Origin of the sequence: Streptomyces spiralis, from assembly GCF_014654675.1 — a bacterium.
Lineage (GTDB): Bacteria > Actinomycetota > Actinomycetes > Streptomycetales > Streptomycetaceae > Streptomyces > Streptomyces spiralis.
On the sequence record NZ_BNBC01000032.1, the window covers coordinates 71,822 to 116,244 of the forward strand.

The 44,423-nt window shown below is 69.9% G+C and carries 38 protein-coding genes and 1 pseudogene; 14 read left to right on the forward strand and 25 right to left on the reverse strand.

All coding sequences use genetic code 11. The annotated features are described in order from the left end of the window. The 5 genes from IE318_RS45260 to IE318_RS46600 form a co-directional block, all read right to left on the reverse strand. Positions 1–630 (reverse strand): HAMP domain-containing protein (locus tag IE318_RS45260; protein ID WP_229903800.1); only part of this gene is annotated, 630 nt, incomplete at its 3' end. Positions 631–1,425: 795 nt separating this feature from the next. Beyond that, the gene (locus tag IE318_RS28655) at positions 1,426–2,361 is read right to left on the reverse strand and encodes an anti-sigma factor RsbA family regulatory protein (protein WP_189904943.1); all 936 of its coding nucleotides are present in this window, start codon (positions 2,359–2,361) and stop codon (positions 1,426–1,428) included. Continuing rightward, entirely contained in the window at positions 2,358–2,717 is a 360-nt protein-coding gene (locus IE318_RS28660; RefSeq protein ID WP_189904945.1) for an STAS domain-containing protein, read from the reverse strand. Before IE318_RS28660 ends, IE318_RS28655 begins: the two co-directional genes overlap by 4 nt. Before the next feature lie 153 nt (positions 2,718–2,870). Next, positions 2,871–3,212 (reverse strand): hypothetical protein, encoded by a 342-nt coding sequence (locus tag IE318_RS28665; protein ID WP_194717504.1) that lies wholly within the window; start codon positions 3,210–3,212, stop codon positions 2,871–2,873. A 125-nt stretch (positions 3,213–3,337) separates the two neighbouring features. Then, positions 3,338–3,541 carry a hypothetical protein gene (locus IE318_RS46600; protein ID WP_189904949.1) on the reverse strand — a complete coding sequence of 68 codons (204 nt, stop codon included), beginning with the start codon at positions 3,539–3,541 and terminating at the stop codon, positions 3,338–3,340. 13 nt (positions 3,542–3,554) lie between these two features. Between IE318_RS46600 and IE318_RS46605 the strand changes: the two genes are divergently transcribed. Next, positions 3,555–3,869, forward strand: a complete 315-nt coding sequence (locus tag IE318_RS46605) for a hypothetical protein (RefSeq protein ID WP_189904951.1) — start codon at positions 3,555–3,557, stop codon at positions 3,867–3,869. Positions 3,870–4,126: 257 nt separating this feature from the next. Here IE318_RS46605 and IE318_RS28680 read toward each other — a convergent pair whose 3' ends face one another. The 13 genes and pseudogenes from IE318_RS28680 to frc form a co-directional block, all read right to left on the reverse strand. Next, on the reverse strand, positions 4,127–4,396 hold the full coding sequence (locus IE318_RS28680) for a hypothetical protein (protein WP_308438601.1): 270 nt from the start codon (positions 4,394–4,396) through the stop codon (positions 4,127–4,129). Continuing rightward, positions 4,393–4,572 carry a hypothetical protein gene (locus IE318_RS28685; protein ID WP_189904953.1) on the reverse strand — a complete coding sequence of 60 codons (180 nt, stop codon included), beginning with the start codon at positions 4,570–4,572 and terminating at the stop codon, positions 4,393–4,395. Before IE318_RS28685 ends, IE318_RS28680 begins: the two co-directional genes overlap by 4 nt. Before the next feature lie 259 nt (positions 4,573–4,831). Next, positions 4,832–5,287, reverse strand: coding sequence for an aconitase X swivel domain-containing protein (locus IE318_RS28690; protein ID WP_189904955.1), 456 nt, complete (start codon positions 5,285–5,287; stop codon positions 4,832–4,834). Next, positions 5,284–6,585 carry an aconitase X gene (locus IE318_RS28695; RefSeq protein ID WP_189904957.1) on the reverse strand — a complete coding sequence of 434 codons (1,302 nt, stop codon included), beginning with the start codon at positions 6,583–6,585 and terminating at the stop codon, positions 5,284–5,286. The genes IE318_RS28690 and IE318_RS28695 overlap by 4 nt, the downstream gene beginning before the upstream one ends. A 10-nt stretch (positions 6,586–6,595) precedes the next feature. Beyond that, positions 6,596–7,885 carry an FAD-dependent oxidoreductase gene (locus tag IE318_RS28700; RefSeq protein WP_189904959.1) on the reverse strand — a complete coding sequence of 430 codons (1,290 nt, stop codon included), beginning with the start codon at positions 7,883–7,885 and terminating at the stop codon, positions 6,596–6,598. A 29-nt stretch (positions 7,886–7,914) separates the two neighbouring features. Then, positions 7,915–9,609, reverse strand: coding sequence for a dihydroxy-acid dehydratase domain-containing protein (locus IE318_RS28705; protein ID WP_189904960.1), 1,695 nt, complete (start codon positions 9,607–9,609; stop codon positions 7,915–7,917). Positions 9,610–9,766: 157 nt separating this feature from the next. Next, positions 9,767–11,185, reverse strand: a complete 1,419-nt coding sequence (locus tag IE318_RS28710) for an MFS transporter (RefSeq protein ID WP_189904962.1) — start codon at positions 11,183–11,185, stop codon at positions 9,767–9,769. Next, positions 11,182–11,454: pseudogene (locus IE318_RS46955) on the reverse strand (aconitase X swivel domain-containing protein); the annotation flags it as partial. The pseudogene IE318_RS46955 and the gene IE318_RS28710, both read right to left, overlap by 4 nt. Positions 11,455–11,711: 257 nt before the next feature. Further along, the gene (locus IE318_RS28720; protein WP_189904964.1) at positions 11,712–12,668 is read right to left on the reverse strand and encodes a LysR family transcriptional regulator; all 957 of its coding nucleotides are present in this window, start codon (positions 12,666–12,668) and stop codon (positions 11,712–11,714) included. 708 nt (positions 12,669–13,376) lie between these two features. Beyond that, positions 13,377–14,348: a 2-dehydropantoate 2-reductase gene (locus tag IE318_RS28725; RefSeq protein ID WP_189904966.1), complete on the reverse strand. Its 972-nt coding sequence runs from the start codon at positions 14,346–14,348 to the stop codon at positions 13,377–13,379. A gap of 412 nt (positions 14,349–14,760) precedes the next feature. After that, a complete protein-coding gene (locus IE318_RS28730; RefSeq protein WP_189904968.1) occupies positions 14,761–16,149 on the reverse strand; it encodes an OFA family MFS transporter in 1,389 nt (462 codons plus the stop codon). Positions 16,150–16,321: 172 nt separating this feature from the next. After that, complete coding sequence (locus IE318_RS28735) at positions 16,322–18,454, reverse strand: acetate--CoA ligase family protein (protein ID WP_189904979.1); 2,133 nt, start codon at positions 18,452–18,454, stop codon at positions 16,322–16,324. 4 nt (positions 18,455–18,458) lie between these two features. Further along, positions 18,459–19,718 (reverse strand): formyl-CoA transferase, encoded by a 1,260-nt coding sequence (gene frc / locus IE318_RS28740; RefSeq protein ID WP_189904981.1) that lies wholly within the window; start codon positions 19,716–19,718, stop codon positions 18,459–18,461. 187 nt (positions 19,719–19,905) lie between these two features. Here frc and sucC point away from each other — a divergent pair, with 187 nt between their 5' ends. The 8 genes from sucC (at position 19,906) to IE318_RS28780 (ending at position 30,506) form a co-directional block, all read left to right on the forward strand. Next, positions 19,906–21,036, forward strand: a complete 1,131-nt coding sequence (gene sucC / locus IE318_RS28745; RefSeq protein WP_189904984.1) for an ADP-forming succinate--CoA ligase subunit beta — start codon at positions 19,906–19,908, stop codon at positions 21,034–21,036. 11 nt (positions 21,037–21,047) lie between these two features. Continuing rightward, positions 21,048–21,935 carry a succinate--CoA ligase subunit alpha gene (gene sucD / locus IE318_RS28750; protein WP_189904985.1) on the forward strand — a complete coding sequence of 296 codons (888 nt, stop codon included), beginning with the start codon at positions 21,048–21,050 and terminating at the stop codon, positions 21,933–21,935. A 262-nt stretch (positions 21,936–22,197) separates the two neighbouring features. Next, on the forward strand, positions 22,198–23,763 hold the full coding sequence (locus IE318_RS28755; RefSeq protein ID WP_189904987.1) for an aldehyde dehydrogenase family protein: 1,566 nt from the start codon (positions 22,198–22,200) through the stop codon (positions 23,761–23,763). 556 nt (positions 23,764–24,319) lie between these two features. Next, positions 24,320–25,075: an acyl-CoA dehydrogenase family protein gene (locus tag IE318_RS28760; RefSeq protein ID WP_189904989.1), complete on the forward strand. Its 756-nt coding sequence runs from the start codon at positions 24,320–24,322 to the stop codon at positions 25,073–25,075. A gap of 272 nt (positions 25,076–25,347) precedes the next feature. Further along, positions 25,348–25,827, forward strand: coding sequence for an NAD(P)H-dependent oxidoreductase subunit E (locus tag IE318_RS28765; RefSeq protein ID WP_189904991.1), 480 nt, complete (start codon positions 25,348–25,350; stop codon positions 25,825–25,827). Between the two features lie 44 nt (positions 25,828–25,871). After that, a complete protein-coding gene (locus tag IE318_RS28770; protein WP_189904993.1) occupies positions 25,872–27,440 on the forward strand; it encodes a formate dehydrogenase beta subunit in 1,569 nt (522 codons plus the stop codon). After that, the gene (gene fdhF / locus IE318_RS28775) at positions 27,437–30,277 is read left to right on the forward strand and encodes a formate dehydrogenase subunit alpha (RefSeq protein ID WP_189904995.1); all 2,841 of its coding nucleotides are present in this window, start codon (positions 27,437–27,439) and stop codon (positions 30,275–30,277) included. The genes IE318_RS28770 and fdhF overlap by 4 nt, the downstream gene beginning before the upstream one ends. 1 nt (position 30,278) lies before the next feature. Next, positions 30,279–30,506: a formate dehydrogenase subunit delta gene (locus IE318_RS28780; RefSeq protein WP_189904997.1), complete on the forward strand. Its 228-nt coding sequence runs from the start codon at positions 30,279–30,281 to the stop codon at positions 30,504–30,506. 108 nt (positions 30,507–30,614) lie between these two features. Here the strand turns inward: IE318_RS28780 and IE318_RS28785 are convergent, their stop codons facing one another. The 4 genes from IE318_RS28785 to IE318_RS28800 form a co-directional block, all read right to left on the reverse strand. Further along, positions 30,615–31,250 carry a carbonic anhydrase gene (locus IE318_RS28785; RefSeq protein WP_189904998.1) on the reverse strand — a complete coding sequence of 212 codons (636 nt, stop codon included), beginning with the start codon at positions 31,248–31,250 and terminating at the stop codon, positions 30,615–30,617. Between the two features lie 174 nt (positions 31,251–31,424). Continuing rightward, positions 31,425–33,158: an oxalyl-CoA decarboxylase gene (gene oxc / locus IE318_RS28790; RefSeq protein ID WP_189905000.1), complete on the reverse strand. Its 1,734-nt coding sequence runs from the start codon at positions 33,156–33,158 to the stop codon at positions 31,425–31,427. Positions 33,159–33,271: 113 nt separating this feature from the next. Further along, complete coding sequence (locus IE318_RS28795; protein WP_189905002.1) at positions 33,272–33,415, reverse strand: LysR family transcriptional regulator; 144 nt, start codon at positions 33,413–33,415, stop codon at positions 33,272–33,274. Positions 33,416–34,337: 922 nt separating this feature from the next. After that, positions 34,338–35,498 carry a 2,3-butanediol dehydrogenase gene (locus tag IE318_RS28800; protein ID WP_229903801.1) on the reverse strand — a complete coding sequence of 387 codons (1,161 nt, stop codon included), beginning with the start codon at positions 35,496–35,498 and terminating at the stop codon, positions 34,338–34,340. Positions 35,499–35,683: 185 nt separating this feature from the next. Between IE318_RS28800 and IE318_RS28805 the strand changes: the two genes are divergently transcribed. After that, on the forward strand, positions 35,684–36,883 hold the full coding sequence (locus IE318_RS28805; protein WP_189905004.1) for a sigma-54-dependent transcriptional regulator family protein: 1,200 nt from the start codon (positions 35,684–35,686) through the stop codon (positions 36,881–36,883). A 95-nt stretch (positions 36,884–36,978) separates the two neighbouring features. On the opposite strand, the gene lpdA is transcribed toward IE318_RS28805, so the two are convergent. Both lpdA and lipA read right to left on the reverse strand, forming a co-directional pair. After that, positions 36,979–38,346: a dihydrolipoyl dehydrogenase gene (gene lpdA, locus IE318_RS28810; RefSeq protein ID WP_189905006.1), complete on the reverse strand. Its 1,368-nt coding sequence runs from the start codon at positions 38,344–38,346 to the stop codon at positions 36,979–36,981. After that, positions 38,343–39,281, reverse strand: coding sequence for a lipoyl synthase (gene lipA, locus IE318_RS28815; RefSeq protein ID WP_189905008.1), 939 nt, complete (start codon positions 39,279–39,281; stop codon positions 38,343–38,345). The genes lpdA and lipA overlap by 4 nt, the downstream gene beginning before the upstream one ends. 169 nt (positions 39,282–39,450) lie before the next feature. On the opposite strand from lipA, the gene IE318_RS28820 reads away from it, so the two are divergent. From IE318_RS28820 to IE318_RS28835, 4 genes are read left to right on the forward strand one after another with little or no spacing between them, the layout of a single operon-like run. Continuing rightward, the gene (locus tag IE318_RS28820; RefSeq protein ID WP_189905010.1) at positions 39,451–40,491 is read left to right on the forward strand and encodes an ATP-NAD kinase family protein; all 1,041 of its coding nucleotides are present in this window, start codon (positions 39,451–39,453) and stop codon (positions 40,489–40,491) included. Positions 40,492–40,536: 45 nt separating this feature from the next. Continuing rightward, positions 40,537–41,541 (forward strand): thiamine pyrophosphate-dependent dehydrogenase E1 component subunit alpha, encoded by a 1,005-nt coding sequence (locus IE318_RS28825; RefSeq protein ID WP_189905012.1) that lies wholly within the window; start codon positions 40,537–40,539, stop codon positions 41,539–41,541. A gap of 26 nt (positions 41,542–41,567) precedes the next feature. Then, positions 41,568–42,581: an alpha-ketoacid dehydrogenase subunit beta gene (locus IE318_RS28830; RefSeq protein ID WP_189905014.1), complete on the forward strand. Its 1,014-nt coding sequence runs from the start codon at positions 41,568–41,570 to the stop codon at positions 42,579–42,581. Positions 42,582–42,589: 8 nt separating this feature from the next. Beyond that, positions 42,590–43,711, forward strand: a complete 1,122-nt coding sequence (locus IE318_RS28835; protein ID WP_189905016.1) for an acetoin dehydrogenase dihydrolipoyllysine-residue acetyltransferase subunit — start codon at positions 42,590–42,592, stop codon at positions 43,709–43,711. Here IE318_RS28835 and IE318_RS45270 read toward each other — a convergent pair. Then, positions 43,623–44,315 carry an ATP-binding protein gene (locus tag IE318_RS45270; protein WP_268256754.1) on the reverse strand — a complete coding sequence of 231 codons (693 nt, stop codon included), beginning with the start codon at positions 44,313–44,315 and terminating at the stop codon, positions 43,623–43,625. The genes IE318_RS28835 and IE318_RS45270 overlap by 89 nt on opposite strands. Positions 44,316–44,423: the final 108 nt, after the last annotated feature.

The following is a 44,423-nucleotide window of genomic DNA, read 5'->3' on the forward strand; positions in this document are numbered from 1 at the left end:
GGTGGTCACCTGGGCGACGTTGCGGACCTGGTTGGTCAGATTGCCCGCCATGAAGTTGACCGAGTCGGTGAGGTCCCGCCACACCCCGGCGACACCGGGCACCTTGGCCTGGCCGCCGAGGCGCCCTTCGGTGCCGACCTCGCGGGCGACGCGGGTGACCTCGTCGGCGAAGGCGGAGAGCTGGTCCACCATCGTGTTGACGGTTTCCTTCAGCTGCAGGATCTCGCCGCGGGCGGGCACGTCGATCTTCTGCGACAGGTCGCCTTTGGCCACGGCAGTGGCCACCTGGGCGATGTCACGGACCTGGGTGGTCAGATTCCCGGCCATGGCGTTGACCGAATCGGTCAGGTCGGCCCAGGTTCCGGAGACCCCCGGCACCTCCGCCTGGCCGCCGAGCGTCCCCTCGGTGCCGACTTCTCGGGCCACGCGCGTCACCTCGGAGGTGAACACGGACAACTGATCGACCATGCCGTTGAACACGCTCGCGATATCACCCATGAGACCGTCGGCGTCCTCCGGCAGACGTGTCCCGAAGTCGCCGTCCCGCACGGCCGTCAACCCCGCCAGGAGCTGTCTGAGCTCTCCGTTGTCCGGCCCGGCGTCGATGAGCTCGGCCTTGTCGATGTTCATGCGCACCCTCGTCCCGCTCCCCTGGAGCCCTCGGCAGTGAAGACTCGCACACCCCGGCGGGCCGCGGTGGGCCCGTAAATGCTCTGTATTCCCTCACCTCACAGCCTTCAGCGAGGAGAAAATACGCCGCAGGCTAACCCACTCGGTACCCGCCGAACAAAGCCTCCGGTCACTGCGTACCAGGGAAGAAATCCGCCACGAAGAACCATGCATGACGCCGACGCCCTGGGGTACTTGGACTGTTTTTCGCGTCTCGATGTCCACCAGGATCGTGCCGTACGTGCGCTGCAGTAGTGGTGCCCCCTGCGCAGCCCGCAACCGCCGAACCTGTGACTCGATCGTCCATCGGGCGACGGCCGACCGCGCTGTCCGCCGGCCGCTGTACGTACCGGCTGTGCACCCGGGCCGACCCTGTCCCGCACGCCGGACAGGTCGGCACGCCCAGCAGGTGGACCGACTTCGATGCCCTGGAGGCCGAACGCACCGCCGTCGGCCATCTGTCGTCCACCACCGGACGTGGAAGGTGTGGACGTCGCCGGCAGCCACGCGACCGCCGCCGACATGGCCGGGCGCCGTCGGCGCCTGGAACAACCCGCCACCGCGCTCGCCACCGTGACGGCCGGGCCCGGTGCCGACCGAAATCCCCACCTTGCGGCCGCACCGGCAACCCGACGCCCAACCGCCCGACGACTGCAGCCTCGTCATCGTCCGCTTCCCGGTCAACGGCTCGCCGACAGGCTCGGCTTGTGGTCGGCTGAAGAGCGAGCGGTCTGGATGCCCCCGGGACAGGGGTGATCAGCGGCCGATGTAGAAGCGGATCGTGGTACCCGCCTCACCGATGTGGATACGCACGAGGTCGGCGACGTGGTTGACGAGGAGCAGGCCCCGGCCGCCGGGCCGTTCGGGTGCCGGGGGGCGCCGGCCGGCCAGTGGATCGGTGAGCCGGCCTGCGTCCTGCACCTCGCAGACGACCTGCTTGTCCTCCGCCCAGATCCGCAGCGTGCCGTCACCGGCTCCATGAACGACGCTGTTGGTGGTCAGTTCTGCCACCGCCAGCTGGAGATCCTGCAGCCGTGCCCCCTCCAACCCCAGCCGCTCACCCTCCCGTACTGCAAACTCACGTACCGCCGTCAATTGGCCGCTGCCCTCGAAGCTCGTCGCCTGGGCGGCCGGCGGCACGGGCAGAGCCTGGTTGTACCGGGCGACGACCGCCTCGGGACTGTACGCAGCCGAAGCCGTCTCGCTCCCCTCGGCGACCACCACCGGGTGGGTGGCCCAAGCGTCCCTCAGCACCCCCTGGTCGAGCCCGTCGACGTCGTACGGGCACAGAATCGTGACGGCGCGCCCAGTGAATGCCTCGTTGATCAGCGCTTCGTGCTGCACACACGCGGGGTACTCCACCGCGCTGCGACCGGGCCAGATCGGCTCACCGATGATGCGCACCCGTCCACCGGTATGGGCATCGGCGAACTGGCGCAGCACTCCGGGAATGATCCGCCCCGGGTTCCGGCCCGCCTGAGTCATGTCCACGAAGTGAACCCGACGGGCCTGGTCACCGAGCTGGTCCTTGATCAGCTGGAGTCGGTCCGGCGGCGCGGCGACCGCAACCGGTTCCTCCTTGGCCAGCCCTTCGAGAACGAAGGGGACTGTACCTGTCACATACTGCTGCTTCCCGCTGTAGAACAGCGCCGGATGCACAAACTCCTGGGGCCCGGGTGCGGTGGCGGTCATGCAGCCACCTCGATCCCGCCCAGGCCGGGCCAGAACAAGTCCAGAATGCGCGGTACCTGGAACGGTGGTTGGTCAAGGACGAGCAGGCGATGCCCACTCAGTGACCGTGCGGTCATCACCAGATCCGTCACCCCCGCCACGTCGATGAACGTCAGCTGCGACATCTCGACGTACAGGCAGCTCTCGCTCCGCCGTGACAGCTGACCGAGGGCTTCCTGCCACATCGGCCGCGTACTCACGCCGATCTCGCCTTTCGCATACACGCCTGGGCGCTCCGACAGCGGACGTACTTCCAACCGAGCCCCGCCGAGTGACGGCGCGGCGCAGTGCGCCTCCTCATCGAGTGGGACATCCACGCGCTTCCCCTCACTCTGCCCGAATCGCCCCTCGCCGGCGTGAACCCGGCTGAGTACCACCGCTGTCCATCTATACCAGGGGTGTGACGCGCATCCGGGCGAGTTGTCCGACGACCGGGTTTCGACGGTATCGCGCAGAGGTAGCCGGAATGATCACTGACCACTGATCATCGCGATTTTCAGGTCCCGCATCATCACGATCAACTTGGGGTCCTTCTCCAGTCCGTCGTCGACGGTGATGAAGACGACCTTCTGGAATGTCGGTACGTGGGCGAAGACCGGAACCGGGCCGGTTGTGGACAGCTTGACGGGTTTGTGCGCCGGGGGGTCGGGCGCCGCGGGCAGCGGTGTCAGGCCCCACTTCTGCCGGGCGGCAGCCTCAGCCGCGACGTGCGACGCGGTCCCGGGTGGTGTGCCGCCGACGGTGGTGGCTGCCGGACCAGTTGCGTTGCCAGCGCTCATGCCACAGCCGCCTACGGACAGGGCCAGGAGCACGCTGTTCAGCGGGGCATGGACCCTGCCTCCTATGGTGCGTCGCTTCACCGCACCGCACCGGTCTCCTGACTGCAAAGCTGACGTTGACCCTGCCGGGAAGGTAACCGCGGCACGGAAGGCGAAGTTCAGCGGAGGGTGAGGATACGACCAAGGCCGACACCACCCGCGGCACCGTGCGGGTCGTCACAGCCGACGCCCGGCAGGAGGCGGCCGGTGCGGCGGGTGAAGGAGTCGCGCAGTTGCTTGGCGCTCGAGGTCTTCTGCCGCCCTCGCTGTCGGAGCCGTAGACCGAACAGGTTGGCGAGGACGGCCCGGCTGGTCGCGTCCACCCGGCGCTGCACCATGGCCAGCGCCGGACACCCGCCGCCCGTCCTGGTCCGGCCCGACGGGAAGGTCGAGGAGTCCGGTCTCGTCCTGCGGGCGGACGACGACCCGGTCGCCGTGGCGCGCCGCAAGGTCGTCCACAAAGGCCATCGAGCCCCGGGTGCGGCCACCGGAGGAGAGCCGCCAATCGGCGCCCGCAGCGTCGGCAGCGGCCGGCATCGGGAGGATCGGCGTGATCCCGATGCCGCCCGCCACGAAGACGTACGCCGCCGCCGGCTTCAGCTCGCAGTGATGGCGCGGCCCGCGTGCTTTGACCGGGTCGCCCTCGCCTAGCTTGTCGTGGACGTGCGCCGACCCGCCGCGACTGTCGGGCTCGCGCAGCACGGCGACCTGCCAGCGGCTGCGGTCGGTCGGATCGCCACACAACGAGTACTGCCGCACCAGCCCGTCATCGAGCAACATGTCGATGTGGGCCCCGGCGGACCAGGCAGGCAGCTCGGCCCCGTCGGGCCTGCGCAGTTCGAGCAGCCGAACGTCCGCGGCAACCGCCGCGGCGGCAACGACGACCAGCTCCAGCTCGATCTCGGCGTTCACGCGCTCACCCCCTCAGGGTCGGGGTCGGGCGCGACGGAGTCGGCCCGGCCGACGCCGTGTGTGTCCGGGTGCGCCAGCAGCCACTCCCACAAGGTGATGGGGTCGATGTCCTCGTGGCTGGCGTCGCACCAGCAATAGCCGACGAGCACGTCGGTGTGGAGCTTCCACACCACCCGGTAGACGTTCCGCCCCTTCAACATCTTGTTCGGCGCCGGCAGATCCGCGCGAACGGGGGCGGCGGGACCGGCCTGGTCCTGGCTGCTCACGGTGCGGTCACCGTCTTTGCTGCGGCCGTCTTCTCCTCGCCCTGGGCGACCAGCTTGGTCAGGGTCCGGCGGGCTGCCAGGCCGCCGGTGTCGATGTTGAAGGGGTGAGCCGCGGCCGGGCGGCGCCGAATGCCCGAGCACGTCGAGCGTGCGGACGCTGAGGGAACGGGCGTCACGCCCGCCCGTCGCCGCGCTCTTACCAGGCACCAGCGGCTCCGGGATGCTCGGGCTCCGGGGGGAGAGAGACCGCCGGGGGCAAGGCCCGTCCGGTCACGTACCGGCTGGAGCGGCCCTCCTTGAGGACGACCGTGACGGCCCCGCCCAGGTCGCCGAGACGGCCTGGGGCGAGGGCGTCCAACCTATCGCCCGCGGCGAGCGCCGCATCACCGGTGAAGCCGGCGACGGCCCCCGGCCCGCCGGCGGAGCGCGGACTCGTCACTGCGGATGACATGCCTGCGACCACGGTCCATGCACGACCACCAACCCGTTGTCGGCGTCGACCTCGACCAGGTCACCGGTCGCGATCCTGGCGACCGGATCGTCGTCGAGCTCGGTCACCGTGGGGACGCGGGTCACGATCGCGCCGAGGGCAGCCTTCGTGGTCAGGTTGGTGAAGACCATCGCCAACGGCGCGGTACCCATGAGGCGGGTCGACTGGAAGAAGCCGGACCAGCCCGAGGAACCCTTCGCCCCTGGGAAGACCAGCACCTTGCCGGTGAAGCAGACGCCGTAGAGCTCGTGCCTGCGCTCGATGATGGTGCCGGTGGCCGGATCGATCCCGCCCCAGCCGGAGATGGTCTCGTGGGAGACGAGGGCCTCGCCCTCGACGCGCCCGGGGACAATGCCGCGGCCACGGAGCACAAGCTGCTGGGCCCTTGTGGCGCCGGTCATCGGACCACCGCCGCGGGGGCCAGCGAGCCGCGCCAGCGACCGGTGACGGCGGCCTCGACGCACTCCTCGGTGGTGCCGAACCAGGCCTCGATGCCGAGAATCGCCGGTAGGTAGTGCGCCTGCTTGGCCGAGTCCGTGGCGAACACCTTGGTGCCCGCCGGCGCAACCCGCGACATGGCCGGGCAGGAGTCGGTCAGGACCCGTCCCCCGGCGCGCTCGATGGTGGCTGTCCATCCGTTGCGGTCCGAGACGGCACGCAGCGCGCGCGGCGTCATGACCCACAGTTCGGTCCCGGCCGACAGCGTGCGTCCTTCGAGCGCCCGCGCGACTCGGCCGATCTGCTCGAGCGAGGCGTGCGGGCAGCCGATCAGCACGAAGTCGACATCCTCGCTGTTCCCGATGGAGTTGAGCGAGTCGTAGATCGCGCGGCGCTCCGCCTCGCCGTAGTGCAGCGACTCGGGCGGGGCGGCACCGCCGAAGGCGGCCTCCAGCGTCGGCGCATCGGGGGTGCGTCCCGGGATGTGGTACATCTCGACGCCGCCCGAGGAGGCGGCAGCCGCCCCGAAGTGCTTCAGGTCCGCCAGGTCGGGTTGACCGAGGTCGCCGATCATGACCGGCCGCGCCTCCTGGACCATGTCGCCGACGAAGTAGCCGAACATGCCCCAGTCCTGAAAGCCGGTCATCCGCAGCCCGGACTCGATCAGATGGGTGCCGTATCGGTTCTCCACCAGGTGGTTGCCCCAGCAGGGGATCCGGCCGGTGATGCTCGCCGACCCGGTCGAGGCGCCCCCTTCGCAGTTGGTGCGCGCGCCGAGGACCGAGTTGGCATAGACCACGGCCGAGGACTCCATCCAGGCGATGTGCTCGCCGTAGGTCGGCAGGTTGCCGACCTGGTACGGCGTGCACGTGGCCAGGACATTGACGCCCTTGGAGCTGTAGAACGACTCGGCGCCGGCCTGCAGTTCGATGTTGCGCTCGGAGTACGGCATGATCCCCAGCGCGTCGTTGCCGAAGCCGTGCTGGAGCTGGCACGTCGGCACCTTCATCTGCGGCACCTCGATGTCGTCGTCGCAGTCGAGGCTGATCACCGAGAACGCCTTCGACCAGCCGCCCTCCTCGAACAGCTTCGTCTTGGCGGGCGAGGGCTGGGTGTTGGTCCCCGCCACGTTGCGGGTCTCGCACAACTGCTCGGCGCCCAGTGCGTCGGCGTATCTGATGAGCAGGTCCATCGCCGCCGCGACAGCGTCACCGTCGCGGCCGTCGCGCATGGCCTTCTCTTCGTCTGTCAGAGCGACCATCGGTTCCTCCTCAGCCCTCGACGTTCTCGCGGACGCGGTCGCGCAGCGCCGTCAGGTCGACCTGGTGGATGTCCTCGCCCAGGGTCAGATCGAGGGCGTGTGCGGCGGCGAGGCCCATCGCCGAGCACGGACCCATCACCCGGACGCTCGAGAGAGCGGCGGCATCCCCGTCGACACAGCGGCCCGCGGCCACGAGGTTGCGCGCCTGCGGCGAGAGCATGCTGCGCAGCGGGACGTAGTGGACGTGGTCGGGGCCGAAGGTCTCCCACACGTAGCCCTCGACCCGGTCGTGCAGTTCGACCGGCCAGGCGGTCCGGGCGACGGCGTCGTCGAACCTCGTCTCCTCCCGCACCTCGTCGAGGGTCAGCTGGTGGGCGGCGGCGAGCCAGCGGGCCTGCCGGCGGCCCGGGAATCCGTAGGCCTGGACCTTGGCGTTCTTGAACGCCGCCGGGAACTCCCGCCGGAGGAACTTCACGACCCGGTCCGCCTGGGCGCGGCCCCGCAGCTGCGCGTCGGCGGCCTCGACGGCACCCAGGGGAGCCTCCACGTGGGTCATGTTCATCACCGCCGTATTGCGGCCCGGGAAGAAGAACGCGAGCCCGTCGCGGCGGACCAGGCCGTACTCGGCGGCCTTCTCGTCGACCCGGGCCACCAGCTCGGCGGGCTCCGGATTGCCTGACTCGTCGAGTCCCTCCAGGCGGATCTGCTGCGAGCCCCAGACGGTACGGTCGGGTACCTGGCAGGGCAGCCCCGCCTCCCAGGCGAGCGCCGCATCGCCGGTCGCGTCGACGACACCGCGGGCGGTGACGCTCACGGGGCCGAAGCGGGTGGCGAAGTCGACCCGCTCGATGACGCCGCCCTCGATCCCCACGCCGCTGACGGAGGCGCCGAGGACCACCCGGATGCCGAGCTCCTGGACGATGTTCTCGAACCAGCGGCCGAGGGCCACCTCGTCGTAGACCACCGTCTGGGTGTGAGTACGGCGGTAGTGGATGTCGTTGGTCTTCTCCATCGCCTCGAAGAGCTCGCCGAAGATCCCGTAGGTGAGCTGACGGTAGTCGGGCGCGTTGCCGTAGATACCGCAGAAGAGCCCGATCATCGAGTTGACGCACTGGCCGCCGAGGACCGGGAGCGCGTCGACGAGGACGACGTCGCGGCCGAGGCGGCGCGCCTGTATGGCTGCCGAGAGTCCGGCGATGCCGGCGCCGACGACGAGGATGTCGGCGTCGAGCCGTTCGGCTGGATCGTCGACCGGCTTGGAGACCGTGTGGACGACGAGATCGGACAGGGCGTGGGGCATGGTGTCGCTTTCTCCCAGGAGATGGTCGGTCAGTTGGCGGCGGCCCGGCGCAGCGTGGCGCCTCGGTCGAGCGGCTCCACGGCGCCGGCGTACACGCCGAGCCAGGAGCCGGGCCGCGCCGGCCAGGTCTGCGGCGCGCGCGTTTCGGCGTACGCCTCGATCCGGCGTTTCAGCTCTTCGTCGTCGACCAGCAGGTCGACGGTCCGGTTCGGGACGTCGATCGCGATCTCGTCACCGGTGCGGACGGTCCCCAGCGGGCTCGGCACGCCTCCCTCGGGCGAGATCTCGCCGACGACGATGCCCTTGTTGACGAGCCCCGAGAGCTGCCCGTCGGTCACGAACGCCACCTGCTCACTCAGGCCGGCGCCGTTGAGCGCGAAGACCACGCTGGAGGCCATGCCCATCCCCGGTGTGCCGGTGACGCCAAGACCCCGCAGCACGAGGACCTCGCCCGGCAGCACCTCGCCGCGCTCGATCGCCTCGGTGGCCTCCGGCGCGGACTCGAAGACGCGCGCCGCGCCGCGGAAGGTGCGGGCCCGGTTCTCCGTCACCGACAGCTTCACGATGCCGGTGTCGGGGCACAGGTTGCCGCGCATCAGGACGATGGTGGACTCGGGACGCATCGGCTCGGCGCGGATCACCTCCGTGTCGACAGGGGCGCCGGCGACGACCTCGGCCACCGACTTGCCCGAGACCGTCATGGCCGAGCCGTCGATCCTGTCGCCGAGCTGCCGGAGCACGCCGCGAGCGCCACCCGCGGCGTCGAACTCGTCGATCGTCGTGGGCCCATTGGGCTGGACCGCCGCGATCGGCCCGACCTCCCGCCCGATCTCCTCGAAGAGCCGGTGGACATCGATGTCGTACGGCGACTCCGCGGCGATCGCCTCCAGATGCTTGACCGCATTGATCGAGCCGCTGACGGCGATGACCGCCGTCACCGCGTTGCGGAACGCGGCGGGGGTCATCACCGAGCTGGGGCGCCGGCCCGCCTCGACGGCCGCCATGACGACCGGGCCGGCAGCCCTCGCCGCCGCCCACATCGTCTCGCTGTTGGCCTGGGTCGGGGCCGAGCCGGGCAGCGCCATCCCGAGCGCCTCGGCGACGACGTGCATGGTGTTGGCGGTGCCCATCCCCTGACAGACGCCGGGGCCGGTGATGGCACGGTCTGACATCTGGCAGAGGTCGTCGAAACTGATGGCGCCCGCGGCGAGCTTGCCGGCGTCGACGAAGACCTCCTCGATGTCGACGCGGCGGCCGTTGTCGAGGACACCGCAGCTCTGGTAGCCGCAGGCGACGATCACAGTGGGGACGTCGGTCCGCGCGGCCGCCATCAGCTGGCCGGGCGTCGTCTTGTCGCACGACGCGAGGCAGATCATCCCGTCGAGCTTCGCGCCCTCGACGACCGCCTCGATGTCGTAGGACACCAGGTCGCGGCCCGAGAGCACGTACCCGCCGCCCCGGCCGGCGGCCATGCTGAAGTCGGTCGGCGCGACGGTGCGGATCTCGAAGCCCAGCCCCCCGGCGTCGTACACCGACTGGCGGACGGCCTCCGCGACCTTGTCCAGATGGGCGAAGCACGGCGCCAGCCCGGACGAGGAGTTGACGATGGCGATCTTGGGCCGACGGATCTCCTCGTCGTCGTAGCCCAGCGCCTTCCACTGCGTGCGGGTCGTCGCCCAGCGTGAGGACCCGATCGGATGATTGCTGCGCAGCTCTGTGGACACTCCTTGACTCTTTCCTTGTTGTCGCTGGTTGTTCCATGTCGACTGTGGCGTCGACCACCGCTGTGTACTGAGGTCCGGTCAGCAGTGTCCGGTGCCCGCCGGGCACCTCCATTCAGTCGCGGCGGGCCACGTCGGCTCACTGAGACGGAGGCGCCTGTCAGGAGGGAGCCACTGTCCTCACCGGCGCCACGCCGGTCGTGGATGCCTCGACGGACAGCGCTCCCTCTGCCTCAGCCGGCAGCCGGCGCTGGACCCGGCCGAGCACGAACAGCACCAGCACCATCACCGCCGGGCAGGCCGCGAATATGGTGAACGCGCCGCTTGCCCCAAGACCGGCGTCGAGGAGGACACCGCCGAGCCAGGGCCCGACCATGGCGCCGATCTTGGCGACCGAGGACGCCCAGGCAGCGCCGTTGGCCCGGATCTCCGTCGGGTAGAAGGTGCCCGCGATGCTGGTGATACCGCCATGACCGCCATTGACGAACATCTTGGCGCCGATGACGAACGTGACGTAGATGGCCGGGGCGAGAGCCCCAGAGCCCAGGGTCAGCATGCAGACGACGGCTGCGACCGGCATCCACAGGATGATGCCCGCCCCCTTGCGGTCGACGAACCGGCTGATGAACAGCTGCGCGACGGCGCCCGCGACGCTGGCCAGGGCGGCGATGGTGGCGGCCGCGCTCACGCTGAAGCCCACCTGCTCGTTGATCATCGGGGTCCAGAAGACCAGGAAGTAGATCAACGCCGAGGAAAGGAGGTAGACCAGCCACAGCAGGGTTGTGATGCCCATGAGATGGCCGCGGAAGAGCTGAGCGGGGGTGAACCGCCTGCCGGAGAGGGCCTGCTGCGGGTCGCCGGTGCTGAAGCGGGTGCCGGGCTCGATGGACAGGCCCGGCTGGAAGCGGCGCAGGATGCGGGAAATGCGATCATCGCTGCCGGGGCGGGCCTTCAGCGCCAGGAACCTCACCGACTCGGGCACCAGCAGCAGCACTGCGAGGACGGTGAGCAGGGAGCAGACACCGCCGACGACGAACACCGATTGCCAGCCGTGCTCGGGGATCAGCCAGTTGGAGACGGGACCGCCGGCGGCGCCGCCGAGGGTGTAGCCGACCATGATGATGGAGACGGCGGTCACCCGGAACCGCTTCGGCGCGTACTCGGCCGCCAGGGCCCAGGTCAGCGGGAGCACCCCGCCGAGGAAGAGTCCGGACACGAACCGCAGGGCGATCAGCTGTCCGTAGGTGTCCGCATAGGCGAAACCGAGCATGAAGACGCCGAAACCGGCGACCGACACGATGATGGTGGGGCGGCGTCCGAGCCGGTCCGCCAGATAACCCATGATCAGAGCACCGATCATGGTGCCGAAGAGACCGACCGTGCCCAGGGTGCCGAGCTGGGTCTGGGTGAGCCCGAAGTCCTTTCGGAGGTAGGTGGCGGCGAACGACAGGATCTGGAAGTCGAAGCCGTCGAGGAAGGTGATCAGACAGCAGACGGCATACATCAGCAGCCAGAAGCGGCTCGCGCGCTGGCGCTCGATGATCGGGGCCAGTTCTACGAGGGGTGGTGCGGCGCTCATGGGCGTCTCCTCGTCGTTGAGGGGAGAGTGTGGCAGGGGACTGTGTGGCGGTGCGCAGGAGCGGCGCGGGCCGGGACGGTGCCGTGATCGGCGTCGATGCAGACCCGGTCTCCGGTGCGGATGCCGGTCAGCGGGTCCTGGTCCGGACCGGTCACGGTGGGGACGCGGGTGACGACCGCGCCGAGCACGGCTATGCCGGTCGTCGTCACGAAGATCAGGACGAGGGGTGCGGTGCCGGCGAGCCGGGTCGCCTGGAAGAAGCTCGCCCATCCACAAGAACAGCCCGACGAGCGAGTTCACCATCTGCAGGACACTCGGCGCCGAGCTGGTGGCTCGTGGTGCCGAGGCGCTTGGTGACGGTGTGGACGTGCAGCTCGGTCAGGGCATGGGGCATGGAGGGCTCCTGGGGGAGGGGGCTGTGCCGCGAAGGCGGCTCTCTCTGCTTGCCCCGCAACGTAGGCAACCCCCGTCGCCGGAGGGAATGCCCAGGTCAATAGAGCGTTCGACTGAGCGGTATCAACGGCGTTTATGGTTCGAGGCAGGCTGCCGCCCGGGCCACCAGGTCACGCAGCCAGCTGTGCGCCGGGTCCTCGTCGTGGCTCGCGTCCCACCAGAGGTGCTCTTCCAGCGGATCGAGCGGGATCGGGCAGTCGAGCGTGCGCAGCCCGTGCGCGGACGGGAGCGGTGCGGCGAGCCGCTCCGGAACGAGCGCCACCCGCCGTGTTCCGGCGATGAAGTCGGGTACGGCCCGGTAGCTCTCCACACGTACGGCGATCCGTGGCCTGATGCCCAGTGCGGTCAGCTGCCGGGTCGCCGGAGCGGCCGACGGGTAGCCGTCGTCCCGGTGGTAGGGCACCACCCACGGCAGCCGTGCCAGGTCCTCGATACCGAACGACTCGGCCTCGCACAGCGGATGGTCGGCGGACGCAACGCAGACCCACCGGTCGCGGAAGAGCGGAGCCGACTCGACCCCTGGGGTGCGGAAGTGGCCCAGCGGCGGGGAGACCATGGCGTCGACGAGCCGGATCGCATCGCCCGCGCCACTGCCCAGAGTCTCCCTGATGAGCTGGAGGTGGAGCGCCGCATGTGGCGCCTCGCGGTCGAACAGCCGTGACAGAGCGGGGCCCAGGACCGTCGCCGTGTAGTCGGCCATCAGCAGCGTGAACTCCCGCTCGGTGGCGGCGGGGTCGAACGCTCTGCCTGTCGCGAAGAGCCTCTCGGCGGCCGCGCACACGGTCTCGGCCTGCCCGGCCAGCTGCACGGCGAGCGGCGTCAGGACGTAGGCACCGTTCACCCGAGCGAGTAGCTCGTCCCCGAAATGCCGACGCAGCCGGGACAGCGCGGCGCTGACGGCGGGCTGGGTGACGCCAAGGTTGCGGGCAGCCCGGGTGACGTTCCGCTCGCGCAGCAGTGCGCGGAGCGTCACCAGGAGGTTGAGGTCGAGGTTCGCCAGGTGTGCGGGACGGGACTGCCGTGGACTCATGTGTTCCGGATTGTGCCGCACGAGTGCCCGATTTTTCCAGCCTCCTTGTCAGAACCGCCTCCGTGGCCAGGACCAACGCACGGACACGGTGCGATCGCGGTCGTGTTGGTCGGCGTCGGGCTCGGGAGCGCACCGGACAGTGCCGGACGGCAACGGGAAACGCGAACCGCCCGGTTCCGAAAGACGGCGACTTGCGTTTGGGCACCATCGGTCGCGGCAGGCCGCCCTACGTGGCACTGACCAGGCACTTGTCCCCGATCCGCGACGCCGGAGCGCAAGCGTCGGGAGTGCTGCCAGCAACGGTCCGGCGCCCGGTCGGGGGTGCTGTGCTGGTCGGAGGAAACGTGCCTGCTGCGCGTGATGTAGTAGCGGCCTCCGCAGAGGCAGCAGTAGGTGCGGCAGCGATTCGAGCGCTACGACGGGGCGTTCATTCCTCAGTCCGCTGCCCTACGCACGGCTTGCTTGCACTGGATTCCAAGGCCGACTGCCCGGTCGTGTGGTTGGAGTCGTCCTTGCGCCACCACGACCGTATCGTCAGCGGCCAACTCGCCCCTCGGACACTCGCTGTAGCGCATACGGAATCGAGGGCCTCGACCTGACGGTCGTGGTCCTCATTGCGTTGTCGTAGTTCATAGTGATCGCGGTCGGGAAACGCGCCCCGGTGGTGCACACCGGGGCGCGGTCTCCTGGGAACCGGGTCGGGTTCCCTCATGCGGCGCTCCCCAGAGCCAGCAGGTCCGACAGCGCGTCGACCGTGCGGAGTGTGGGCACCTCGACGCCTGTGATCTCCGCCAGCTCGATCACGGCGGGGAGCAGGACGTCGAGCTCCAGCGGCTTGCCGCGCTCCAGGTCCTGGAGCGTGGACGGACGGTGGTCGCCGACGCGCTCGGCGCCGGCCAGGCGCCGTTCGACGGAGACCCCCAGCTCGCAGCCGAGGGCCTCGGCGACCGCCAGCGTCTCCCTCATCATCGTCTCGATGACCTGGCGGGTGCCGCCGTGCGTGGCCATCTGGCGCATGGTCGCCCGCACCAGGGCACTGATCGGGTTGAAGGAGACGTTCCCGAGAAGTTTGACCCAGATGTCGCTCCGCAGGTCCTCCTCCACCGGGCACTTGAGGCCACCGGCCCGCATGGCCTCGGCGAAGTCCAGGCAGCGCCGCGAGGCTCCACGCGCCGGCTCGCCGATGGAGAACCGGGTGCCCTCGACGTGCCGCACCACGCCGGGGGCCTCCAGCTCGGTCGCCGCGTAGACCACGCAGCCGATCGCCCGCTCGGGCGCGAGCACCGCACTGACCGCGCCGTCGGGATCGACGCTTTCCAGGCGGCGCCCGTCGTGGGGACCGCCGTGCCGGTGGAAGTACCACCAGGGAATGCCGTTCTGAGCGGCCACCACGGCCGTGGTGTCGTGCAGCAGCGGCTCGATCAGCGGCCCGCACGCCGCATACGAGTTCGCCTTCAGGCCCATGAACACGTAGTCGACCGGGCCTATCTCGGCCGGGTCGTCCGTGGCGTGGGCGTGCGCGGTGAAATCACCGCGGGGGCTGAGGACGCGCACCCCGCTGCGCCTCATGGCGGCGAGGTTGGCTCCACGGGCGACGAGGTGCACGTCCGCGCCTCCGCGATGAAGGGCGGCACCGACATAGGCGCCGATGGCACCGGCGCCGAGAATGGCGACTTTCACAAGGAGCTCCGTTCGGTCGAGGGTGTACCGAGGAACTTCGGTGAACCTCCGGGCGGGCCTGGGAACTTCGGCCAACCGCCGAGGAGGCGAAGTGATGTCGGCACGACTGCCGAGATGCTCGTGTCGAAGGACACGACTGAATATTGTCTACAGTATGGAATGGGGCGCGGCAAGGGTCCTGACGCAGACCAGTGGCCCGAGCCGCCGAATGACGTCGGCGTGCGGAGTTCCTGGTGCGGGTCCCTCGACGGGGAACCGGCCACGCTGCGCGTGGGGCCGGGCGGGCGACGCCTCTCGGGGACGACCGAGGCGGTCCTTCCCCCGGAGAGAAGGACCGCCTCTGGCTCGGTTGCCGACAGGCGTGCGGCTCACGGGTCGTGGGGACGGTGTGCGACGGAGGGCCGCCCGGAGGTCACGCCACTTCCTCGCCCAGTGGCTGCGGGTTGGGTGTGATGGACTTGGCGCTTCGACGGCCCGGCTGGCGCAGCAGCAGGGCGATGGCGGCCGCCACCATGGAGATGCCGCCGGCCAGCGCGTAGGCGCCGTCGTAGCCCCACGCGGCGACCACCATGGAGCCCAGGCCACCGCCGAACAGGCCGCTGACCAGTTTGCCGCTGTACACCATCCCGTAGTTGGTGGCGTTGTAGTTCTCACCGAAGTAGTCCGGCGTGAGCGCCGCGAACATCGGGTAGAACGCGCCGCTGCCGAACCCGGAGAGGAACGCGAACGCCAGGAACAGGAACTCGTTGTGGACGTCGCCGGCCCAGATCACACCGAACTGGGCCAGGCCCAGGACGACGATCACGAAGACGAGGGTCGTCTTGCGGCCCCAGAAGTCGGACAGCCAGCCGACGACCGCGCGTCCGATGCCGTTGACGACGGACATGATGCCCATCGACGAGGCCGCGACGAGCGGGCCGAAGCCGATCTCCTTGGCGTAGTCGACCTGGAAGGAGATACCGAAGATGGAGACTCCCGCGGTCATCACGATGGAGATCCACATCAGGTACAGCTGTGCCGTCCTGAGGGCCTCCCTCGGGGTGAACTGCCGTACCGCCGGGGGATTCTTCTGGAGGCTCTTGGCGCTCTTCGCGTTGCCGGCCTGGGACAGCGGGTCGATGTTCGCGGGCCACCAGTTCTTCGGCGGGTCCTTGAAGAAGTACGCGCAGACCGCGACGACGGCCAGGACGTAGAGACCGACGAGGTCCAGGACGGTGTTGTAGTTGGAGGTGTCGAAGGCGTAGTTGAAGATGAAGATGAAGGGCAGGGCGCCGTAGGCGAATCCGCCGTTCACGAAGCCGGTCTTGGCGCCCCGCTTCTCGGGGAACCACTTGCCGACCATGTTGATGCAGGTCGCGTAGATCGCGCCGGCGCCGATGCCGCCGATCACGCCGAAGCCGAGGAGCGCCATCCAGACGTTGTGCAGGTGCGACAGCGCCAGGAAGCCGATGGCGCACATCACCGAGCCGATGTACATGGCCTGCCGTGCCTTGAGTATGCCCTTCTCCCGGAGCCACCCGGCAGGTGTGGCTATGCCGGCCTGGAAGAAGACCCAGACGCTCAGGATCCAGAAGGTGTTGCTCTGGGACCAGCCGTGGGCTTTGGACAGTGTGTCCTCGGCCGAGCCGTAGGCGTATTCGAAGACGCTGATCGCGATCATCGAAACCCACGGCAGCCACATCATCAGCTTGCGTGAATGGCCGAGGATGTCCCGGTCGGTCTCGCCCATGCGGTACACGCGGCCGTTGGCGTCCGTCACCTCCCGGTAGGGGACGGCTCTGGGTGAGTCAGTGGTTGTCATGTCAGTACCCCTTGCGTTCGAAAGATCTGGCCAGCGCCCCCTGTCCAAATGCCTTTCGTGCGCGTATGGAGCCGGAGGCGGCCGACCGCGCTGCCGGCCGCCCCGTTCACCTCACGCCCTCATGTACCGCCCCCTTGCCCTTCGTTGTCGCGGCCCGCCGCCGGAAGGTGCATCAGAGCAGCCCCGCGGCCCTGGCCCACCGGTACTTGGCGCCCAGCACCGCCACCGGCTTCTCCGTGGTGTACGGGTAGGCGACGACGCCTCGCTCGAAGAGGTACTGGCACGCCTCCTCGACCTCGACGTCACCGGCCAGCGACGCCACCACGGGCTTCTCGATCCCGCGTGCGCGGAACTCGGCCACCACACGGGCGGTCAGCTCGGCGAACACCATGGGTGGGGTGACGATGGTGTGCCAGTAGCCGAGGACGAGGGAGTGGATGCGCGGGTCCTGAAGCCCCAGGCGGATCGTCGCCTCGTACGTCGACGGTGGCTCGCCGCCGGTGATGTCCACCGGGTTGCCGGCCGCGCCGAAGGGCGGGATGAACCGGCGGAACGCCTCGTCCAGGTCCGGTGGGATCTCCATCAGGGACAGGCCGTTGTCGGAGACCGCGTCCGACAGCAGCACGCCGCTGCCGCCCGCCCCGGTGATGATCACGATGTTGTCGCCCTTGGGGGCCGGCAGCACCGGAAGGGCACGGGCGTACTCCAGCATGTCGTTGAGGCCCGGGGCGCGGATCACGCCGGCCTGCCGCAGGATGTCGTCGTACACCGCGTCGTCGCCCGCGAGCGCCCCCGTGTGCGACCCGGCCGCCTTCGCGCCCGCCGCCGTACGGCCCGCCTTCAGCACCACGACCGGCTTCTTCGGCACGGTCGCCCGCGCGGCCGCCACGAAGGCGCGGCCGTCCTTGAGGTCCTCCAGGTGCATGGCGATGCACTCGGTGTGCGGGTCCTCGCCGAACCAGGTCAGCAGGTCGTCCTCGTCGACGTCGGACTTGTTGCCGAGCCCGACGATCGCCGACACACCCGTCTTCGTGGAGCGGGCGAAGCCGAGGATGGCCATGCCGATCCCGCCGGACTGGGAGGTCAGCGCCACCCCGCCCTTGACGTCGTACGGCGTGCAGAACGTGGCGCACAGGTCCTGCCAGGTCGAGTAGTAGCCGTAGATGTTCGGACCGAGCAGCCGGATCCCGTACCGCTCGGCGATCGCCACGATCTCCGCCTGGAGTTCGTGCTCGCCGGTCTCGGCGAACCCGGAGGGGATGAGGACGGCATTGGGGATCTTCTTGCGTCCCACCTCCTCCAGGGCCGCGGCCACGAACTTGGCGGGAATCGCGAAGACCGCCACATCCACCTCACCGGGAACGTCCGTGACACTCTTGTACGCCTTGCGGCCCAGAATGTCATCGGCCTTGGGGTTCACCGGGTGGATCTCGCCGGAGAAACCCCCGTCGACGAGGTTGCGCATCACCGAGTTGCCGATCTTGCCCTGTTCGTTGGAGGCACCGATGACGGCCACCGACGAGGGCTGCATCAGCCGGCGCATGGAGGTGAGGATCTGCTCGCGTGTGAAGGTGCGCCGCGGCTCGGGCTCCGACTCGCTCAGGATGACGCGGATGTCCGCGGCGACCGCGCCGTCGGGCGTGGCGATCACCGGGTTGAGGTCCACCTCGGCGATCTCGGGGAAGTCCGCGACGAGTTGCGACACCCGGCGGATCTGCTCGGCGATCGCCTCCCGGTCGACCGCGGCCCCGCCGCGCACCCCGCGCAGCACCTCGGCGGCGCGGATGGAGTCCAGCATCGACAGGGACTCGGCCTCGTCGACGGGCGCCAGGCGGAAGGTGACGTCCTTGAGGACCTCGACCAGCACACCGCCGAGCCCGAAGGCGACCACCTTCCCGAAGGTGGGGTCGGTGACGGCACCGACGATGACCTCCTGCCCCTTGGGCAGGAGCTCCTGCACCTGCACGCCGTCGATCCGGGCGTCGGCGTCGTAGGCACGCGCGTTGGCGATGATCCTGTCGTAGGCGGCGCGGACGTCGTCCGCACCCTGGACGCCGACGATCACGCCCCCGGCGTCGGTCTTGTGCAGGATGTCGGGGGAGACGATCTTCATCACGACGGGCCCGCCGAAGCGGTCCGCGAAGGCGAGCGCCTCGTCGGCGTCCTTCGCCAGTTCCTCGCCCGGGACGGCGATCCCGTACGCGTCGGCGATCACCTTGCCCTCGGGCGCGGTCAGCGCGGTGCGTCCCTCGGCCCGCACGGAGTCGATCAGCGTGCGCACCCGCTCCAGGCGGTCCTCGGCCATCACGTCAGATCACTCCGTTCGACTTGAGCAGGCGCAACTCCTCGTCGCCGAGGCGGAGTTCGCCGACAAAGATCTCCTCGTTGTGCTCACCGAGCAGCGGCGACCGCTTGACCTCCACCGGGGAGTCGGACAGCTTGAGCGGGCTGCCCACGGTCTTGAACTCGCCGCGCTCGGGGTGCGGGACGCTGACCACCATCTCGTTGGCGACCAGCGACTGGTCCTCGATGATCTCCTTGGTGGACAGGATCGGCCCGCACGGGATGTTGTGGGCGTTGAGCTTCTCCAGCACCTCCCACTTGGGGAGCCCGGAGGACCACTCCTCGATCAGCTGGAACATCTTGTTCAGCTTGGGCAGACGGGCCTCGGGGGTCGCCCACTCGGGGTCGTCGGCCAGCTCGGGCCGGCCGATCAGCTCGGTGATCGGCTGCCAGCCGACCGGCTGGACGATCACGTACACGTAGTCGTTGGGCCCGCCGGGCGCGCACTTGACCGCCCAGCCGGGCTGACCGCCGCCGGAGGCGTTGCCGGAGCGGGGGACCTCGTCGCCGAAGTCCTCGTTGGGGTACTCGGCGAGCGGCCCGTGGGCCAGGCGCTGCTGGTCGCGCAGCTTGACCCGGCACAGGTTGAGCACCGCGTGCTGCATGGCCACGTTCACCCGCTGTCCGCGCCCGGTCCGCTCCCGCTGGAACAACGCGGCGAGCACTCCGGCGACCAGATGGACCCCGGTGCCCGAGTCGCCGATCTGGGCGCCGGTGGCGGTGGGCGGACCGTCCTCGAACCCGGTGGTCGACATCGAGCCGCCCATCGCCTGGGCGACCACCTCGTAGGCCTTGAAGTCGGTGTACGGGCCTTCGCCGAACCCCTTGATGGAGGCGTAGACCAGGCGCGGGTTGATCTTCCGGATGCGCTCCCAGGTGAAGCCCATCCGGTCCACCGCGCCGGGGCCGAAGTTCTCCACCATGACGTCGGAGCGCCGGATCAGCTCGGTGAGCAGCTCCTTGCCGCGCTCGGTCTTGGTGTTGAGGGTGATGCTGCGCTTGTTGCAGTTCAACATCGTGAAGTAGAGGGAGTCGGCGTCCGGGACGTCGCGCAGCTGCCTGCGGGTGATGTCACCGGACGGCGCCTCCAGCTTGATGACGTCCGCGCCGAGCCAGGCGAGCAGCTGGGTCGCCGATGGCCCCGACTGGACGTGGGTCATGTCCAGGACGCGGATGCCGTCGAGAGCCTTTCCGGCAGGTCCGGTCGCGGAAGTTTCGGTCGTCACCGGGTCACCTCACTTGTGCATCGTGGTTCGTGGCCGTCGTCAGGCATGACGAAGTCCGTCCCTTCATAGGGGTGCACCACTCAAGCGGTACATTGCATACAGTCGACGAATACTGTATGAAGCTTGTTATCCCGCATCCAGTGGGTGGTGTCCAGGGGGCGTGCGGCATTTTTGAACAGGAGCCGGAATGGACCTGTACGAACACCAGGCAAGGGAACTCTTCGAGGCACACGGCATCGTGGTGCCGCGCGCGGAGGTCACCGACTCGGCCAAGGAGGCCCGGGAGATCGCCCGCAGGCTCGGCGGACGTGCCGTCGTCAAGGCGCAGGTGAAGACCGGAGGGCGGGGCAAGGCGGGCGGAGTGAAGCTCGCCGCCGACCCGGCCGCCGTCGAACAGACGGCACGCCGGATCCTGGGCATGGACATCCGCGGCCATCGCGTGGGCAAAGTCATGGTTGCCGAACCCGTCGACATCGAGCGGGAGTTCTACGTCTCCTACGTCCTCGACCGGGCAGCCGGCGGTTTCCTCGCCATCGCGTCGGCCGAGGGCGGCATGGAGATCGAGGAGGTCGCGGCCCAGCGCCCCGAGGCGGTGGCCCGCATCCCCGTCGACCCGAAGGAGGGCGTCACCTCCGCCGTCGCCGCCAGGATCGCCGCTGCCGCCGGGCTCCCGGAGCGCACCGCGGACGTCCTCATGCGGCTGTGGCAGGTCCTGGTCCGCGAGGACGCCCTGCTCGTCGAGGTCAACCCGCTCGTCCTGACGCGCCAGGGCCGGATCCTCGCCCTCGACGGCAAGGTCACCCTGGACGACAACGCCCGCTTCCGCCAGGCCCGTTGGGCCGCCGACACGGTGGAGCACGACGACCGCCTCGAGGCCGCCGCCGCGGCCAGGGGCCTGAACTACGTGAAACTGGACGGCCAGGTCGGGGTCATCGGCAACGGCGCAGGGCTCGTCATGTCGACCCTTGACGTCGTCGCCGGCTGCGGTGCCCGACCCGCCAACTTCCTGGACATCGGCGGCGGGGCCTCCGCCCGGGTGATGGCCGACGGCCTCTCCGTCATCCTGTCCGACCCGGACGTCAAATCCGTTCTCGTCAACGTCTTCGGCGGCATCACCGCCTGCGACGCGGTCGCCGACGGCATCGTCCAGGCCGTGGAGACCGTCAAGCCGACCCGCCCGCTCGTGGTCCGCCTCGACGGCAACAACGCGGCCCGCGGCCGCGCCATCCTCGACGAGCACGCCCACCCGCTCGTCCACCAGGCCACCACCATGGACGGCGCCGCCCAGCGCGCCGCCGACCTCGCCAACGCCTCGTAAGGAGACGGGACATGGCCATCTTTCTCACCAAGGAGAGCAAGGTCCTCGTCCAGGGCATGACCGGCGCCGAGGGCATGAAGCACACCCGCCGGATGCTCGCCGCCGGCACCCAGGTCGTCGGCGGCGTCAACCCGCGCAAGGCCGGGCAGAGCGTCGACTTCGACGACCGCGGCGTGCCGGTCTTCGGCTCCGTCCGCGAGGGCATGGAGGCGACCGGCGCCGGCGTCTCCGTCGTCTTCGTGCCGCCCGCCTTCGCCAAGGCCGCGGTGATCGAGGCCGCGGACGCGGGCATCGGTCTGGCGGTCGTCATCACCGAGGGCATCCCCGTCCACGACGCCGTCGCCTTCACCTCGCACGCGAAGTACGCCAAGGGCGGGGCCACCAGGATCATCGGCCCCAACTGCCCAGGGCTGATCAGCCCCGGACAGTCCAATGCGGGCATCATCCCCGCCGACATCACCAAGCCCGGCCGGATCGGACTGGTCTCGAAGTCCGGCACGCTCACCTACCAACTCATGTACGAGCTGCGGGACATCGGCTTCTCCTCCTGCGTCGGCATCGGCGGCGATCCCGTCGTCGGCACCACCCACATCGACTGCCTGGAGGCCTTCGAGAACGACCCCGACACCGAACTCATCGTCCTCATCGGCGAGATCGGCGGCGACGCCGAGGAGCGCGCCGCGGCCTACATCCGCGAGCACGTCACCAAGCCCGTCGTCGGCTATGTCGCCGGCTTCACCGCGCCCGAGGGCAAGACCATGGGCCACGCCGGCGCCATCGTCTCCGGCTCCTCCGGCACCGCCCAGGCGAAGAAGGAGGCCCTGGAGGCCGTCGGCGTGCGAGTGGGGAGCACACCGACCGAAACGGCCCGGCTGGCCCTGGAGGCCATCGGCGGCTGACGTCACCCGGCCCCACTCGTGGTGTCCGGGCGGCGCCCGGCGCCCGGATCAGTTCTCGAGGGGGCCGTCCTCGCGCGAACCGCGGGACGCGTCCCACCGCGCGATGCGAACCACCACGAGACGCGTCCCACCGCGCCATACGTCCCACCGCGCCCCGCCTGCCCGGGCGGGTGCGTTCCGTGCGATCCGTACGACCGTGCAACAGCGCGACCTGCACGCCATGCGAACCGCCCCCGACTGTGCACCGAGAGCGGAGCAATCAATGGCACCAACCCTCGACAACACCGCCACCCCCACCCTCACCCTGAAGTCCGGCACCGCCTGGGCCGACGCCTGGCAGCGCTGCCTGGCCGTCGCTCCCGAGGCGTTCCGCGAGGACCGTGTCCTCAACCTCTGGAACGCCTCTTGGCAGGCCGACGGCCGGACACTGCCCGCCACCAGCCCCGTCGACGGCAGCCCCATCGTCGGGCCGCCCCGCCTGGACAGGGACACGGCCGGCGCCGCGGTCCGCGCGTCGCTCGACCAGCACCGCGCCTGGCGCCACGTCCCCCTCGGCGAACGGCGGGCCCGTGTCGCCGCCACCCTCGACGCCCTCGCCGAGCACCGTGAGCTCCTCGCCCTCCTCCTCGTCTGGGAGATAGGCAAGCCCTGGCGGCTCGCCCAGGCGGACGTGGACCGCGCGATCGACGGCGTGCGCTGGTACCTCGAGGGCATCGAGCCCATGCTGGACGGACGCGCAGCGCTGGACGGGCCCGTCTCCAACATCGCCAGCTGGAACTACCCGATGTCCGTCCTCGTCCACGCCATGCTGGTGCAGGCCCTCGCCGGCAACGCGGTCATCGCCAAGTCCCCCACCGACGGCGGGCTCGCCTGCCTCACCCTGGCCTGCGCGCTCGCCGCCCGCGAGGGCATCCCCCTGACCCTGGTCAGCGGCAGCGGGGGAGAGCTCTCCCAGGCGCTGGTGCGGGCGCCCGAGATCGGCTGCGTCTCCTTCGTGGGCGGCCGCGACACCGGCGCCGAGGTCGCCACGGCCGTCGCCGACCTGGGCAAGCGGCACATCCTGGAGCAGGAGGGCCTCAACACCTGGGGCATCTGGAACTTCTCCGACTGGGAGACGCTCACCGCCGTGATCCCCAAGCTCTTCGACTACGGCAAGCAGCGCTGCACCGCCTACCCGCGCTTCGTCGTCCAGCGCTCCCTCTTCGACGAGTTCCTCGCCGCCTACCTCCCGGCCGTCCGCACCCTGCGCGTCGGTCACCCACTGGCCGTGGAGCACCCCGAGGACCCGTATCCCGTACTGGACTTCGGCCCGGTCATCAACGCGGCCAAGGCCAAGGAACTCCACGACCAGGTGGCGGAGGCCATCGACCGCGGAGCCGTCCCGCTGCACCGCGGCAGTGAGTCCGACGCCCTCTTCCTGCCGGGCCAGGACACCTCCGCCTATGTCCAGCCCGTCACGCTCCTGAACCCGCCCCCGTCCTCACCGCTGCACCACGCGGAGCCCTTCGGCCCGGTCGACACCATCGTCCTGGTCGACACGGAGGCGGAGTTGCTCGCCGCCATGAACGCCTCCAACGGCGCCCTGGTCGCCACCTTGTCGACCGACGACCGGGAGACCTACGAGCGCCTCGCCCCGCAGATCCGCGCCTTCAAGGTGGGCCACGGCAGGCCTCGTTCGCGCGGCGACCGCGAGGAACTCTTCGGCGGCTTCGGTGCGTCGTGGCGCGGCGCCTTCGTGGGCGGTGAACTCCTCGTCCGTGCCGTCACGGTGGGCCCCGCGGGCGAGCGCCTGCCGGGGAACTTCCCCGAGTACCAGCTGATGCCGTAGGGGTGCCGACGGCCGGAACGCGGCCCTGCCGTTGCCCGGCCGACCGGCGCTCTCCGATCGAGAGCGCCGGTCGGCGTCCTCGCCGGGACCGGAACCATGACAGGCGAGAGCGCGTGGGCGCGGTGAGTGGGGACCGGCCGACCAGGGGGCGCACCCGCCGGCCGGTCCCGTACTCGTGCCACGTGTCGCGTCCGCCGGCAGCACACGGTGCTGCCGCGCTCTGCGTCAGGCGTGGCACGCCTGTGTACACGCGTCCATGGAGAGCCGCGGAGTCTCTGGGCCGCACGCAGGGGGCTGCGAGAGCCGACGGCCCTCAGCGAATGGTCGACACCATGCTGTCTACAATATTCGGTTCGGCCCTGACAAGGGTCGTGGCGGTACGCACGCCTGGGGACCGTGCGTCGATGCCGCGCCTGGAGCGGCCGGTCGGGCCCGGTCGGGAAGCGGTCGGGGCGCCGTCGAGGAGTTGTGGAAAAGCATTCGCCGTCGAAGGCATGGATAGCCGTCCGATAGCGGTATACAGTATGCAATCCTCCGAGACTTTCAAGGAGCCGCCATGTCCTACCGCTCCGCCCTCGCCTCCGTCCTGAGCGGCGCCATCGCCTCCTCGGCCGAACAGACCAGCCTCAGTGCGAGGTTCCCGCGCGCGTCGGTGGCCGCCCTCTCGGAGGCCGGCCTCCTCGGACTCACGGTCCGTGCCGACCTCGGCGGCGGAGGCCTTGGGCTCAACGAGGCCGCCGAGGTCGTGACCCGGGTGTCGCGTCTGTGCCCGGCGACCGGCGCCGTGCTCCGGTCCCACTACGCCGCCGTCGCCTTCATCGAGGAGTACGGCTCCCCGTGGGTGCGCCGGAAGGTGGCCGCAGGACATCACCTCAGCACCCTCGCCCTGGCGGACGCGGACGCGGACGGGGACGAGGGCGGACCGCGCGGTGCGGGCATCCGGGCCACGGCGATCCGGCGCGCCGGGGACGTGGTGGCGCTGCACGCCTGCAAGCGCGACGTCGTCGCGGCGGGCGAGGCCGACAGCTACATCTGGTCCTCGCCCCCGGTCGCGGGCGGCGGGGCGGGGCAGACCCTGTGGCTGGTTCCCGCGGACGCCCCCGGTCTGCATGTGCCGGCCCGTCCCAGTGGCGCCGGGCCGCGCGGCAGCGGGGCGGCCGCGGTGTACGCCGACCCCGTGCTGGTTCCGGCCGACGCGATGCTCGCCCAGGACGACGGCGGGCTCGACGGGGTCCTGAGCACCGTACGCGCCTGGCTGGCCGCGCTGCCCGCGGCGGACACCGAACCGGCTATGGCCGAAGCCGTCGGCTGACCCGCGCCGAGGCGCGGCGGCGGATGCGCCGGTGCGCCGGCGGGCGGAAGCCCGGGGCGAACTCGCGAGCTCCGGACGGTAGGCGCGGAGACGTGTACTGCATACAGTATTCGAAGAGCCGGGCTCACCACAGAACCCAGTACGTGAATCAGGGGCGTTATGCACCGTACGAGCAGGGCGACGGGATCGCCGGGCTCGTCGATCACCACCCCGTGGAGCCGACCGAGCAAGGGCAGGGATGCACAGGTGTGCAACGGTGAGGGGGAGGATTCATGACGACGAGCGCCAGTGACGTGACGACAGAGGCAGCCATCGGTGCGATCGTCGCGGCCCATCGTGGCGAGCGCGGCCCGCTGCTGGAGATCCTGCACGCGGTCCAGGCCGAACTGGGCCACATACCGAAGGAGGCCGTCCCGCTGCTCGCCCGGGAGCTCAACCTGTCCCGGGCCGATGTGCACGGGGTGATCACCTTCTACCACGACTTCCGCGACGCGCCCGCCGGACGCACCACGGTGCGCATCTGCCGCGCGGAGGCCTGCCAGGCCCTCGGTGCGGCCGACCTGGTGGACTGCGCCCGGGAGGCGGGCTCACCGATCGGCGGGACCCGTGCGGACGGCTCGGTCACCGTGGAGCAGGTCTTCTGTCTCGGCAACTGTGCCCTGGGCCCGTCCGTCGAGGTGGACGGCAAGGTCCTTGGACGCATGACCGCTGAGCGCCTGCGCTCGGTGCTCGGCGAGGCGGTGACGTCATGACGCCGGACAAGGGCCAGGACATGACCCAGGACGGAGCCCCGAGCATGACCCAGGATCCGAACTGCCCGGTGCGGGTGTACGTCCCGCGTGACTCGGCGGCGCGGTCCGTCGGCGCGGACGCGGTGGCCGATGCGGTCCGCCGGGCCGCGGGCGCCCAGGGCCGGCAGGTCGACATCGTGCGCAACGGCTCGCGCGGAATGCTCTGGCTGGAACCGCTGGTCGAGGTGGTCACGCCCGACGGACGCGTCGGCTACGGCCCGGTGGCACCCGAGGACGTGCCGGGCCTCGTCGGCGCCGGCCTGCTGGACGGCGCCGAACACCCGCTGCGGCTCGGCGTGGTGGACCGGCTGCCGTGGCTGGCCCGCCAGAACCGGGTCACCTTCGCCAGGGTCGGCATCGTCGATCCGCTCTCCCCGCAGGACTACGAACGCCACGGTGGAACGGCCGGTCTGCGCACGGCACTTGCGCTGCCGCCCGCCGAAGTCGTGGCCGCGGTCACGGAGTCCGGACTGCGCGGCCGCGGCGGAGCCGGCTTCCCCGCCGGCATCAAGTGGAAGACGGTGCTCGACCGCGCCGACGAGCTGAAGTTCGTCTGCTGCAACGCCGACGAGGGCGACAGCGGCACCTTCGCGGACCGCATGGTCATGGAGGGCGACCCCTTCATGCTCATCGAGGGCATGACGATCGCCGCCCACGCGGTCGGGGCGAGCGAGGGCTACATCTACATCCGCTCGGAGTACCCCGACGCGGTGGCCACGATGCGCGCCGCCATCGGCATCGCCCGCGAGCAGGGCTGGCTGGGCGAGCGCATCCTCGGCTCGGACCTCAGCTTCGACCTGCACGTACGCGTCGGCGCCGGGGCGTACATCTGCGGCGAGGAGACCTCCATGCTGGAGAGCCTGGAGGGCAGGCGCGGCCAGGTGCGCGCCAAGCCGCCGATCCCCGCGATCCAGGGCCTGTTCGGCAAGCCGACCGTGGTCAACAACGTCCTGACCCTCGCCACGGTCCCGGTGATCCTCGCGAACGGTGCGAAGGCCTACCAGGACCTGGGCGTCCAGCGCTCGCGCGGCACCCAGGTCTTCCAGCTCGGCGGCAACGTGGCGCGCGGCGGCATCGTGGAGACCGCGTTCGGCGTCACGCTGCGCGAGCTGGTCGAGGACTTCGGCGGTGGCACGCTGTCGGGACGTCCCGTGCGTACGGTGCAGGTGGGCGGGCCGCTCGGCGCCTATCTGCCGGCCTCGATGTTCGATCTGCCCATGGAGTACGAGGCGTTCGCCGCGGCCGGTGCCATGCTGGGGCACGGTGGGGTCGTGGTCTTCGACGACTCGGTCGACATGGCCGCGCAGGCCCGCTTCGCGATGGAGTTCTGCGCCGCCGAGTCCTGCGGCAAGTGCACGCCGTGCCGCGTGGGTTCGGTACGCGGTGTCGAGGTGATCGACAAGATCGTGGCCGGTGAGGACCGCGACGGCAACCTCGCGCTGCTCGAGGACCTGTGCGAGCTGATGACCGACGGATCGCTGTGCGCCATGGGCGGGTTGACCCCGATGCCGGTGCGCAGCGCCATCGCACACTTCTCCGACGACTTCCTCGCGAGGGAGGAGGGAACGGTATGACACTGCTCAAGGAGCCCGACTTCGGCACCCCGGAACGGCCGGGTGAGACGACCGTCTCGGTCGAGGTGGACGGACTGTCCGTCACGGTGCCGGAGGGCACCTCGGTGATGCGGGCGGCGGCTGTCGCCGGCATCGACGTCCCCAAGCTCTGCGCCACGGACAGCCTGGAGCCGTTCGGCTCCTGCCGGCTCTGCCTGGTGGAGATCGACGGGCGGCGCGGCACTCCCGCGTCCTGTACCACCCCGTGCAGCGAGGGAATGGTCGTCCGGACCCAGACGCCCAAGCTGGAGAAGCTGCGCCAGGGCGTCATGGAGCTCTACATCTCCGACCACCCGCTGGACTGCCTGACGTGCTCGGCCAACGGCGACTGCGAACTGCAGGACATGGCGGGCGCGGTGGGCCTGCGCCAGGTGCGCTACGGCTACGAGGGGGAGAACCACCTCGACGCCGAACCCGACACCAGCAACCCTTACTTCGACTTCAGCCCGTCCAAGTGCATCGCCTGCTCGCGTTGCGTACGTGCCTGCGGTGAGATCCAGGGCACCTTCGCGCTGACCATCGAGGGCCGCGGGTTCGGCTCCAAGGTTGCCGCGAGCGCCGGCGAGTCCTTCCTGGACTCCGAGTGCGTCTCGTGCGGCGCGTGTGTGCAGGCCTGCCCGACGGCGACGCTGCAGGAGAAGTCGGTCGTCGAGCTCGGCATGCCGTCCCGCTCGGTGATCACGACCTGTGCGTACTGCGGGGTCGGCTGCTCCTTCAAGGCCGAACTGCGCGGTGACGAACTGGTCCGGATGGTGCCCTACAAGGACGGCGGGGCGAACGAGGGCCACTCCTGCGTCAAGGGCCGCTTCGCCTTCGGCTACGCCACCCACCCCGACCGCAGGCTCAAGCCGATGGTCCGCGAGAAGATCACGGACCCCTGGCGCGAGGTCGAGTGGGAGGAGGCCATCCAGACGGTCGCCACCAGGATGCGCGCCATCCAGGACACCCACGGTCCGGCCTCGATCGGTGCCATCAGCTCCTCACGGTGCACCAACGAAGAGGTCTATGTCGTCCAGAAGATGGTGCGCGCGGCCTTCGGCAACAACAACGTCGACACCTGCGCCCGGGTCTGCCACTCGCCCACCGGGTACGGGCTGAAGCAGACCTTCGGCGAGTCCGCGGGCACGCAGGACTTCCGTTCGGTGGCCGAGGCCGACGTCATCATGGTGATCGGAGCCAACCCCACCGACGCACACCCGGTGTTCGCCTCGCGGATGAAGCGACGGCTGCGTGAGGGCGCCGAGCTGATCGTCGTCGACCCGCGCCGCATCGACCTGGTGCGCTCCCCGCACATCGAGGCCGCGCACCACCTCCAGCTCAAGCCGAGCACCAACGTCGCCGTCATCAACTCGATCGCCCATGTCGTCGTCACCGAGGGCCTGGTGGACCGCGGCTTCGTGGCGGACCGGTGCGAAGGCTTCGAGGAGTGGGCCGACTTCGTCGCCCGGCCCGAGAACAGCCCCGAGGCGACCGAGCCGGTCACCGGTGTCCCGGCGGACGAACTGCGCTCCGCCGCACGGCTGTACGCCGCGGCACCCAACGCCGCCATCTACTACGGCCTCGGTGTCACCGAGCACAGCCAGGGCTCCACCATGGTCATGGGAATGGCCAACCTCGCGATGGCGTGCGGCAACATCGGGCGCGAGGGCGTCGGCGTCAACCCGCTGCGCGGCCAGAACAACGTGCAGGGGTCCTGTGACATGGGCTCCTTCCCGCACGAGTTCACGGCCTACCGGCATGTCTCCGACGACGCGGTGCGCGCCGTGTTCGAGGAGCTGTGGGGACGCGAGTTGCTTGCCGAACCGGGCCTGCGCATCCCCAACATGTTCGACGCGGCGATCGACGGTTCGTTCAGGGGCCTGTTCGTGCACGGCGAGGACATCGCCCAGTCCGACCCGAACCTCCGGCACGTCAGTGCCGCGCTCGAGGCCATGGACCTGGTCGTGGTCCAGGACCTGTTCCTGAACGAGACGGCGAAGTTCGCGCATGTCTTCCTGCCGGGCGCTTCGTTCCTCGAGAAGGACGGCACCTTCACCAACGCCGAGCGCCGGGTCAACCGGGTCCGCTCGGTGATGAAGCCGAAGTCGGGCAAGCACGAGTGGCAGATCGTCTGCGAGATCGCCACCGCCATGGGCTATCCGATGTCCTATGACGACCCGGGCCAGATCCTGGACGAGATCGCCCAGGTGACGCCGACGTTCCAGGGCATCTCCTTCAAACGCCTCGACGAACTCGGCAGCGTCCAGTGGCCGTGCAACGTCGAGGCGCCGCAGGGTACTCCGACCATGCACGTGGACGAATTCACCCGTGGCAAGGGCAGGTTCGTGGTCACCGCGTACGTTCCCACGGACGAGCGCACCACCTCGCGCTTTCCGCTGGTGCTGACCACGGGCCGCATCCTCAGCCAGTACAACGTGGGCGCGCAGACCCGACGCACCGGCAATGTGGCCTGGCACGCGGAGGACGTCCTCGAACTGCATGCCCTGGACGCGGAGAACCGCGGCATCACCGACGGCGACCTGGTGACGCTGGCCAGCAGGGTGGGCCGTACGACCCTGAGGGCGAAGATCTCCGACCGGATGCCGCCGGGCGTCGTGTACACCACGTTCCACCACCCCGTGACGGGCGCGAACGTGGTGACGACGGAGAGCTCCGACTGGGCGACCAACTGCCCGGAGTACAAGGTGACCGCTGTCCAGGTCGGGCTCGCGCACCCGCTCGAGCGACATGCCTCGGAAGCGGTCCCCGAAGCCGTCTCCGCAACGGTCGGGGCCGGCCGGGTCGCGGGGGTGGACTGAGATGACCGCCCTCGTGCCGTCCGAGCAGCGGATGGCGAACCAGATCGCCGCGAACTTGGCCCACGTGCCCGCCGGCCAGGCCGCCGAGATGCTCGCGGGCCACATCGAGCGGTTCTGGGACCCGCGGATGCGGGCCCGGCTGGTGGAGTTGGTGGACGCCGAGGCGGACGACCTGCACCCGGTGGTCGTCATGGGCGCGGGGATGCTGCGGAAGTCCCGGAAGAAATAACCGCCTCCCGGCCCCGACAGGGGCCGGGAGCACGACCGCGCCCCGGTCTCCCTTTCGGCGGGGAGACCGGGGCGCGGTCCTGCCGTGGCTTGGGGGCCTTCCGGGGGATCAGGCGGCCTCGATGCCGTCCCCCAGGCCGTCCAGGCCGCGGGTGGTGACCAGCCTGACCTGTCCGTCGTCGAGATGGTAGGACAGGCCGACGACGCCGGTGCCGCCCTTCGCCAGGGCGGGTGAGCGGTCGAGCAGCAGGTCCACGGTGTGCCGGACATGCTCGTCCACGATGTCGCATTCCTCGCTCAGCCCCGCCGCCCGGGCGGCGAGCACGCTGGACGTCACACGTTCGACGACGTCGCGCACGTAGCCCGACGGGGACAGTCCGTCGTCGAGCACGCCGCGTGCGGCCCGGACGGCGCCGCAGGCGTCGTGCCCGAGCACCACCACGAGGGGGCAGCCGAGTCGGTCGACGCCGTACTCGATGCTCCCCAGCACCTCGGGCCCCGTGACATGGCCGGCGGTGCGCACCACGAACAGGTCGCCGAGACCCCGGTCGAAGACGATCTCCGCGGCCAGGCGTGAGTCGGAGCAGCCGAAGACCACTGCGAAGGGATGCTGTGCGGGTGCGAGCGAGGCGCGGTGCGCGGCGTCCTGGTTGGGGTGCTGCGGGGCCCCGTCGACGAAGCGCCGGTTGCCGGTCAGGAGGATGTCCAGGGCCTCGGCCGCCGTGGGCGTACTGGTCAGGGTCATCGGAATCCTTTCGAGGAAACCCCCGAACCACCGATCTCCGACAGGGCGGGGGAGTGCGGTGCACGTGCGGGGTCCAGGGCCTCTCGTTCAGTTGCGACACGGCGCGGAAGGGCGCCGGGACGCCGCGCGGCCGGTGCGCGGCGTCCCCGACACCGGTGCGGGACGGCCGGCGCGTCATCGTTTGGCCGTGAGCCCCTTGGGGTTGAGGTGCGAGATGTTGCCGCTCTCCGTGCCGTCCGCGGGGTCGATCACACAGTCGATGAGTGCCGGCACACCTGCCGCCAGGGCTTCGCGCAGCGCGGCGGCGACCTCGTCGGGAGTGGTGGCCCGGTAGCCCTTGCCGCCGAACGCCTCGATCATGAGGTCGTGGCGGGCCCTCAGGTACGTGGGCGCCGGGTCCCCGTTGGGGGAGGCCTCGTCACCACGGTAGACACCGCTGTTGTTGAGGACGACGGTGACGACCGGCAGGTTGTAGCGGCAGATCACCTCGATCTCCATGCCGCTGAACCCGAAGGCGCTGTCGCCCTCGATGGCGACGACCGGCTCACCGGTCTCCACGGCGGTGGCGATCGCGTAACCCATGCCGATGCCCATGACGCCCCAGGTGCCGCTGTCCAGGCGGTGGCGCGGCACCTTCATGCCGATCGTGTTGCGCGTCAGGTCGAGGGCGTTGGCGCCCTCGTTGACCACGTAGGCGCGAGGGTTGTCCCCCAGGACGTCGCGGACGGCCTGCAGGGCGCCCAGGAACTTCATCGGGTGCGCCGTCTTCGCGTCTTGAAGGCGCTTGGCCATCCTGGCCACGTTCTGCTCCGACTTGGCGGCGATCTCTTCCCGCCACTGCGCCGGCGCGCTGATCCGGCCCGGCTTGCTGCGCTCGACCAGCGCGTCCATCACGGAACCGATGTCGCCGACGAGCGGGGCCGCGATGGGCTGGTTGCTGTCCATCTCGTTGGCCGCGATGTCGACCTGGACGAACCTGGCGTTCGGGTTCCACTGGGGCGCGTCACCGTGCCCGAGAAGCCAGTTGAGGCGCGCGCCGACCAGCATGACGACGTCTGCCCGCTTCAGCGCGAGGGAGCGCGAGGTGGCCGCCGACTGAGGGTGGTCGTCGGGCAGCAGGCCCTTGGCCATCGACATCGGTACGTAGGGGATGCCCGTGGACTCGACGAACTCGCGGATCGACTCGTCCGCGCGGGCGTACGCGGCGCCCTTGCCGAGCACGATCAGTGGCCGCTCGGCGCCTGCGAGCAGGTCGATGGCCCGGTCCACGGCCGCCGGCTCGGGCAGCTGGCGCGGCGCCGGGTCGACGAGCTCCCACAGGGAGGCGGCGCCCTTTTCCGCGTCGATGATCTCACCGAGCACGGCCGCCGGGATGTCCAGATAGACGCCGCCGGGACGGCCGGAGATCGCTGTACGGATGGACCGGGCGATACCGCGCCCGATGTCCTCGGCCCGGGACACGCGGAACGCGGCCTTGGCGAACTGCTTGGCGGCCGACAGCTGGTCCATCTCCTCGTAGTCGCCCCGCTGGAGGTCGACGATGTGGCGCTCGCTGGAGCCGGAGATCTGCACCATCGGGAAACAGTTGGTGGTTGCGTTGGCGAGGCCCACAAGACCGTTGAGGAAGCCCGGCGCCGACACCGTCAGGCATATGCCGGGCCGCTGGGTGAGGAAGCCGGCGGCGGCCGCCGCGTGAGCGGCGTCGCTCTCGTGCCGGAAGCCGATGTAGCGGATTCCCGACGCCTGGGCGAGCCGCGCCAGGTCGGTGATCGGGATGCCCACGACACCGTAGATGTTCTCGACTCCGTTGAGCTTCAGCGCGTCGACGACCAGATGGATACCGTCGGTCAGGGCGGCCGGTTCTTCGGCGCCCTCCGCCCCGGTGTCCTGGGTGACAACGTCCGTCATGGTCCGGATCCTTCCTAGAGGGTCGCCAAGTTCGTACTGCGTGTGCTCTTCGCCATCGGCGTGGAAGGGCCGATGAATCCAAGATCTTTTGCCCACCAGCTGATTCACGGCGTTCACCGATCCGCAGGAAGACCTCGTCCCAGGTCGGCCATGGCGGTCGACAGAGCCGGCTGCGAGACGCAGCACGCGTCCGCCGCCCGGGCGAAGTGCTTCTCCCCGGCCACTGCCACGAAGTACTCGAGCTGCCGGAACAACATGAGCGGCCCCTCCTGCTGAGTATTGTATGCAGTATCCCTTCTTCAGTGAATGGGCGCCATACTCCTGCGCTCACTGATCCGCATGTCGTTGCCGCGACCGAGCTCCGACTCGAAGAAAGGGTGCGCAGCAGGCGGTCGGCCCTGACCCGTGGCTTAGTTTCGGAGTCCGTCACCCAGACAGTGGTTGTGCTCCGGGACCCAAGCGCTCTGGCCGCGATGCGAGTTGCTCCGCGACGGTGTGCCGGCCGGTGGTGGACCCGGGGTCCTCGGGGGCGGTGAAGACGGTGAGGACCAGCGGGGTGTGATGGGGCGGCCGAATCACCGTGATGTCAGTGGACTCCGCGTGGTCGCCGCTGCCGGTCTTCTCCCCGATCCGCCGGCCGATGGGGCATCCGGCCCGGGTGGTCCGCCCGACCGGACGGCCTGTGCCGCGGCCGAATTGCACGGCTTCGGGGCTCGTCCCGGGCGTGCTGCCTGCAGGAGTTCATCGACCGCGCCGGACTGTGGCACTTCGGCTTCTTCCAGGTGCCCTCCCTCGCGGAGGACCTCGCCCGGGGCCGCAAGCGATCCCGCTCTCACATTTCTACGAACACGCTCAGGCCAGCGGCGCCCTGACAGACCGTGACGTCGACGAGTACCTGCGCAGCTACACCCGCCCGGGAGCGCCGGCGGCGAGCCTGGCACGACCCCGGCGATCTCCCTGTGCGCAACCGTCTGACCACTTCGGCGCCAACGCCACCGCCGTCGCGGTCGAGGTACGATCCATCCCCGTCCTGGACCTGCTGATGACCTTCATCGACGAAGAGTTGCTGCCCCAGGACGACAGTGACGCGGCGGCGGAGGCCCGGGAGCTGATGGAGTCCATCAGGCCGCTGGTCGGCCGGCTCCGCGGTCTGGTCGAGCGTCGGCCGATCGCGCGCTCTCAGTGCGGGCGGACGAGGATCTTGACGTTTTCCTCCTTGTTGTTCACCAGTTCGTCGAAGCCGCTCGTGACGATGTCGTCGAGACCGATGCGGCCGGTGATGAACTGGTACGGGTCCACCCGGCCGCTCGCGACCATGTCAATGGTCGCCGGGTGGTCGTTCGCGTATGCGAGGCTGCCGAGCACCTTGACCTCGCGGAACACCAGATCGTTCAGTGCGACCTTGGCCTCGTGTCCCCAGATGGCGACGTTCACGCAGGTGCCGCCCGCGCGGGTGGAAAGGATCGCGGACTTGAGCACTGCGTCGATGCCGGCGCATTCGAAGGTCACGTCGGCGTTGCGGCCATTGGTCAGTTCTGACACCGCCGTAGCGATGTCCGTAGTGGTGGGATCGAGAATGTGGTCGGCGCCGGCCATGGCCGCTTTGGCCTTGCGTACGTCCGCCGGCTCCACGACGATGATCGACTCGGTGCCGACCGCACGCAGAACAGCCGTGGTCACCAGGCCGATCGGTCCCGCACCGAACACGATGGCGGTGTCGCCGGACCGGGCGCCGGACAGCCGTACGGCGTGGTAGGCGACCGCGAGTGGCTCGATGAGCGCCCCCACGTCGGTGCCGAGTTCGCCGAGCGGATGGATCCAGCGGCGTTCGGCCACGACGAATTGCGAGAATCCGCCTCCTCCGCCGGAGAGCCCGACGAATCCCAGCGACTGGCAGACGTTGTACATGCCGCGCAGACAGGGGTCGCACCGGCCGCACACGAGGTAGGGCTCGACAACGACCCGGTCGCCCACGCGCAGATCATCGACACCGTCACCGAGTTCCCGGACCACCCCCGCGAACTCGTGCCCCAGAGTGATGGGCACGGTCTCGCCCGTCAGGGGGTGCGGCGTACCTTCGGCCGGCGCGAAAATGGGGCCTTCCAGATACTCGTGGAGGTCGGTGCCGCAGATGCCGCACCATTCGACCTCGACCTTGACGGTGCCCGGTCGTGTCGCTGGTTCCCGTACATCGTCGATCCGGATGTCGCCCGGACCGTAGAAGCGTGCTGCCCTCATTCTCGGCTCCCTTGCTGGCGGGTGGATTTCGCAGCGGCATGGCGGGGCGGCCTTTTGCTCGCATCCCTTTGTCTGTGGAGCGCGCCTTCTTGTAGGGATCATCGGAATCCGCTGCGAGCGCCCTCGCAGAGTCGCGGATCACCGCGCCGTCGCGCTGATTACACGGCCCCGACGGACGGGCTCGACAGGGTTGCAGGGAATTGCATGGAGTTTGTTGCACGTCAGTAGCGCTCGGTTCACACTGCGGATACGCTCCCGGGCGGCGCGAAGATGCGGGAGGTGCGGTCGTGAGCGTGCACAGTGCGATCCCTGCGGGCCGGAGCCTGCCCGACTACGCCCGGGACCTGGTCCGGATGCATGAAGCTGTCATCGGCGGAAGCCGTCCACCCCTGGCGCCGCGTCCCCTCGTCTCCCGGTCCTGGACGCGCATGCTGCGGATGGGCCTTGCGGTGCGCGGAGGGAACCCGCGCGTCTCCGTGACGGAGGAAGAGATCGCACGCCGGCGGTGCGCATCACCCATGCGCAGTGCTGTCCAGGATTTCATACAGATCTTCGAAGCAAATCCGGACGCCTCTCACATGCTGCTGGTGGTCGCGGACGCGGATGGCGCCATCCTCTGGCGAGCCGGCGCTTCATCGGTGCGGCGCCGTGCCGACGCCCTCGGTTTCACCGAAGGCGCGGTCTGGACGGAGGCACAGGTGGGCACCAATGCGATCGGCACCGCGCTTGCCGAGGCCGCGCCGGTGGAGCTGCTCTCCGGTGAACACTTCGAGCAGGACCAGCACGCTTGGTACTGCACCGCCTGCCCGGTCCACGATCCCCGCACCGGGGATCTGCTGGGCATCGTCGACATCAGCGGCCCCGCCCTCACACTGCACCCGGCGGTCGGCGCGTTGGCCGAGACCGGGCGCCGTCTCATGGAGGCCCAGGTCTGGCGGTGTCACCAGGAGCGTCTTGAGCGGCTTCGGCAGTCAGCCGCACCGCTTCTGGCCGCCACTTCGGGTCCGGCGCTTGTGGTCGACGATCACGGGTGGGTCGCACACAGCTCCGGCGTCGCCGTGGGCGCACGGATCGCCGCACCGGCTGCCAGGCAGACCCTCGCTGTGCCCGGTTTCGGCGCCTGCGTGCCCGAGCGTCTGCCGAACGGCTGGCTCGTCCGGCCCTTCACCCGCGGGCGAGAGGTGCTGCTCGAACTCGACCTGTCCGGCTCCCCGTTGCTCCAGGTACAGGCGGGTGACACGGGATGGCGCCGGCTCATCACGAAACGGCATGCCGAAATACTCGCGCTCCTGCACCGTGCGGGTCCCGCCGGCCTGTCCGCGGAAGCGCTCAGTCAGGCATTGTTCGGCGATGCGGGGCACCTTGTATCGGTGCGTGCCGAGGTGTCGCGTCTTCGCCGCCAGCTCGGAGGGATTGTGGCGACCCGGCCCTACCGCCTCGCCGACGGTGTCCGGCTGACCGTCACCGAGGACGCCGGCGCACCGTGACTCGGAGAACAGCGGGGTTCGCGTGGAGGCGCCGACGCAGCCGGGGCCGGACGCGATGCCCGGCCCCTCCCTCACCGGCAGAAGTGGACCACCGGTCAGCTGTGTGCGTGCAGTGGCTTTCCGGCAAGTGCGAGGTGCGCTTCGCCCAGCGCCTCGGACTGGGTCGGGTGTGCGTGGATGAGCGGCGCGATCCGTTCGGGCAGGAGTTCCAGGTTGTAGATCAGCTGGGCCTCGCCGATCAGCTCCCCGACACGATCGCCGACCATGTGCAGACCCACCACGCGTCCGTCGGGTGCTTCGACCAGCTTGATCGCCCCCGTGGTCCTGAGGATTTGGCTTTTTCCGTTGCCTGCGAGGTCGTACGTGAGGGTCGTGACGCCGGTCTTGTACTTCTCGTTGGCGGCTGCCTCGGTCAGCCCCACCGAGGCGACCTCCGGACGGGAGAACGTCACCCGCGGGATGCCGGCCTCGTCGATGGGAGGCGGGTTCAGCCCAGCGATCGCTTCGGCCACGAACACGCCCTGCGCGAAGCCGCGGTGTGCCAGTTGCGGGCCCGCCACGATGTCACCCACGGCGTACACGTCGGGCAGGTTGGTCCGCAGGCGTTCGTCGGTGGCGACGAAACCGCGCTCCAGTCTCAGCCCGGACTCCTCGTAGCCGTGGCCGGCGGTGTTCGGGCCACGGCCCACGGCCACCAGCAGAACGTCGCATTCAAGCGTGTCACCGGAATCCAGTGCGATGCTCACGCCCTGCTCGTCCTGTCGGGCGCCGGTGAACTTCACCCCGGTTCTGACCCGAATCCTGCGGCGCCGCAACGCGCGCTCCAGCTGCTTGGAGGAGAACTCGTCCTCGGCGGGCAGGAGGCGCGGCAGTGCCTCGACGATGGTCACTTCGGCGCCGAAGGACGCCCAGACGCTGGCGAACTCGACGCCGATGACGCCGCCGCCGAGCACGACGACCTTCTCGGGGATGTAGTCCAGCCGCAGTGCCTCCTCGCTGGTGATGATCCTTCCGCCCAGCTCGAGGCCGGGCAGGGACTTGGAGCGGGAGCCGGTGGCGAGGACGAGGTTGCGCCCGGTGCAGCGGGTGCCCTCGACGTCGACGGTGGTGCCGCCGACGAAGGTGCCACGTCCCTCGATCACGGTGACCTCGTGGGCCTCCGCCAAGCTCTGCAAGCCCTTGTGGAGGCGGGAGACGACCGAGTCCTTGTATGCGTGGACTCTCGCGAGGTCGATGCCTTCGAAGGCGGCCCTCACGCCGAACTGCCCTCCATCGCGCGCGGTGTCGGCGACCTCCGCCGCATGCAGGAGGGCCTTGGTGGGGATGCAGCCGCGGTGCAGGCAGGTCCCGCCGAGCTTCTCCTTCTCGATGAGTGTCACGGACCGGCCCAGCGCGGCCGCCCGGAAGGCCGCGGCGTAGCCACCGGATCCGCCACCGAGGATCACCAGGTCGGCAGTGGTCACTTCGCTTCTCCTTGTCCGGCTTCCTGCGTCTGCCGGTAGAGCCGTCCGGCCCGGTAGGAGGAGCGCACCAACGGGCCCGCCATCACTCCTTCGAACCCGATCTCACGTGCGCAGTCGTGGAGCCGGTCGAACTCCTCCGGCGGTACCCACCGTTCGACCGGGTGGTGCCGCACCGACGGTCGCAGGTACTGGGTGATGGTCAGCAGCCGGCATCCCGCCGCGTGAAGGTCGCGCAGCGTCTGCACCACCTCTTCGCCGGTTTCGCCCATCCCCAGGATCAGATTCGATTTGGTCACCAGCCCGGCCTCCCGTGCCTGAGCCAGCACGCCGAGCGAGCGCAAGTAATCGAAACCAGGACGAATTCGCCGGAAGATCCTGGGCACCGTCTCCATGTTGTGCGCCAGCACCTCCGGACACGCGCCGAACACCTGGCCAAGGAGTTCCGGTCCGCCGTTGAAGTCCGGTATCAGCACCTCGACCGCGGTGCCCGGGTTACGTCGGTGGATCTGCCGCACCGTCTCCGCGTACAACCACGCACCGCCGTCAGGCAGGTCGTCCCGCGCCACGCCGGTGACCGTCGCGTATCGGAGCTTCATCGCGCCCACCGACTCGGCGACGCGCAGCGGCTCCGCAGGATCCGGCTCGGCCGGTTTTCCCGTGTCGATCTGGCAGAAATCGCAGCGGCGGGTGCACCGATCCCCGCCGATCAGAAAGGTGGCCTCCCGATCTTCCCAGCACTCGAAGATGTTCGGACAGGCCGCCTCCTCGCACACGGTATGCAGTCTCTCGCGGCGCACGAGTTCCTGCAGTTCGGTGAATTCCGGCCCCGTCCGAATACGGGTCCTGATCCAGGAAGGCTTTCGCTCGATCGGGACTGCGCTGTTGCGGACTTCCAGTCGCAGGAGACGTCGTCCGTCCGGTTGCACACTTGTCATCGGCCCACGGTCCGATCACCGCGCCGCGCTCACAAGACGTTGCAGTCGATTGCATCCACCGCTGCGTGCAATTCCTTGCAACCCTGTCCCGCTGGGCCGTTTCCGCAGTCCCATGACCCTCGTGGCCGGAGGACGCCGGTCACATCGGATCGTGAAAGGGCCCTGCGGCATGACTGCGGTGGGCATTGTGGCCAACCCTGCCTCCGGCCGGGACATCCGGAGGCTTGTATCCGGCGCATCGGTTTTCCCGACAGCCGAGAAAGCCAACATGGTGCAGCGCATACTCACGGCGCTGGGCACGGTCGGCGTCGAGACGGTGCTGGTGTCCGTCGATCTCGGAGGGATCTCCGCGGGCGTATCGAGGGCCGTGCGGAACCGGCCGGCGAAGAGCACGCCATGGCCGCAGGTCCGCTTCGTCGATGACGATGCCCTCACCGACAGCGCCCAGGACACGGCCAACGCGGTCCGCCGCATGGTCGAGGCCGGCGCCGAGGTGATCATCTGCCTGGGCGGCGACGGAACCGCACGCGTGGCCACGGCGGCGTTGCTCGCCGGCCCCGGGTACGACGTGCCGTTGCTGTCACTGTCCACGGGTACCAACAACGCATTCCCGCAGATGCGTGAGGCCACAGTCGCCGGCCTGGCGGCCGGCCTGGTGGCCACCGGCGCCGTGGACCGGGGGATCGCCGCCGGCCGGGCTCACGCACTCGAGGTACGCACCAGCGAGCGGACCGAGCTCGCACTGGTCGACGTCGCGGTGTCCACAGCGCCCTACGTCGGCTCCCGCGCCCTATGGCATCCCGACGCCCTCACCGAGTTGTACTGCACCTTCGCCGAGCCGGACGCGACCGGCCTGTCCTCCATAGCGGGCCTGCTGTGCCCCAGCCCGCGGGACAAGCCCGAGGGCGTCGCGGTGCGTCTGTGCGCGGCGGAGCAAGCACCCACCGTGGTCAACGCGCCGATCGCCCCGGGCCTGGTGCTGCCCGTCGGGGTGGCCGCCTGGCGGCCCCTGCGCACCGGCGAGCAGGTGGAGATCAGCACCCCCCGCGGCGTGGTGGCCTTCGACGGCGAGCGCGAACTGGAACTGGCCGGCACGACCGGTGCCACGGTGCGGCTCAGGGAGGACGGGCCGCTCTGCGTCGACGTCACCGCCGTGATGAGCCAGGCGGCACGAGCCGGCCTGCTCCGTGCCTCTCGCACCGCGGTCTGAGGACGACCGGACCGACAAGAGCCCAAGAAGAAAGGACCGTCAACGATGACACCCACTCAACCGGCCCAGGCCGCCCAGGCCACGTCGGGGCTCGACGAGAAGGCACTCCTGGAGGCGTATCGCACCATGCGCACCATCCGCGAGTTCGAGGAGCGGCTGCACCTCGAGTTCGCCACCGGCGAGATTCCGGGGTTCGTGCACCTGTACGCCGGCGAGGAAGCCTCGGCCACCGCGGTGTGCGCCCACCTCGACGAGCGCGACTCGATCGCCAGCACGCACCGCGGCCACGGGCACTGCATCGCCAAGGGCGTGGACGTCAAGGAGATGATGGCCGAGATCTACGGGCGCGTCACGGGGTCCTGCCGGGGCAAGGGCGGCTCGATGCACATCGCCGACCTGTCCAAGGGCATGCTCGGTGCGAACGGCATCGTCGGCGGCGGTCCGCCCCTGATCTGCGGCACCGCTCTGGCCGCCAAGCAGCAGGGGACCGGTGGCGTCGGCGTGGCGTTCTTCGGTGACGGGGCGAGCAATCAGGGGACCACCCTGGAAGCGCTCAACCTCGCCTCGGTGTGGAACCTGCCCGCGATCTTCGTGGCGGAGAACAACGGCTACGCGGAGGCCACGGCGGCCACCTGGTCGGTGGCCTGCGACAACATCGCCGACCGCGCCGCCGGATTCGGCATGCCGGGCGTGATCGTGGACGGCTTCGACTTCTTCGCGGTGTACGAGGCCGCGGGTGAGGCGATCGAGCGGGCCCGCGAAGGCGGAGGGCCCACCCTGATCGAGGTCAAGTTCACCCGGTACTACGGGCACTTCGAGGGCGACCAGCAGACATACCGCGCCGACGAGGTGGCGCGGGCTCGCGCGTCACTGGACTGCCTCAAGCAGTTCCGCGAGCGTGTCACCGCTTCCGGCCGGCTCGACGCGGCCGCACTGGACGGCATCGACGGGGAAGTGGCCGGTCTCATCGAGGCCGCGGTGACGGAGGCCAAGCAGGCCCCGACGCCGACCGCGGACGACCTCACCACCGACGTCTACGTCACCTACTGACCCCGAACACTTCCAGGAGCACGATCATGGCACGCACGATCAGCTATCGCGAGGCGGTCAACGAGGCGCTCAGGCAGGAGATGGAGCGCGACCCGTCCGTCATCGTCATGGGCGAGGACAACGCGGGCGGCGCGGGCAGTCCCGGTGAGGACGACGCATGGGGCGGTGTCCTCGGCGTGACCAAGGGGCTGTACGAGCAGTTCCCGGGAAGGGTGCTGGACACGCCGATCTCGGAATCGGCGTTCGTCGGCGCCGCGGTCGGCGCCGCGACACGCGGCCTGCGCCCGGTGGCCGAGCTGATGTTCATCGACTTCATGGGCGTCTGCTTCGACCAGATCTTCAACCAGGCGGCCAAGTTCCGCTACATGTTCGGCGGCAAGGCCGTCACACCCGTGGTGGTGCGGACCATGTACGGAGCCGGTCTCAACGCCGCCGCCCAGCACTCCCAGTGCCTGTACCCGGTCTTCACCCACATCCCGGGTCTCAAGGTCGTCCTGCCCTCCAGCCCGTACGAGGCCAAGGGCCTGCTCATCCAGGCCATCCGCGACAACGACCCGGTCATCTTCTGCGAGCACAAGGCGCTCTACGACATGACCGGCGAGGTACCCGAGGACAGCTACACCATCCCCTTCGGCGAGGCCAACGTGGTCCGTGACGGCGACGATGTCACCATCGTCGCCCTCGGTCGGATGGTCTCGGTGGCCGAGGAGGCGGCGGCCGAACTGGCCCGGCAGGGTGTCCAGGCGGAGATCATCGACCCGCGCACCACCAGCCCCCTCGACAGCGACACGATCCTCGAGAGCGTCGAGAACACCGGCCGGCTGGTCGTGGTCGACGAGGCCACCCCGCGCTGCAGCATGGCCACCGACATCTCGGCCCTGGTGGCGCAGGAGGCGTTCGGCGCCTTGCGGGCGCCGATCGAGATGGTCACCGCCCCGCACACTCCGGTGCCCTTCGCGCAGACCCTGGAGCAGCTCTACATCCCGGACGCGCAGAAGGTGGCCAACGCCGTCAAGAAGACCATGGACTGGAAGAAGTGACGGATCCTGTGAGCACCGAAGACGCCATCACGAAGGTCACCATGCCCAAGTGGGGCCTGTCGATGAAGAGTGGCAAGATCACCGCCTGGTTCGTGGCCGAGGGCGACGAGGTGGCCGAAGGTGACGACCTGGCCGACATCGACACCGACAAGATCACCGGGGCGCTGGAGTCGGCGGGGGCGGGTCTCGTGCGGCGGATCATCGCCGAGACGAACGAGGACGTCCCCGTCGGCGGCACGATCGCGCTGATCGCTCCGGCCGACGTGCCGGAGGAACTGATCGACGAAGCGGCCCGCGCCGCGCGCGAGGAACTGGACTCCGGCGCGGTCGACGAGGTCGCCGGACCCGTCCTCGGGACAGTGCAGGTGGACGGCCGTACCCTCTCCTACGCGACCCTCGGCGCCGCAGAGGAGACCGTGCTGCTCGTACACGGTTACGGCGGCGACAAGAACTCCTGGCTCTTCGTGCAGGAGCCGCTGTCGGCCCGCGCGACCGTTCACGCGATCGACCTGCCCGGCCACGGCGACTCCACCAAGGACGTCGGCGACGGTTCCCTCGACACCCTCGCCGGCGCGCTGCTCGGTTTCCTCGAACAGCAGGGCATCGAACGCGTCCACCTGGTCGGGCACTCACTCGGCGGCGCCGTGGTCACCGCCGCCGCTGCCCGCGAACCCGGCAGGATCGCCTCGCTGACCCTCGTCGCACCCGCCGGCTACGGCGACACCATCAACGCCGACTATCTGCGCGGATTCGCCTCCGCCTCCTCACGGCGGGAACTCAAGCCGCACCTGCTCCACCTGTTCGCCGACTCCGGACAGGTCACCCGGCAACTCGCCGACGACCTGATGAAGTTCAAGCGGCTCGACGGCGTTCAGCAGGCGCTCGACCGCCTGCTCGGCACGCTGCTCGACGGCGACCGACCGGGAATCGACGCCGCCGCCCTGCTCCAGAAGTTCGCGGGCCCGGTCACAGTGGTGTGGGGCCGCGCGGACCAGGTACTGCCGGCCGCCAACGCAACTGCACTGGGAGGCCGTGCCCAGGTCACCTATGTCGACCATGCCGGGCACATGGTCCACATGGAACAGCCCTCTGCCGTGGTCGACGCCGTGACCGGGGCCCTGGACGGCTGAGGACGCGAGCCATCGTCTGCCGGAGGACGTGAGAACAGTCCTCCGGCAGACCCACGAATCCGCTCCCGCCGGGGGCCGCGGCACCGACGGCCGGCCAAGCTTCATGCCGACAAGGGCCCGCCGGAGTTTCTCCCGATGCCCGGGCAATGGCACTGTCGTTCCAGCACCGCGTGGCGGTCGCGGTGAGCGCCACGTCCACGCGTCGGCCGAGTGGACCTTGGCGTACCCGGACCTCCAGGGCCAGCAGTTCGACGATGGCCATACCCCGGCCGTGTTCGTCGGAGTCGGCATTCCGGGGACGCCGTGTTCGGCCCGGGAGGCCGGAGTCCGTCACCGAGATCCACAGGAGTCCCTTGTGCAGGGAGAGGTGGACGGTCATGTCGTGACGGCCGTGCTCGGCGGCGTTCGCGGCGAGTTCCCCGACGATGAGCTCGGCGGACTCCCGGTCGGCGGACGGGAAGCGCCACTGGGTCAGGACGGCGACGACGCAGCGGCGGGCCACCGGAACCCAGCGGGCCTCCGCCGGCAGGGACAGGACGGCCTCATGAGCGGGGGCGGTCGCGGTTGTCCGGTGCTCTGTAGCTGGGCGACGGGGTGCATTCACCCTGCCCGGATGGGGGGTGTCCCGGCCCGGGGGGACGTCGCGGGGCCGGACACGTGGGTGTCCGGCCCCGCTGTCGCCACCGCCTGCGCCGGCGCGGTGGTCGTCGGG

Bases quoted from the DNA above. Each gene is read 5' to 3' on its own strand.
- IE318_RS28690 (WP_189904955.1), bottom strand. From the start codon at position 5,287: ATGACCGGCGCCACAAGGGCCCAGCAGCTTGTGCTCCGTGGCCGCGGC.
- oxc (WP_189905000.1), bottom strand. From the start codon at position 33,158: ATGACGGACGTTGTCACCCAGGACACCGGGGCGGAGGGCGCCGAAGAA.
- IE318_RS28785 (WP_189904998.1), bottom strand. From the start codon at position 31,250: ATGACCCTGACCAGTACGCCCACGGCGGCCGAGGCCCTGGACATCCTC.
- IE318_RS28695 (WP_189904957.1), bottom strand. From the start codon at position 6,585: ATGGTCGCTCTGACAGACGAAGAGAAGGCCATGCGCGACGGCCGCGAC.
- IE318_RS28710 (WP_189904962.1), bottom strand. From the start codon at position 11,185: ATGAGCGCCGCACCACCCCTCGTAGAACTGGCCCCGATCATCGAGCGC.
- IE318_RS28765 (WP_189904991.1), top strand. From the start codon at position 25,348: ATGACGACGAGCGCCAGTGACGTGACGACAGAGGCAGCCATCGGTGCG.
- IE318_RS28700 (WP_189904959.1), bottom strand. From the start codon at position 7,885: ATGCCCCACGCCCTGTCCGATCTCGTCGTCCACACGGTCTCCAAGCCG.
- IE318_RS28655 (WP_189904943.1), bottom strand. From the start codon at position 2,361: ATGACCGCCACCGCACCCGGGCCCCAGGAGTTTGTGCATCCGGCGCTG.
- IE318_RS28730 (WP_189904968.1), bottom strand. From the start codon at position 16,149: ATGACAACCACTGACTCACCCAGAGCCGTCCCCTACCGGGAGGTGACG.
- IE318_RS28820 (WP_189905010.1), top strand. From the start codon at position 39,451: ATGACTGCGGTGGGCATTGTGGCCAACCCTGCCTCCGGCCGGGACATC.
- IE318_RS28780 (WP_189904997.1), top strand. From the start codon at position 30,279: ATGACCGCCCTCGTGCCGTCCGAGCAGCGGATGGCGAACCAGATCGCC.
- IE318_RS28755 (WP_189904987.1), top strand. From the start codon at position 22,198: ATGGCACCAACCCTCGACAACACCGCCACCCCCACCCTCACCCTGAAG.
- IE318_RS28830 (WP_189905014.1), top strand. From the start codon at position 41,568: ATGGCACGCACGATCAGCTATCGCGAGGCGGTCAACGAGGCGCTCAGG.
- IE318_RS28825 (WP_189905012.1), top strand. From the start codon at position 40,537: ATGACACCCACTCAACCGGCCCAGGCCGCCCAGGCCACGTCGGGGCTC.
- fdhF (WP_189904995.1), top strand. From the start codon at position 27,437: ATGACACTGCTCAAGGAGCCCGACTTCGGCACCCCGGAACGGCCGGGT.
- IE318_RS46605 (WP_189904951.1), top strand. From the start codon at position 3,555: ATGGCCAGCGCCGGACACCCGCCGCCCGTCCTGGTCCGGCCCGACGGG.
- lipA (WP_189905008.1), bottom strand. From the start codon at position 39,281: ATGACAAGTGTGCAACCGGACGGACGACGTCTCCTGCGACTGGAAGTC.
- IE318_RS28770 (WP_189904993.1), top strand. From the start codon at position 25,872: ATGACCCAGGATCCGAACTGCCCGGTGCGGGTGTACGTCCCGCGTGAC.
- IE318_RS28735 (WP_189904979.1), bottom strand. From the start codon at position 18,454: ATGGCCGAGGACCGCCTGGAGCGGGTGCGCACGCTGATCGACTCCGTG.
- sucC (WP_189904984.1), top strand. From the start codon at position 19,906: ATGGACCTGTACGAACACCAGGCAAGGGAACTCTTCGAGGCACACGGC.
- IE318_RS28795 (WP_189905002.1), bottom strand. From the start codon at position 33,415: ATGTTGTTCCGGCAGCTCGAGTACTTCGTGGCAGTGGCCGGGGAGAAG.
- IE318_RS28720 (WP_189904964.1), bottom strand. From the start codon at position 12,668: ATGAGTCCACGGCAGTCCCGTCCCGCACACCTGGCGAACCTCGACCTC.
- IE318_RS28760 (WP_189904989.1), top strand. From the start codon at position 24,320: ATGTCCTACCGCTCCGCCCTCGCCTCCGTCCTGAGCGGCGCCATCGCC.
- IE318_RS28800 (WP_229903801.1), bottom strand. From the start codon at position 35,498: ATGATCCCTACAAGAAGGCGCGCTCCACAGACAAAGGGATGCGAGCAA.
- sucD (WP_189904985.1), top strand. From the start codon at position 21,048: ATGGCCATCTTTCTCACCAAGGAGAGCAAGGTCCTCGTCCAGGGCATG.